General features: G+C 68.5%; 56 protein-coding genes (1 of these 56 running past the window's edge). 34 read left to right on the plus strand and 22 right to left on the minus strand.

Translation table 11 applies throughout. The annotated features are described in order from the left end of the window. The first annotated feature begins 235 nt into the window (after positions 1-235). The 12 genes from TSH20_RS26880 to TSH20_RS26935 all read left to right on the plus strand — a co-directional run bounded on the left by TSH20_RS26880 (position 236) and on the right by TSH20_RS26935 (position 12,749). Positions 236-1,009: a helix-turn-helix domain-containing protein gene (locus tag TSH20_RS26880; protein ID WP_109156861.1), complete on the plus strand. Its 774-nt coding sequence runs from the start codon at positions 236-238 to the stop codon at positions 1,007-1,009. A 237-nt stretch (positions 1,010-1,246) separates the two neighbouring features. Then, positions 1,247-2,317: an acyl-CoA dehydrogenase family protein gene (locus TSH20_RS26885; RefSeq protein ID WP_109156860.1), complete on the plus strand. Its 1,071-nt coding sequence runs from the start codon at positions 1,247-1,249 to the stop codon at positions 2,315-2,317. Positions 2,318-2,336: 19 nt separating this feature from the next. Beyond that, entirely contained in the window at positions 2,337-3,479 is a 1,143-nt protein-coding gene (locus TSH20_RS26890) for an acyl-CoA dehydrogenase family protein (RefSeq protein WP_109156859.1), read from the plus strand. Positions 3,480-3,539: 60 nt separating this feature from the next. After that, positions 3,540-4,340 (plus strand): crotonase/enoyl-CoA hydratase family protein, encoded by an 801-nt coding sequence (locus TSH20_RS26895; protein ID WP_109156858.1) that lies wholly within the window; start codon positions 3,540-3,542, stop codon positions 4,338-4,340. A gap of 46 nt (positions 4,341-4,386) precedes the next feature. Continuing rightward, complete coding sequence (locus TSH20_RS26900) at positions 4,387-5,334, plus strand: zinc-binding dehydrogenase (protein ID WP_109156857.1); 948 nt, start codon at positions 4,387-4,389, stop codon at positions 5,332-5,334. Positions 5,335-5,356: 22 nt separating this feature from the next. After that, a complete protein-coding gene (locus TSH20_RS26905; RefSeq protein ID WP_109156856.1) occupies positions 5,357-5,908 on the plus strand; it encodes a TRAP transporter small permease subunit in 552 nt (183 codons plus the stop codon). Then, positions 5,908-7,197: a TRAP transporter large permease gene (locus TSH20_RS26910; RefSeq protein WP_109156855.1), complete on the plus strand. Its 1,290-nt coding sequence runs from the start codon at positions 5,908-5,910 to the stop codon at positions 7,195-7,197. Before TSH20_RS26905 ends, TSH20_RS26910 begins: the two co-directional genes overlap by 1 nt. Positions 7,198-7,243: 46 nt before the next feature. Further along, positions 7,244-8,305 carry a TRAP transporter substrate-binding protein DctP gene (gene dctP / locus TSH20_RS26915; protein WP_109156854.1) on the plus strand — a complete coding sequence of 354 codons (1,062 nt, stop codon included), beginning with the start codon at positions 7,244-7,246 and terminating at the stop codon, positions 8,303-8,305. 225 nt (positions 8,306-8,530) lie between these two features. Continuing rightward, positions 8,531-9,712, plus strand: coding sequence for a CoA transferase (locus tag TSH20_RS26920; protein ID WP_109156853.1), 1,182 nt, complete (start codon positions 8,531-8,533; stop codon positions 9,710-9,712). Then, the gene (locus TSH20_RS26925) at positions 9,709-10,950 is read left to right on the plus strand and encodes a CoA transferase (RefSeq protein WP_109156852.1); all 1,242 of its coding nucleotides are present in this window, start codon (positions 9,709-9,711) and stop codon (positions 10,948-10,950) included. The genes TSH20_RS26920 and TSH20_RS26925 overlap by 4 nt, the downstream gene beginning before the upstream one ends. A 3-nt stretch (positions 10,951-10,953) precedes the next feature. Next, on the plus strand, positions 10,954-12,267 hold the full coding sequence (locus tag TSH20_RS26930) for an MFS transporter (protein ID WP_109156851.1): 1,314 nt from the start codon (positions 10,954-10,956) through the stop codon (positions 12,265-12,267). Next, positions 12,264-12,749, plus strand: coding sequence for an acyl dehydratase (locus TSH20_RS26935; protein WP_109156850.1), 486 nt, complete (start codon positions 12,264-12,266; stop codon positions 12,747-12,749). Before TSH20_RS26930 ends, TSH20_RS26935 begins: the two co-directional genes overlap by 4 nt. Before the next feature lie 10 nt (positions 12,750-12,759). Here TSH20_RS26935 and TSH20_RS26940 read toward each other — a convergent pair whose 3' ends face one another. Continuing rightward, positions 12,760-13,707, minus strand: a complete 948-nt coding sequence (locus TSH20_RS26940; protein ID WP_109156849.1) for an AraC family transcriptional regulator — start codon at positions 13,705-13,707, stop codon at positions 12,760-12,762. 99 nt (positions 13,708-13,806) lie between these two features. On the opposite strand from TSH20_RS26940, the gene TSH20_RS26945 reads away from it, so the two are divergent. From TSH20_RS26945 to TSH20_RS35105, 7 genes are all read left to right on the plus strand, one after another. After that, complete coding sequence (locus tag TSH20_RS26945; protein ID WP_109156848.1) at positions 13,807-14,547, plus strand: SDR family oxidoreductase; 741 nt, start codon at positions 13,807-13,809, stop codon at positions 14,545-14,547. Positions 14,548-14,717: 170 nt separating this feature from the next. Then, positions 14,718-15,260 carry a hypothetical protein gene (locus tag TSH20_RS26950; RefSeq protein WP_109156847.1) on the plus strand — a complete coding sequence of 181 codons (543 nt, stop codon included), beginning with the start codon at positions 14,718-14,720 and terminating at the stop codon, positions 15,258-15,260. A gap of 223 nt (positions 15,261-15,483) precedes the next feature. Next, complete coding sequence (locus TSH20_RS26955; protein ID WP_109156846.1) at positions 15,484-15,951, plus strand: hypothetical protein; 468 nt, start codon at positions 15,484-15,486, stop codon at positions 15,949-15,951. 43 nt (positions 15,952-15,994) lie between these two features. After that, complete coding sequence (locus TSH20_RS26960; protein ID WP_109156845.1) at positions 15,995-16,354, plus strand: hypothetical protein; 360 nt, start codon at positions 15,995-15,997, stop codon at positions 16,352-16,354. 31 nt (positions 16,355-16,385) lie between these two features. Beyond that, positions 16,386-16,646 (plus strand): hypothetical protein, encoded by a 261-nt coding sequence (locus TSH20_RS26965; RefSeq protein WP_109156844.1) that lies wholly within the window; start codon positions 16,386-16,388, stop codon positions 16,644-16,646. Positions 16,647-16,847: 201 nt separating this feature from the next. Beyond that, the gene (locus TSH20_RS26970) at positions 16,848-17,558 is read left to right on the plus strand and encodes a Crp/Fnr family transcriptional regulator (protein WP_146205409.1); all 711 of its coding nucleotides are present in this window, start codon (positions 16,848-16,850) and stop codon (positions 17,556-17,558) included. Between the two features lie 114 nt (positions 17,559-17,672). Further along, positions 17,673-18,392 carry a hypothetical protein gene (locus tag TSH20_RS35105; protein ID WP_158282068.1) on the plus strand — a complete coding sequence of 240 codons (720 nt, stop codon included), beginning with the start codon at positions 17,673-17,675 and terminating at the stop codon, positions 18,390-18,392. A 6-nt stretch (positions 18,393-18,398) separates the two neighbouring features. Here TSH20_RS35105 and TSH20_RS26980 read toward each other — a convergent pair whose 3' ends face one another. The 10 genes from TSH20_RS26980 to TSH20_RS27025 form a co-directional block, all read right to left on the minus strand. Further along, positions 18,399-21,200, minus strand: coding sequence for an SUMF1/EgtB/PvdO family nonheme iron enzyme (locus TSH20_RS26980; protein ID WP_109156841.1), 2,802 nt, complete (start codon positions 21,198-21,200; stop codon positions 18,399-18,401). Between the two features lie 247 nt (positions 21,201-21,447). Further along, positions 21,448-23,352: an adenylate/guanylate cyclase domain-containing protein gene (locus TSH20_RS26985; protein ID WP_109156840.1), complete on the minus strand. Its 1,905-nt coding sequence runs from the start codon at positions 23,350-23,352 to the stop codon at positions 21,448-21,450. Positions 23,353-23,359: 7 nt separating this feature from the next. Continuing rightward, positions 23,360-24,490 carry a DUF4384 domain-containing protein gene (locus TSH20_RS26990; protein WP_109156839.1) on the minus strand — a complete coding sequence of 377 codons (1,131 nt, stop codon included), beginning with the start codon at positions 24,488-24,490 and terminating at the stop codon, positions 23,360-23,362. 41 nt (positions 24,491-24,531) lie between these two features. After that, on the minus strand, positions 24,532-24,876 hold the full coding sequence (locus TSH20_RS26995) for a hypothetical protein (RefSeq protein WP_109156838.1): 345 nt from the start codon (positions 24,874-24,876) through the stop codon (positions 24,532-24,534). Positions 24,877-24,903: 27 nt separating this feature from the next. Further along, a complete protein-coding gene (locus TSH20_RS27000) occupies positions 24,904-25,674 on the minus strand; it encodes an OmpA family protein (protein WP_158282069.1) in 771 nt (256 codons plus the stop codon). Positions 25,675-25,789: 115 nt separating this feature from the next. After that, entirely contained in the window at positions 25,790-27,349 is a 1,560-nt protein-coding gene (locus tag TSH20_RS27005) for a DUF4384 domain-containing protein (protein WP_109156836.1), read from the minus strand. A 70-nt stretch (positions 27,350-27,419) separates the two neighbouring features. Next, a complete protein-coding gene (locus TSH20_RS27010) occupies positions 27,420-27,935 on the minus strand; it encodes a DUF4399 domain-containing protein (RefSeq protein WP_109156835.1) in 516 nt (171 codons plus the stop codon). Positions 27,936-28,027: 92 nt separating this feature from the next. Beyond that, complete coding sequence (locus TSH20_RS27015) at positions 28,028-28,462, minus strand: DUF4399 domain-containing protein (RefSeq protein ID WP_109156834.1); 435 nt, start codon at positions 28,460-28,462, stop codon at positions 28,028-28,030. A gap of 187 nt (positions 28,463-28,649) precedes the next feature. Further along, positions 28,650-28,988: a hypothetical protein gene (locus TSH20_RS27020; protein WP_109156833.1), complete on the minus strand. Its 339-nt coding sequence runs from the start codon at positions 28,986-28,988 to the stop codon at positions 28,650-28,652. Between the two features lie 134 nt (positions 28,989-29,122). After that, a complete protein-coding gene (locus tag TSH20_RS27025) occupies positions 29,123-29,530 on the minus strand; it encodes a RidA family protein (protein WP_109156832.1) in 408 nt (135 codons plus the stop codon). Between the two features lie 152 nt (positions 29,531-29,682). Between TSH20_RS27025 and TSH20_RS27030 the strand changes: the two genes are divergently transcribed. Then, positions 29,683-30,279: a TetR/AcrR family transcriptional regulator gene (locus TSH20_RS27030; RefSeq protein ID WP_109156831.1), complete on the plus strand. Its 597-nt coding sequence runs from the start codon at positions 29,683-29,685 to the stop codon at positions 30,277-30,279. 5 nt (positions 30,280-30,284) lie between these two features. Here TSH20_RS27030 and TSH20_RS27035 read toward each other — a convergent pair whose 3' ends face one another. Beyond that, positions 30,285-30,764, minus strand: a complete 480-nt coding sequence (locus TSH20_RS27035; RefSeq protein ID WP_109156830.1) for an Lrp/AsnC family transcriptional regulator — start codon at positions 30,762-30,764, stop codon at positions 30,285-30,287. Positions 30,765-30,903: 139 nt separating this feature from the next. Between TSH20_RS27035 and TSH20_RS27040 the strand changes: the two genes are divergently transcribed. Beyond that, positions 30,904-31,923 (plus strand): 1-aminocyclopropane-1-carboxylate deaminase, encoded by a 1,020-nt coding sequence (locus tag TSH20_RS27040; RefSeq protein ID WP_109156829.1) that lies wholly within the window; start codon positions 30,904-30,906, stop codon positions 31,921-31,923. Positions 31,924-32,101: 178 nt separating this feature from the next. On the opposite strand, the gene TSH20_RS27050 is transcribed toward TSH20_RS27040, so the two are convergent. The 7 genes from TSH20_RS27050 to TSH20_RS27080 all read right to left on the minus strand — a co-directional run bounded on the left by TSH20_RS27050 (position 32,102) and on the right by TSH20_RS27080 (position 40,125). Beyond that, on the minus strand, positions 32,102-33,253 hold the full coding sequence (locus tag TSH20_RS27050) for a M20 family metallopeptidase (RefSeq protein WP_109156828.1): 1,152 nt from the start codon (positions 33,251-33,253) through the stop codon (positions 32,102-32,104). After that, positions 33,250-34,683 (minus strand): M20 family metallopeptidase, encoded by a 1,434-nt coding sequence (locus tag TSH20_RS27055; protein WP_109156827.1) that lies wholly within the window; start codon positions 34,681-34,683, stop codon positions 33,250-33,252. Before TSH20_RS27055 ends, TSH20_RS27050 begins: the two co-directional genes overlap by 4 nt. A gap of 29 nt (positions 34,684-34,712) precedes the next feature. Beyond that, positions 34,713-35,666 (minus strand): oligopeptide/dipeptide ABC transporter ATP-binding protein, encoded by a 954-nt coding sequence (locus tag TSH20_RS27060; RefSeq protein WP_109156826.1) that lies wholly within the window; start codon positions 35,664-35,666, stop codon positions 34,713-34,715. Between the two features lie 26 nt (positions 35,667-35,692). Beyond that, complete coding sequence (locus TSH20_RS27065) at positions 35,693-36,670, minus strand: ABC transporter ATP-binding protein (RefSeq protein ID WP_109156825.1); 978 nt, start codon at positions 36,668-36,670, stop codon at positions 35,693-35,695. Positions 36,671-36,675: 5 nt separating this feature from the next. Then, positions 36,676-37,599 carry an ABC transporter permease gene (locus tag TSH20_RS27070; RefSeq protein ID WP_109156824.1) on the minus strand — a complete coding sequence of 308 codons (924 nt, stop codon included), beginning with the start codon at positions 37,597-37,599 and terminating at the stop codon, positions 36,676-36,678. After that, positions 37,596-38,513, minus strand: a complete 918-nt coding sequence (locus TSH20_RS27075) for an ABC transporter permease (RefSeq protein ID WP_109156823.1) — start codon at positions 38,511-38,513, stop codon at positions 37,596-37,598. The genes TSH20_RS27070 and TSH20_RS27075 overlap by 4 nt, the downstream gene beginning before the upstream one ends. A 76-nt stretch (positions 38,514-38,589) precedes the next feature. Then, positions 38,590-40,125, minus strand: a complete 1,536-nt coding sequence (locus tag TSH20_RS27080; RefSeq protein WP_247871486.1) for an ABC transporter substrate-binding protein — start codon at positions 40,123-40,125, stop codon at positions 38,590-38,592. A gap of 180 nt (positions 40,126-40,305) precedes the next feature. On the opposite strand from TSH20_RS27080, the gene TSH20_RS27085 reads away from it, so the two are divergent. Beyond that, a complete protein-coding gene (locus tag TSH20_RS27085) occupies positions 40,306-41,250 on the plus strand; it encodes a LysR family transcriptional regulator (protein ID WP_109156821.1) in 945 nt (314 codons plus the stop codon). 27 nt (positions 41,251-41,277) lie between these two features. Here TSH20_RS27085 and TSH20_RS27090 read toward each other — a convergent pair whose 3' ends face one another. After that, complete coding sequence (locus tag TSH20_RS27090) at positions 41,278-42,177, minus strand: LysR family transcriptional regulator (protein ID WP_109156820.1); 900 nt, start codon at positions 42,175-42,177, stop codon at positions 41,278-41,280. Positions 42,178-42,279: 102 nt separating this feature from the next. Here TSH20_RS27090 and TSH20_RS27095 point away from each other — a divergent pair, with 102 nt between their 5' ends. Continuing rightward, complete coding sequence (locus tag TSH20_RS27095) at positions 42,280-43,065, plus strand: alpha/beta hydrolase (protein ID WP_158282070.1); 786 nt, start codon at positions 42,280-42,282, stop codon at positions 43,063-43,065. Positions 43,066-43,158: 93 nt separating this feature from the next. Here the strand turns inward: TSH20_RS27095 and TSH20_RS27100 are convergent, their stop codons facing one another. After that, positions 43,159-43,545 (minus strand): cytochrome c family protein, encoded by a 387-nt coding sequence (locus tag TSH20_RS27100; RefSeq protein ID WP_247871485.1) that lies wholly within the window; start codon positions 43,543-43,545, stop codon positions 43,159-43,161. 319 nt (positions 43,546-43,864) lie between these two features. Here TSH20_RS27100 and TSH20_RS27105 point away from each other — a divergent pair, with 319 nt between their 5' ends. The 10 genes from TSH20_RS27105 to TSH20_RS27150 all read left to right on the plus strand — a co-directional run bounded on the left by TSH20_RS27105 (position 43,865) and on the right by TSH20_RS27150 (position 53,879). Beyond that, the gene (locus TSH20_RS27105) at positions 43,865-44,713 is read left to right on the plus strand and encodes a LysR family transcriptional regulator (protein ID WP_158282071.1); all 849 of its coding nucleotides are present in this window, start codon (positions 43,865-43,867) and stop codon (positions 44,711-44,713) included. A gap of 137 nt (positions 44,714-44,850) precedes the next feature. Beyond that, on the plus strand, positions 44,851-45,060 hold the full coding sequence (locus TSH20_RS27110) for a hypothetical protein (protein WP_146205408.1): 210 nt from the start codon (positions 44,851-44,853) through the stop codon (positions 45,058-45,060). 77 nt (positions 45,061-45,137) lie between these two features. Further along, on the plus strand, positions 45,138-46,082 hold the full coding sequence (locus tag TSH20_RS27115; RefSeq protein WP_109156816.1) for a LysR substrate-binding domain-containing protein: 945 nt from the start codon (positions 45,138-45,140) through the stop codon (positions 46,080-46,082). Positions 46,083-46,255: 173 nt separating this feature from the next. Beyond that, positions 46,256-47,281, plus strand: a complete 1,026-nt coding sequence (gene dctP, locus TSH20_RS27120; RefSeq protein WP_109156815.1) for a TRAP transporter substrate-binding protein DctP — start codon at positions 46,256-46,258, stop codon at positions 47,279-47,281. A 14-nt stretch (positions 47,282-47,295) separates the two neighbouring features. Continuing rightward, positions 47,296-47,871, plus strand: a complete 576-nt coding sequence (locus TSH20_RS27125; RefSeq protein WP_109156814.1) for a TRAP transporter small permease — start codon at positions 47,296-47,298, stop codon at positions 47,869-47,871. Then, complete coding sequence (locus TSH20_RS27130) at positions 47,871-49,154, plus strand: TRAP transporter large permease subunit (RefSeq protein WP_109156813.1); 1,284 nt, start codon at positions 47,871-47,873, stop codon at positions 49,152-49,154. Before TSH20_RS27125 ends, TSH20_RS27130 begins: the two co-directional genes overlap by 1 nt. Before the next feature lie 99 nt (positions 49,155-49,253). After that, positions 49,254-50,198, plus strand: a complete 945-nt coding sequence (locus TSH20_RS27135) for a hydroxymethylglutaryl-CoA lyase (RefSeq protein ID WP_109156812.1) — start codon at positions 49,254-49,256, stop codon at positions 50,196-50,198. After that, the gene (locus TSH20_RS27140) at positions 50,191-51,417 is read left to right on the plus strand and encodes a CaiB/BaiF CoA-transferase family protein (RefSeq protein WP_109156811.1); all 1,227 of its coding nucleotides are present in this window, start codon (positions 50,191-50,193) and stop codon (positions 51,415-51,417) included. The genes TSH20_RS27135 and TSH20_RS27140 overlap by 8 nt, the downstream gene beginning before the upstream one ends. Positions 51,418-51,459: 42 nt before the next feature. Beyond that, positions 51,460-52,068: a gamma carbonic anhydrase family protein gene (locus TSH20_RS27145; protein WP_109156810.1), complete on the plus strand. Its 609-nt coding sequence runs from the start codon at positions 51,460-51,462 to the stop codon at positions 52,066-52,068. Positions 52,069-52,190: 122 nt separating this feature from the next. Next, a complete protein-coding gene (locus TSH20_RS27150; protein ID WP_247871490.1) occupies positions 52,191-53,879 on the plus strand; it encodes an AMP-binding protein in 1,689 nt (562 codons plus the stop codon). A gap of 164 nt (positions 53,880-54,043) precedes the next feature. Here TSH20_RS27150 and TSH20_RS27155 read toward each other — a convergent pair whose 3' ends face one another. After that, positions 54,044-54,949: a LysR family transcriptional regulator gene (locus TSH20_RS27155; protein WP_109156808.1), complete on the minus strand. Its 906-nt coding sequence runs from the start codon at positions 54,947-54,949 to the stop codon at positions 54,044-54,046. A 107-nt stretch (positions 54,950-55,056) separates the two neighbouring features. On the opposite strand from TSH20_RS27155, the gene TSH20_RS27160 reads away from it, so the two are divergent. Next, positions 55,057-55,061 carry the 5' end (the start) of a proton-conducting transporter membrane subunit gene (locus TSH20_RS27160; protein WP_109156807.1) on the plus strand. The gene runs 1,567 nt beyond the window's last position, so 5 of the gene's 1,572 nt are visible here — the first part of the coding sequence; the start codon lies at positions 55,057-55,059; its stop codon lies off the right edge, out of view.

Here is a 55,061-nt window from a genome sequence, read left to right on the forward strand (position 1 = left end):
ATGCTGTCCGATGGTCGCCGTCTGGTCGGCAGGCGCCACTCCGGCGCCTATCGTTTCACTGTGCGAAATGGCTTTTCATATTGATGGTAGCGTGCCGTCGGCTGGGTTACAATGCTCAACGGAAAGGCAATCGGCCGCCTGTACAATCCCGCGCGGTCCGGCTAACGTCCCCGGCCCCCGCCGGGCCGCACGGATGGCCATGATTCGTCATCGCCCATGAGTTGGAGGAACCGAGATGCCGTCCTTTAAGCCCGTGGTCGCCCTGCTGCGTGGTCTGGACGTCCTCCAGGCGGTGAATGCATCGCGGGAGGCGACGGTCGGATCGGTCCATGCCGCGACCGGGCTCGACAAGGCGACCGTGGTGCGGATGCTGGAAACACTGGAACATGCCGGCTACATCGTGCGCGTCGCCGGCCGGCCGGCCTATGTTCCCTCCTGGCGCACCCTGCAGCTCAGCCAGGGCTACGACCTGCAGCGCAGTTTGGGGGCGGCGGCGGAACCGATCCTGACGGACTTCCGCAAGTCCATCGGCTGGCCGTCCGATCTGGCGATCTGCGATCGCGGCGCCATGATCGTCGTCCAGACCAGCCGCGAACAGGGGCCGCTGTCCCTGAACCGCCGGCCCGGTTATCAGGCGCCGATCCTGTCGACTTCGCTCGGCCGCGCTTATCTGGCCTTCTGCCCGGACGAGGAGCGGCAGGCCATCCTTGCCCAGATCGCCGCCCGCCCGAATGCGGAGAGCGTCGATCTGAGCAAGGCCGACGCCATACTGGCGGAGGTGCGGGAGCGCGGATTCTCCGTGATGGACAGCACCTACAGCGACCGCGAGTATGAGGGCCTCGTCTGGGCCATCGCCGTCCCGGTGATGAACGGCGAGCGCGCCTGCGCATCGGTGAACATCCTGATGCTGCGCAACGCCATGTCCTACGAAATGGCGGTGGACCGCCTGCTGGAGCCGCTGAAGGCGACCGCCGCCCGCCTCGCCGAGGTTTTCCGCGCCCAGGGCTAATCCGGCCCGCCCTTTTCCACCGGCTTATCAGTCCAGTCGGGCAGGCCTCCCCTTGCCTGCATGCCGCCACCTGCATGCTCGGATATGCAGCACCCAGCCTCCGCCTGCCCCAGGCAATTGGTGGTGACCCTAACAAATTTGGTTGCCAACCAAACCATCCCCCTGTACGGTTTTGGTAATGAAAAGGCGTTTCATACAGTGAAACGATCTTGAACCGGCAAAGCTGGGGGGACGAAGATGAGCGAAACCGGTCGGATCCTCGTCGATACGGCAACCAGACTGTTCCAGAACATCGTCACGCCCAATGAACTGGCCCGCGCCGAAGCGGGTGAGTGGCCGGGCGACATCTGGAACGCGGTGGAGGAGCTTGGCCTGCCGCTGGCGCTGGTCCCGGAGGACCAGGGCGGCTTCGGCATCGACCCGGTGGAAGCGCTGGCGGCGGTCCGCGTCGCCGCCGCTTTCGCGCTGCCGCTTCCGCTGGGCGAGACGATGCTGGCGAACCGCCTGCTGGCCGGTGCCGGCATCGACGCGCCGGGCGGTGCGCTGTCGGTCGCACCGACCACCACCGCCGGCCGGACGGCCCATCCCCTCGCCCTTGTGCCGGATAACGGCGGCTGGCGGCTGACCGGGGTGGCGCGCCGCGTGCCCTGGGGCAGCAAGGTGTCCGGCGTGGTGGTGGTCGCCGAGGCCGCCGGCGTGCCGCATGTCGCGCTGGTTCCCGCCGGCCGCTTCGACGTGGCGCCCGGCACCAACCTCGCCGGAGAGCCGCGCGACGACCTGTCCTTCGACTGCATCCTGGAGCCGTCGCAGGTGGCGCCCGCCGCCGGTGTCACGCCGGAAGGCCTCCACGCCGCCGGCGCCGCCCTGCGCAGCATCCAGATCGCCGGGGCGCTGGCGCGGGTTCTGGAGATGACGGTGCAGTACGCCAACGAGCGGTCGCAGTTCGGCCGGCCCATCGGCAAGTTCCAGGCGATCCAGCAATCCCTCGCGGTGCTGGCCGGCCAGACGGCCGCCGCCTCTGCCGCCGCCGATCTCGCCGCGGAGGCCATCACCGCGCCCGCCGGCGACCATCGCATCGCCGTCGCCAAGGCGCGCACCGGCGAGGCCGCAAGCGTGGCGGCGGCCATCGCCCATCAGGTCCATGGCGCCATCGGCTTCACCCACGAACACAGCCTCCACCACCTCACCCGGCGCCTGTGGTCCTGGCGCGACGAGTTCGGCAACGACGCCGAATGGTCCCGCCGCCTGGGACACGCCGCCATTGCCGCGGGCGCCGACGGCTTGTGGCCGATGATCACGGCGGCCTGAGCAGCGGAGACACCCGACGATGACCGCATTCACCTTCCCCGCGCCTCCGCCCGCCGATGTGGAGGGGCTGCGCGCCGAAGTCCGCGACTTCCTCGCCACCGAACTGGCCGCCCGCAAGCCGCGCGACCGTGCCCGCTCCTGGAGCGGCTTCGACGCGGACTTCAGCCGCAAGCTGGGCGAGCGCGGCTGGATCGGCATGAACTGGCCGAAGGCCTATGGCGGCCACGAACGCAGCGCGCTCGAACGCTATGTCGTGCTGGAGGAGATGCTCGCGGCCGGAGCGCCGGTGGCGGCCCACTGGATCGCCGACCGCCAGAGCGGCCCGCTGCTGCTGAAGGTCGGGACCGAGGAGCAGCGCCACACGATCCTGCCGCGCATCGCCGCCGGCGAATGCTTCTTCTGCATCGGCATGAGCGAGCCTGATTCCGGGTCCGACCTTGCCGCGGTGCGCACCCGCGCCACCCCGGTCGAGGGCGGATTCCGCGTCACCGGCACGAAACTGTGGACCACCTACGCCCACAAGTCCCACTACATGATCCTGTTCTGCCGCACCGGCAGCCAGGAAGAACGGCAGGGCGGCACCAGCCAGCTGCTGGTCGATCTGAACACGCCGGGGATCACCGTCCGCCCGATCGCCGATTTGTCGGGCGAGCATCACTTCAACGAGGTGGTGTTCGAGGACGCCTTCATCCCGGACAGCGCCCTGATCGGCCGGATGGGCGACGGCTGGACTCAGGTGATGGGCGAGCTGGCCTTCGAACGCAGCGGGCCGGAGCGTTTCCTGTCCTCCTTCACCCTGCTGGTGGAACTGGTGCGCGCGCTGGGCGACGACCCGTCGGATCGCGCCAGGGAAGCCGTCGGCCGGCTGACCGCGCACATCGTCACGCTGCGGCGGCTGTCCCGCTCGGTGGCCGGCATGCTCCAGAACGGCGAGAACCCGGCGCTGCAGGCGGCGCTGGTCAAGGATCTCGGCGCCCTGGTGGAGCAGGAGATCCCCGAGATCGTCCGCGGCGTCGTGTCGGTGGAACCGTCGTTGCAGGCCGACACCGAACTGGCCGCCGTCCTGGCTCACACCATCCTCAACGCCCCGGCCTTTTCGCTGCGCGGCGGCACCCGCGAGATCCTGCGCGGCATCATCGCCCGCGGCCTCGGCCTGCGCTGACCCACTGTCGGCGCGAACACGCAGGGCCGGAGAAAACACAACAGGAAGGACCCGACCGCCATGACCGACGCGGTGCTTGAAGAGAATGCGGACGGCATCGTCACGCTGACCCTGAACCGGCCGGAACAGCGCAATCCCATCTCCGACGACGATGTGCTGGAAACGCTGATCGCCGCGCTGGCCCGGCTCGACGCCGACAACGCCACCCGCGCGATCATCATCACCGGTGCAGGCTCCGCCTTCTCCTCCGGCGGGAACCTCAAGAAGATGGGGGCGTCCGGTGGACTCAACGATCCGCTGCCGGCGCAGACCCGGCTGAACTACCGCCGCGGCATCCAGCGCCTTCCCCTGCTGATCGAGGCGATGGAGGTGCCGACCATCGCCGCGGTGAACGGGCCGGCCGTCGGTGCCGGCTGCGACCTCGCCTGCATGTGCGATCTGCGCATCGCCGGGGAAAGCGCCCGCTTCGCCGAAAGCTTCGTCAAGGTCGGCATCGTGCCCGGCGATGGCGGCGCCTGGTTCCTGCCGCGGGTCGTCGGCTTCTCCAAGGCCTGCGAGATGGCGCTGACCGGCGACGCCATCGACGCGCGGGAGGCGCTGGCCTGTGGGCTGGTCTCCCGCGTCGTGCCCGATACCGACCTGCTGGCGGAGGCGCGGGCGCTCGCCGCCCGCATCGCCGCCAACCCGCCGCATGCCGTTCGGATGACGCGGCGCCTGCTGCGCCAGGGCCGCAACGCCGACCTGGACAGCCTGCTGGAGATGTCGGCCGCGATGCAGGCGCTCGCCCATGCGACGGACGATCACCGCGAGGCCGTGGCGAGCCTGCTGGAGCGGCGGGACCCGCACTTCACCGGCCGCTGACCCGCACCCTTGCGCACCGGAAACCGCCGAACGGGAGGATAGGGCCATGCAAGCGATCGTCATGGAGGCGGGAGGGGTCTTCGCATTGCACGACGTGCCGCCCCCCGAACCGAAGCCCTCGGAGGCGCTGGTGCGGGTGGAGGCGATCTCGCTCAACCGTGGCGAGGCGACGCGGGCGCTGTCCGCCCGGGCGGGCACGAGGCCGGGCTGGGATCTTGCCGGCGTGGTGGAACGGCAGGCGGCCGACGGCTCCGGCCCCGCCGCCGGGACCAGGGTCGCCGGGCTGCTGGCGTCGGGCGCATGGTCCGAACTGGCCGCCGTGCCGGTCCGCCAGTTGGCGGCGATCCCCGACGGGGTGGCGACGGAACAGGCCGCCTGCCTGCCGGTCGCCGGATTGACGGCACTGTATGCGCTGAAGCGGGGCGGCGACCTGCTGGGCAAGCGCGTGCTGGTCACCGGCGCCACCGGCGGCGTCGGGCATTTCGCCTGCCAACTGGCCCGGCAGGCCGGAGCGCGGGTCACCGCGATCGTCCGCACCGCCGGGGACGTGCCGCGGGCGCTCGGCTTCGGTGCCCACCATGCCGCGGTGATGGAGGAGGATCAGGGCGAGGCCGCAAACCTCGGACCGTTCGACCTGATCGTCGAATCCGTCGGCGGACCATCCCTGGCGCGGTCGCTCGGCATGCTGGCGCCCGGCGGCCTCTGCGTCGTCTTCGGCGTCACCGGCGGCGCCGAGACCACCATCGACGCCCGCGCCTTCTACATGAGCGGATCGCGGACCGTGACCGGCCTCGCGGTCTTCGAAGAGATCAAGAGCGGCGAGCCGGCCGCCCGCGGCCTGTCCCTGCTGCTGGCTCTGGTCGCCGAGGGGCGGCTGGCGGCGGAGATCGCCGTCCGGCGCCCGTGGGCGGAAATGCCGGCCGCCGCCGCGGACCTGTTGGCCCGCCGGCACAAGGGAAAAACGGTGCTGCTCGTCCAGGACGGCGGCCGATAAAACATCGAGGGAGGTGCCAGCCATGAACAAGACACGCGGACCGACGGGCATCCTCGACGCCGTCGACCACGTCTTCTCTCTGGTCGCAGCGGCCTGCATGATGCTGATCATGCTGGTCGTCGTGGCCGACGTGGTCCTGAGGTATTTCTTCGCCATGCCGCTGGCATGGTCCTACGACGTGATCTCCCTGTACCTCATGGTCGGGATGTTCTTCTTCGGCGTGTCGGACACCCTGCGCGAGAACGGCCATATCGGCATCGACATCCTCCAGCGCAGCATGCCGGCCCCAATGCGCCATATCGGCGAGGCCGCCGGTTTCCTGCTGTCCGCCATGGTCACGGCGGCGATCGGCTGGCTTGCCTTCCAGCGCTCCCTCTCCGCCTGGCAGAACGACGAGGCGCTGTCCGGCGCCTATCTGTGGCCGACCTGGATCGCGCTGGTGCCGGTCGTCATCGGCGGCGTTCTGCTGACGCTCCGCAATCTTCTGCTGACCGCGACCCACCTCCGGGACGCCTTCGGCGGCGCCCAGGGCGCCGAGCACGTTTCCACACCCAATCTGGAGGAACGCATCTGATGGTGGCGCTCGGCGGAATCTCCATCCTCTTCCTGATGCTGGCCTTCGGGCTGCCGGTGGCGTTCGCCATGGCGGTGTCCGGCGCGGCCGGGCTGCTGATGATCGGCGGCGTCGACATGGTGATGGGCATCCTCGAAACGGTGCCCTTCTCCACCGCCAACTCCTACGAGATGATCACCATCCCGATGTTCATCCTGATGGCGGAGTTCGTGATCCTCAGCGGGGTCGCCAACGACCTGTTCGCCGCCGCGGCCAAATGGGTCGGCCGGGTGCCGGGCGGGCTGGGCATGGCGACGGCGGTGGCCGGGGCCGGCTTCGGCGCCATCTCCGGCTCCAGCACGGCGTCGGCGGCAACGCTGTCCTCCACCTCGATCCCGGCCATGCTGGCACAGGGCTACGAGCCGAAGCTGGCCGGCGGCGTGGTGGCGATCTCCGGCACGCTGGCGATGCTGATCCCGCCCAGCATCGCGCTGGTGCTCTACGGCATCATCGCCGACGTCAGCATCGGCGCGCTGCTGGTCGGCGGCATCATCCCCGGCATCCTGGTGACGCTGACCATCGTGTTGACCGTCTATCTGCTGGTCATCCAGGACCGCAGCCGCGCTCCCGCAGGCCGCAGCTATACCCTGCGCGAGAAGATCGCCTCGCTCAAGGTGTGCGGCGCGATGATCCTGCTGTTCTCCGGCGTCACCGGGACGATCTATGCCGGCATCGCCACCCCGACCGAGGCGGCGGGCATCGGCGCCTTCGGCGCGTTCCTGCTGGCGCTGCGCTCGGGCAACCTGACCGCCGCGACCCTGCGCGCCGCCCTGGTCCGCGCGGTCCATGCCACCGCGATGATCCTCATGATCATGCTGGGTGCCCATGTGTTCGGGACCTTCTTCACCCTGACGCAGATCACCCAGGACCTGGTCCACTGGGTCGGGTCGCTCGACGTGTCGCCGTGGGTGATCATGGCGCTGATCCTGTTCGGCTATGTGCTGCTGGGCTGCGTCATGGACCAGATCGCCATCCTGATCCTGACCGTGCCGGTGGTGTTGCCGGTCATCCTGTCGCTGGGCTTCGACCCGGTCTGGTTCGGCGTGATCGTCGTCATCACCGCGGAGGTCGGCATGGTGACCCCGCCGATGGGACTGAACGTCTTCGTCGTCGCCCGCTACACCGGCCGGCCGCTGGAGGAGATCTTCGCCGGCGTGATGCCCCATGTGGTGGCGCACCTGATCCTGATCGCGGTGCTGACCGCCTTTCCGCAGATCATCACATGGCTGCCGTCCACCATGCGCTACTGACCCGCGGCCAAACGACAACAACCCGCTGAAATTCCGGAGGAAACCCATGAAGCCGACCACCGTCACGGCCCTGTTCGCGCGCACCCTTCCCCTGGCCCTTCCCATGGTCTCCGCCGTCGCGCTTGCCGTCTCGGCGGCGCCCGCGGCGGCACAGCAGACGAAGCTGCGCGTCGCCGATTCCTTCCCCGCCGGCCATTATGTCGTCGAATACGGCACCAAGCCCTGGATGGACGAGATCAAGCGCCTGACCAACGGCAAGGTCGATTTCGAATACTACCCGGCCGAACAGCTGGGCAAGGCCAAGGACCTGCTGTCCCTGACGCAGAACGGCGTGGCCGACATCGGCTATGTCGCGCCGGCCTTCGTGACCGACAAGCTGCCGCTGTCCACCGTGGCCGAGTTGCCGGAGGCCTTCAGCTCGTCCTGCGCCGGCACCAACGCCTACTGGCAGCTGGTCAAGCCCGGCGGCATCCTCGACAAGCGCGAGATCGGGCCGGCGGGCATGCGGGTGCTGTGGACGATGGTTCTGCCGCCCTACCAGCTTTACATGGGCAAGACCGGGATCGAGGGCATCGACGTCGTCAAGGGCAAGAAGATCCGCACCACCGGCGCCGCGAAGGAACTGGCGATCCGCAAGATGGGCGCCGTGCCGGTGCAGATCCCGACCCCCGACGTGATGGAGGCGCTGTCGCGCGGCACCGTCGACGGGATGCTGTTCCCCCATTCCAGCGTGCTGTCATACGACCTGCAGAACACGGTGAAGTCGGCGACCGTCGGCGAGAATCTGGGCAGCTTCGTCATCACCTACATGATCAGCAAGCGCAAATGGGACCAGCTGCCCGCCGACGTCCGCGACGCCATGGACAAGGCCGCCGAGACCATCAACCACAACGCCTGCGAAAAGACCGACCACGACGAGGCCAACGACATCGAACGGCTGAAGAAGGCCGGGGTGACCATGGTCCATCTGCCGGAAGCGGAAAGCGCGAAGCTGAAGGACATGCTGTCGTCGGTCAGCAAGGAATGGGCGGCCAACCTGGACAAGCGCCGCCTGCCCGGCAGCGAGGTGCTTGCCGCCTTCCAGCAGGCGCTGAAGGACGGGAAATAATCGCCCGGACCTGATCCCACGGCAATCGCATTTGGGAAACCCGATCCTGTCCAGGGAAGCCCGCCATTCCCGCGAAGGCGGGAATCCAGCCATCTAAGCCGCTTTCCAAAAGCGTTTTCTGGATCCCCTCCTTCGCGGGGATGACGGAAGTCCCTGTCCGGGAACCTGTGATCTCGAATGCGATTGCCCTGGACCTGATCCCCGCCCCGCTTCACAGGAAAGCCGATGACATCCGACCAGTCGTCCCGAATCTGGTGTCCGCTGACCGGCACCAGGGTGGTCGATTTCTCAGCCCTGCTGCCGGGTCCCTTCATCTCCACGGTGCTGGCCGATCTGGGCGCCAGCGTCGTGAAGGTCGAGCCGCCCGGCGGCGACAGCGCCCGCAGCTATCAGCCGGCGATGTTCGCGGCGGTCAACCGCGGCAAGCGTAGCCTGGCCCTCGACCTCAAGAACCCGTCAGCCGAGCCCATCGTGGCGCGGCTGGCGGGCTGGGCCGACGTGGTGATCGAATCCAGCCGGCCCGGCGTCGCCGACCGGCTGGGCATCGGCTATGCGACGCTCAGCGCCCTGAACCCGCGGATCGTCTACTGCTCCGTCTCCAGCTTCGGCCAGTCGGGACCGGCGCGGGACCGTCCGGCCCACGACATCAACATCATGGCGGCAGCCGGCGCGCTCGGGCTTCCCGGACATTGGAGCCGCCCGCCGTCCCGCCCCAGCATTCCCGTCGGCGACTTCGCGGCGGGGGCGCTGGCCGCCGCCTCCATCACCGCGGCGCTGGCGGAGCGCGACCGCACCGGACACGGCCGGCATCTCGACGCCAGCCTGTTCGGCGCCGTGCTCTATTGCGCCGGCCTGCGCCATGGCACCGAGCCGCAGCAGGATCCGCGCGCCCATCTCAGCCCGGCCAACGACATCTACCGGACCGCCGACGGCCGCTGGATCGCGCTCGGCCTGATGGAGGACCATTTCTGGCGACGCTTCCGCGCCGCGGTGGCGACCCAGCCGTCCGGCCAAGCTGCGGAGGCGCTTTCCGAGCCGGCATTCGACAGCCATTCCGGCCGTCAGGAGCATGGCGACCGGCTCGCCACCCTCCTGGCGGAGGTGATTGCCGGCGACAGCGCCGACCGCTGGATCGCAAGGCTGACCGAGGCCGACGTGCCGGCCGACATCTGCCGCCTTCCGCATGAGGCCGCCGCCTCTCCCCAGGCGGAGGCGCTGGGCCTGTCGGTCACCGGTCCCGACGGGCGGCAGGTCGGCTTTCCCGTCCGCGCCGCCGGGCGGACCTCTCCCCTGCATGCACCGGCGCCGGCCCTGAACGGCGACGCCGAAGCCATCCTGGCGGAAATCGGAGCCGGCGCTGCCGCTCCGACCCCGTCCAAATTCCCCCCTCACGGAGGCCCGGCATGAACGGCCCGCTGAACGGCGTTCGGATCCTCGATCTCACCTCGGTTCTGGTGGGTCCCTATGCGACGCAGATCCTGGGCGATCTCGGCGCCGATGTCCTCAAGGTCGAATCCCCGGCCGGCGACAATGTCCGCGGCATCGGGCCGATGCGCCATCCCGGCATGGGGGCCATCTTCCTGCACGCCAACCGCTCCAAGCGCAGCATCGTGCTGGACCTGAAGGCGCCGGACGGGCGGCAGGCACTGCTCGATCTGGCCCGTAACGCCGACGTCCTCATCCACAATGTCCGGCCGCGCGCGATGGCACGGCTCGGGTTGTCCTACGACGACCTCGCCGCGGTCAACCCGTCGATCATCTACGCGGCGGTCACCGGGTTCGGCCAGGACGGCCCCTATGCGGAAAAGCCGGCCTACGACGACCTGATCCAGGGCGCGGCGGCGATTCCCACCCTGATCGCCGACTCCTCCGGCGGCGATCCGCGCTATGTGCCGGCGACCATGGCCGACCGCACCGTCGGGCTGCACGCCGTCTATGCGGTCGCCGCCGCCCTGTTCCACCGCGAGCGCACCGGCGAGGGGCAGGAGATCGAAATTCCGATGTTCGAGGCGATGACCGAGTTCGTCCTCGGCGACCATATGGGCGGCATGACCTTCGAACCGCCGCTCGGTCCCACCGGCTATCCCCGGCTGCTCGCCCGCCACCGCCGCCCCTACCGCACCAGCGACGGCCACATCTGCGTGGTGATCTACAACGACAAGCAATGGCGCAATTTCTTCACGCTGATCGGGCGGGAGGGGGAACTCGACAGCGATCCCCGCTTCGCCGACATCGGCAGCCGCACCCGCCACATCAACGAGCTGTACGGGCTGGTCGCCGACGCCATCGCCACCCGCAGCACGGCGGACTGGCTGGCTGATCTGACGAAGGCCGACATCCCGGTCATGCCGCTGCACACGCCCGACAGCCTGATCGACGACAGCCACCATGCGGCGACCGGCTTCCTGCGGACGGTCGAGCATCCCCATGAGGGGACGGTGCGCTCCATCGGCGTGCCGACCCGCTGGTCCGGCCGCCGTCCGGAACCCGTCCGCCAAGCCCCGCGCCTGGGCGAACACAGCGTGGAACTGCTGCGCGAAGCCGGATACGACGAGGAGCGGATCGCCGACCTTCTGGCGCGCGGCATCACGCGAAGCCCCGCAGCGGTATCCCCCTCTCCGGCCGCCACCGCGGCGGAGGGTTGAGCCTTGCCCTTCGGCAACCGGATCGGCGGGGGTCCGCGACGGAGCCCGACGCTGGTGCCGGCGCTGCTCGTCGTCCTGTTCGCCTTCCTCTTCAATTTCGTGGCGCGGGGGGTTGCCGATGCCTACACGGTCTTCCTGGTTCCCATCGAACAGGAAACCGGCTGGCCGCGCAGCACCCTGACCAGCGTCTATGCGCTCTACATGCTGGTGCAGGGCCTCGCCGCTCCCATCAGCGGCATGGCCTTCGAACGGTTCGGCCCGCGCGTCGTCTACCCGGCGGGTCTCGTCCTGCTGGCGCTGGCCACGCTGGGCGGCAGCATGCTGGAGGCGCGCTGGCAGCTCTATCTCTGTCTCGGCATCGTCACCGGGCTCGGGGTCGCCGCCATCGGCATGATTCCGGCGGCGGCGCTGATCGGCCGCTGGCACCGCCGGCATCTCGGCACAGCCATCGCCATCGCCTATGCCGGTTTCGGGTCGGGCATCCTGGTGATCGCGCCGCTGGCGCAGCTGCTGATCGACAGGCTCGGCTGGCGCGGCGCCTATCAGGCGATGGGCCTGCTGCTCGCCGCGCTCGCCCTGCCGGTGCTTCTGCTGCCGTGGCGCCGGCTGGCCGACGGCCGTCCGGCGGAGCAGGAGAATGGCGGCGCCACCCCCGTCCGCCGCGCCGGGACCGGATGGCGCCTGCCGGAGGCCATGCGCACCCTGCCCTTCTGGGGGCTGGTCCATGTCCTGTTCTTCACCGCCTTCGGCATGTACATCGTCATCGTCCAGGTCGTGGCGATGCTGGTGGAAAGCGGCTATCCGCCGATCGAGGCGGCGGCGGCCTTCGGCTCCGCCGGCATGCTGTCGGTCGCCGGGGTGATCGCCGCCGGCGGCCTGTGCGACCGCATCGGCTTCCGCACCACGGCGCTGGCGAGCTTCGCCGGCACGCTGGCCGGCATCCTCTGTCTGATCGGGCTGTATGGGCGGCCGAGCCCCATCCTGCTTGCCGGCTACACGCTGCTGTTCGGCATCGCCCAGGGGGCACGCGGTCCCATCGTCTCCACCCTGACCAGCCGGATTTTTGTCGGCGGCTCGGCGACCATCTTCGGGAGCATCTACGCCACCATGTCGATCGGCGCGGCGCTGGGGGCATGGCTTTCCGGTCTGCTGCACGACATCACGCAGGGATATGGGGCCTCGCTGGTGGTGGCCGCCGCCGCCATCAGCGCGGCTCCCCTGCCCTTCCTTCTCAGCCCGGCGATTGCCGGAGCGATCCCGGCCCCGCCACCGCTGCGGGCCGGAACCGCCATCACCGCAAAAGGGGACACACCATGACTGCCAGCCAAAATCCGGAAGGCCCCACCATCGGGCTCGGCTTCCATTTCGAGGATCTGCCCGTCGGCACGCGCTTCCGCACGGTCGCCCGCACGATCACCGAATCCGACCTCACCGCTTTCGTGAATCTCAGCTGGTTCACCGAGGAGCTGTTCACCAATACCGCCGACCGCGAGCATATGGCGATCGCCGGCCGGGTCGTGCCCGCAGCCCTGGTCTATTCCTTTTCCGAAGGCCTGCTGACCGCCAGCATGCAACGCACCGGCCTCGCCTTTCTCAACGCGGAAATCGACGTGAAGGCGCCGACCTTCGTCGGCGACACCATCCATGTCGCCTGCGAGGTGATCGAAGCCCGCCCGACCTCGAAGCCGGGCCGCGGCCTGATCCGCACGCTCAATCGCGTGACGCGGCAGGACGGAACCGTCGTCCTGACCTACAACCCCCTGCGCATGCTGCGGACCCGCGACGGCGCACCGGCATAAGGCGCCATCCTCACGGCACAGTGCCGGCCATCGCGGCCCCGGCAGGCGTTGCCTCCCCCTCCTCCTGCCGGCGCGCATAGACCTTCGGCGGCACGCCGACATGGCGGGTGAAGGCGACGCTGAACGTGCTGGCGGAGCTGTAGCCGACGCGCTCGGCGACATCGGCGATCCCGCCGTCGCGCCGGCGGAGCATGTCCTTGGCCAGGGCCATGCGCCATTGCAGCAGATATTCCATGGGGGCGACGCCGACCGCCTGCCGGAACCGCTCGAAGAAGGTCGAACGCGACAGCGCCGCCTCCTTTGCCAGTTGGGCGACCGTCCAGGGCGCGGTCGGCCGTTCATGGATGTGCCGGAGAGCGACGGCGAGCCGGTCGTCGCCCAGCCCCCGCAGCAGCCCCGGCGATCCCGTGGACACCGTCGTGGACCGCAGGGCCTCGATCAGCAGAATCTCCAGCAGGCGCGCCAGGATCATCTCGCGTGCCGGCCGCAGCGCGCGCGATTCCTCGTTCACCATCCGCACCAGCGCGCTCAACCGCTTCTCGCCACGGACATGCACCAGTTGTGGCAGCAGCGACACCAGCAGGTCCGCGTCGGGCGACGCGAAGGCGCAGTAACCGACCAGATTGCAGACGTCCGGTGACCGGTCGGGACTGCCCAGCAGATACTCTCCCGGCCGCAGTTCGACCGGACGGGTATCGGCGGCCCCCGGCGGCATCGGTTCGATGCTCGCCACCGTGAACTCGTTGGCGGCGGGGATCAGCACGAAGTCATCCGCCTCCAGGGTGATCGGATCGCCTCCGCCAAGGCTCAGCCGGCACGAGCCGTCGAGGACCACACAGTAGAATGGCCGCCCGGCCTCCGTCCGCCGGACCCGCCAGCAGCCGGCCCCATAGGTGAGCTTCGAAAACGAGGCGCTCGGACGGAGCAGGCTGACCACCTGCGCCAGGGGATCGACCATGTTCGGACTCCTGCAAATGAATTCCGGATTTCCGATTGTAGATGGTCCAGCCGTCGCGGTCTATCTTCCGCTTCGCACCATTTCGCCAGGAGCCATTCCATGAAAACCATCCTCATCACCGGCTGCTCGTCCGGCTTCGGCCTGGAAACGGCCCGTCATTTCCTCGACCGCGGTTGGACGGTCATCGCCACCATGCGCACCCCGTGCGAGGATGTTCTGCCGCGCTCGGACCGCCTGCGCATCCTCCGCCTCGACGTCACCGATGCGGACAGCATCGGCCGCGCGGTGGAAGAGGCCGGATCGGTCGATGTGCTGGTCAACAATGCCGGCATCGGCCTGCTGGGCGCGCTGGAAGGTGTGACGATGAACAGCGTACGCGAGGTCTTCGCGACCAACACCTTCGGCACCATGGCGATGACGCAGGCGCTATTGCCGCAATTCAGGGCGCGGAAGTCGGGGGTCATCGTCAACGTCACCTCCAGCGTGACACTGAAACCGCTGCATCTGCTCTCGGTCTACACGGCGAGCAAGGCGGCGGTGAACGCCTTCACCGAATCGCTGGCCCTGGAACTGGAGCCGTTCCATGTGCGGGCGCATCTGGTCCTTCCCGGCCGGGCGCCGGACACCTCCTTCGGCGAGAATGCCCGGTCCCGCATGCGCGACGCCATTCCGGAGGCTTATGCGCCCCTGGCGCAAAGCGTCTTCACGGCATGGCAGCAGCCGGGTCCGGTCACCAACGCCTCAGATGTCGCGGAAGCGGTGTGGCGCGCGGCGACCGATCCGTCCTGCCCGATGCGCCTTGCCGCCGGTGCCGACGCGGTGGCGCTCGCTTCGGCCTGAGGATCGCGATTGCGGAGCCCCGAAGACGGCGCCTCCAGACGCAAAATGGCGCCGATCGACAAAAGTCCGCAGTTTGTGGTGCGGCTCACATCCCGGAATCCGGGTCTTGGGTAGGGTCTGTCCATCGGCAACACGCCGCATCCCGCGGCCCCGAGACAGGAGACCAGATCATGATCCGCACCTCCCTGCTGACCGGCTTCGCTTCGCTCGCCCTGTTCGCCGCCCCGGCGATGGCTCAGAACATCTCCGACATCTCCAACACCGCGGCCGGCATCGGCAACACCGCCAACCAGAGCGCGCTGGTCATGCAGAAGTCGAAGGGTCCCTTCGCCGGGCCGAACGTCGCCACCGTGTCGAACCTCGCCGCCGGCATCGGCAACACGGCCAACCAGGGCGCCTTCGTGAAGCAGCGCAGCGGCGGCGTGTTGGGCGGCGGCTCGGCCGCGACCATCGGCAATACCGCCGCCGGCATCGGCAACAACGCAGGCCAGATGGCCACGGTGATGCAGCGCAGCGGCGGCCTGCTGAGCGGCGGCTCGGTCGCCAATGTCGGCAACACGGCGGCGGGCATCGGCAACACCGCCCTGCAGAACGGTACCGTGCTGCAGCGCTCCGGCGGGCTGCTCGGCCCCTTCAACCACAGCTCCATGCAGAACCTGTCGGCCGGCGTCGGCAACTTTGCCGGACAGAGCGCCCTGGTCAAGCAGCGCTGACAACGGACCCACTCCTTCCAGGCTTCCTCCCCAGACCTCGCTCCGGCCGGTTCCCGGCCGGAGCATTCTTTTGCCCGCTTGGCCCCGCCGGAGCCTTGCCGGAAAACGCCGGTCAACTGTGGGTCAGCTCACAGAAGCCTGCCGGGCACTTCACTAAGCTTCCTTCAAGAAAGCCGGGGCGCGGAAGCCCGAAGCCTCACCCCCCATCGAAGGAACCCACGCCATGATCCGCAATATCGTTCTGGGCGCTCTCGCCACCGCCTTGCTCGCCACCCCCGCCCTGGCGCAGCCCAAATCCGCTGCCGGCCCCGGCTTCCCCTCCATGATGGCCGTTCCCGGACTGGTCAACACCAACGTCGCCAACGCCACCAATGTCGGCGCCGGCATCGGCAACTCGGCGCAGCAGCAGGGCGCCGTCCTCCAGGGCGGCGGCGGTGCGCCCATCCGCGGCGTCAGCCCGCTGGTCAGCACCAATGTCGGAACCGCCACCAACGTCGCCGCCGGCATCGGCAACAGTGCCGGCCAGAGGCTGCTCGGCTTCCAGGGCAATGCCCAAGGGAGCGGCGTACAGGTCGGGCTGAATTTCAGCGGCCGCGGGCCTCTGGTCAGCACCAATGTCGGTGTCGGCACCAACGTCACCGCCGGCCTCGGCAACAGCGCCAGCCAATCGCTGACCGGCCTGCGCCGCTGATCCCCCACACCCACCCCCTACCTTCTCACCCGGGAGGCCACCGATGCCGAAGCTCCCGCTCAAATTCCCGACAATCCTGACCATCACCGCGCCCATCCTGCTGTTCGCGGCCCTGTCGGCCCCGGTGCAGGCCGGCTCCCTCGCCTGCCAGACGGTCAACGGCAAGACCGTCTGCATGCGGGGGTCGGGAACGCTGAGCTGCGTGATGCTCGACGGCCTGACCCGTTGCTCCGCCACGCCGTCGGACCCGCGGTCGGAGGTCGTTCCCGATGCGGAAGCCCTTCTGCTCCCCCGCCCGGTCGCCCCCGACCTGCATGGCCTCTTCGACCGCCGGGGCTTCCCCTTCGGCCATCAGGCCCGATCCCTCGAACAGGATGACGAAGACGACCCCGACATCGACTGATCTTCACCGCAACCGAACCGGAGACACCGCCATGTCCCGCCTTTTGACCCTGTCGCTGGCGCTTGCCACCATCGCCACGGCACCGGCGTTCGCCGCGACGCCGACCCTGTCCTACACACGGGCCACCTCGCTCGGCCCGCTGATCCTCCAGCCGGCCCCCGGCATTCCGAAGCCGCCGCCCTGCCTGACCTGCGGAACGCGGATCCTGCCGGGGTTCACACCGGGTCCCACCTATGGCGGCGACCGTGCTCTGAACCCGCAGCCATTGCCGCCGAAGGCGATCTTCCGCTAACCCCTGACTTTCCAACCAAAGGGCGACCGGCCAGCGCCGGCCGCCCTTTTCGTGTCCGTCCCACGCACGGACGGAGCAGCAGCGCCAACGACGGCGTACCGCCTTTGACGGAGTAAGGCGGCCCGGTTGCAGGCGTACCATTCTCTGGCTGGAGAAGCGGCCCGCGATGTCAGCCACGATGTCAGCCAGGGGGTGGCGGCCATGACCGCGATACGGATCAACTTCGACAAGGATCTCGTCCTCGCCGGGCATTTCCTGCTCAAGCATCTGGAGCGGGAGGAACGGCATCGTCTGGCCAATACCGCCCGGCTGTCCCACCACCCGCGCGGCGCCATGATCTTCCAGAAGGGCGACCCGGGCGACAGCATGATGGCGGTCATCCGCGGCCGGGTGAAGATCTGCTGCCACTCCATGGACGGCAAGGAGCTGGTTCTGAGCATCATCAACAAGGGCGGCCTGTTCGGCGAGATCGCGCTTCTGGACGGCGAGCCGCGCACCGCCGACGCGGTGGCGCTGGAGGAGACCGACCTGCTGGTCCTTGACCGGTCGCAGCTGATGCCGGTGCTGACGGCGCGGCCCGATCTGGCCTTCCGCATCATCGGCGTGCTGTGCAAGCGGCTGCGCACGACCAGCGAGCATCTGGAGGACACGCTGTTCCTGGAAGCGTCCTCCCGCTTCGCCCGCGCGCTGAAACGGCTGGGCGACGCCTTCGGCAAGCCGGGGCCGCAGGGGCTGCGGCTGGACATCAAGCTGTCGCAGCAGCAGCTCGGCTGCCTCGTCGGCGTGTCGCGCGAGAGCGTCAACAAGCTGCTGAACGAATGGCAGCGTGCCGGCGTGATCGAAATGGATGCCGGCCATATCGTCATCCGCGATACCCGCGCGCTGGACGAGATCGGAGAATCCTGCGGCTGAAGCGCCCCATCGACACCATCCTGTGAGCCGCGCCACAGCGCCGGCCCAGATATCCGCCCTACCCTGCTCCCCATAGCCGGCCACCAGCGCCGGCAGCCGATCCGGAGGGAGCCCATGACGATGTCGTCCCGTACCACCCTTCTTCCCACGGTCGCCGCTCTGCTGCTGACCGCCGGGACGGCTGCAGCCCAGGTCACCGGCGGCATCGCCTTTCCGCCCGGCCCGATCCCCGGCGCCGCGATGGCGCAGGCCTTCTCCCAGGCGCCGCGCCTGCCGGTGTCGGTGAACCCGACCCCCCGTGGCGCACCCCCCGGCGCGATGGTGACCAACCCGTCGGTCCGCCGGTCTTCCGTGAACCAGCAGGCGATCACCCGCATCCGCGGCGACGCCGGCTATCTCGCCGGCTTCAACAAGGGCCAGCCGCTGGCCGCCAGCCGCCAGCCACCGGTGCAGCCCGACCCCGGCTTCACCATCATCGACGCGCCCTTCATCGTGAACAACTTCAACAGCGCGCTGAACTTCGCCTTCGGCGACGGCAACGTCAGCCAGCAGCAGCTCGGCGACGGCGCCGCCGCCGGCCCGGTGGAGACCGCCGCCCCCGCCTCGCCGGCGCCAGCGCCGGAACCGGCCCCGGCCCCCGCTCCCGCGCCGTCCGCCAAGCCCGCCGGCCCGTCGACGCTGGATCTGCTGATGAGCACCGCCGGACCACTGCCGCACCTGCCCACGGCGCTGGCCAATGGCGGTGTGCAGTTCAACAACGTGAACACCGTGACCAACACCGCGGTCGGCACGCTCAACCGCGCGACCCAGAACACCGTCACCGTCCAGCGCTGAACGCCGTCAGTTCACCTCGCGCGCCACCCGGAAGCCGTTGGTGAGATAGCGCACGTCGATGTCGTAGCTGTTGCGCACCGTGCCGTTGATCGCCTCCGGCTTGTCGCGCCAGGAGCCGCCGCGCAGCACCCGCTTGCGGCAGTCGCCGCGGGTCCAGGCGCTGCCGTCGTCCGGCGCGCCGTGATAGCTCTTGTTCCAGCAATCCTCCACCCATTCCGCCACGCCGCCGTTCATGTCGTGCAGGCCGAAGGGGTTCGCCTTGTAGCTGCCGGCCGCGATCGGGGTCAGGTGCTCGTGCGGGCCGCCGCAGCCGTCGCAGTCGGCATGGGTCCCGCTCTCCCCTCCCCACCAGTAGGGCGTCGTTGTGCCGGCGCGCGCGGCGAACTCCCATTCCGCTTCGCTCGGCAGGCGGTAGCGCTGTCCGGTCTTGCGGCTGAGCCACGCCACATAGGCCCGGGCATCCTGCCAATGCAGATTGTGGACGGGCGTGCCGTCGGTGGGGTTGACCATGCGCGGCATGTCGGTGCAGCCGCCTTCCTGGATGCAGGCGCGCCATTCGCCGACCGTCACCTCATACATGCCGAGCGCAAAGGGCTTGGCGATGGTGACGCGGTGGACCGGCCGCTCCGACGGGTCGCCCTTGTCGTTCCCCATCATGAAGCTGCCCGCCGGCACCCGCACCAGCACCGGACAGGTCGGGCAATCCTGGAAGCTGTTGCCGTTGCCATGGTTGCGCGCCGTCCCGTTGCTCGGCGCCGGTGCGGGCGGCGCGGTGGCCGCCACCTGCGGCTCGACCTTGGAGGGCTCGGGCGGTGGCGGTTTGATGGCTGCCTCCACCACGGGTTCCGCTGGCGGTGCCGCCGGGGGAGGTGCCGCCGCCTGTGCCGGCAGCGGTTCGTGTTTCAACAGGCTGGCGGCAATAAAGCCCTGGGTGCCGTCCTCCAGCGCGATGCGATACCACCCGCCGTCCGGCACGCGGCCCAGCACCTGCACCGCCGATCCGCGCGCCACCCGGCCGACCCGCGCGCCACTGTTGGCCGGCGCCGCCCGCAGCACGCCGTCCACCGTGGCGGTGTAGCGTCCGGGTTCCGCCGGCTCCAGACCGGGTCCCAACATCGCATCCTGTTTCGCCGCCTCCTGCCTGGTCTCCGCCTTCGGCGGCTCTTCCGCCCGCTTGCGGGCGAGGGTCAGCGTTTCCAGCTGGCGGCGGGCGATGGGGGCATAGCCGCTGCCGCCGAACAACTGCAGGAAGGCTTGGTAATCGCCGGGCTCCCTGCTGGACTGCACGCGCTTCCACAGGCTGTCCTCCAGTTCCGCCACCGGCGGTGTACCCGGCGGCGCGATCTCCACGCTGACACTCGCCGTGGCGGTGCCGCCGCGCCCATCATCGACGCTGTAGCGCAGGGTTCCGGCCGGTCCGGGGGCCGCGGCCTCCGGGTCGAAGGTCAGCGCGGTCAGCGCCTGGACGGTCAGCCGGTCGCCCGGCTTCACCACCGCCGCGCCGTCATGGACGCTGCCGCGGTCCGGCACGGCGGTGACGGTGACGGTCAGCGGGTCGCCGTCCGGGTCGGCCGGGGCGTCGATCCCCATCGGATTGACGGCGACGCGCAGCTTGCGCTCCGCCACCACGGCCGGCGGCTGGTTGCTCGGCTTGATGGTGACCGGGATGGTGCCGGTGACCATGCCGCCGCGGCCGTCGGCCACCAGGAACTCGAAGGCGCCGGCCTCTCCGCGGAAGCTGCCGTCGGGCTTGAAGCTGGTCGCCGCCAGCTGCTCCACCGTCAGATAGTCGCCGATCAAGACGCTGCGTTCCCCGACGCGGACGGTGCCGCCGCGCGGCAGCCCGGTGACGCGGGCGTACATCTGGTCGTCGTCAGGGTCGGTCGGCTTGCCGGCCCCCAGCGGCTCCGGCCCTGCGTGGTCGAGTACGATCAGCGCCCGCAACTCGCCCAGCACCGGCGGCCGGTTGGGCGGGCGCGGGTTGAAGTAGAAGGGCGTGGCGCCGAGCGACCCATAGACGAACGGCTCCTGCCGGCCGTTGGTGGCCTGCTTCACCGTGTCGCGCACATTGCGGAAGAACAGGCTCAGCTCCAGCCCCGGCGTCTGCAGATGCTGGAGCAGCGCCGCGCTGAAGGGGCTGTGGTCGCCGGTGCCGTCCTCCGCCAGCTGGTCGGCGCGGGTCGCCATCGCCACCAGCGTGTCGCTCGGCGTGTCGTCGACGCTGCCGAAGCCGGGATGCGCCTGATTGCGATTGGATCCGCTGCGGGTCAGGCGGTCGACGAAGGGATTGTTGCGGCAGGCGTCGAGGATGAGGATGCCCAGCTTGCGCGCCCCGGCCAGCTCCCCCATCGGCAGGTTCAGCGGGATCGCCTCATAGACCAGATCGCGTTCGCGCTCCAACTGGGCGTCGGCGGGCAGCAGGTAATTGACGCCGTTCACCTGGATGCCGTGCCCGGCATAGAAGATCACCGCCACGTCGGCCTGCGATGCCTTGATGCCGAACTGGCGAAGGGCGGTGGCGAAGCCGCGGGCGTCGAGGTCGTACTCCTCGTCCACTGTGAAATTCAGCCCTCGCAGCGCTTCGCCGATCGCCCGGGCGTCGTTGCGCGGGTTCAGCAGTTCCGGCGCGTTGCTGTATTTGCTGACCCCGATCACCAGCGCCAGCCGGCTTTCCGCCGCGCCGGACCCCGGCCCTGGCCCGCCGCCCGCCGAACGGGCCGCATGCGCAAAGCCACCCGGCACCGCGACCACCAGCAGGAGCAGCAGCACCGCGAAAAGCGTCCGGCAGGGTCCGACCGGTCCCATCATCCCCGCCTCCGTCCCCGAGCAAAGAGGCCCCCTCGACCACGGGGGTCCGCCGGAAAGGCTTGCGACGCATGGCGGACGAACTTGGCTGAATTTACGGAAATTGCCGGCAGCCCGCCATGGTTGGAAGAAGCATACCCATGGACGAGGCAATTGCCAATCCGCCCCTTCCGCCTAAACCCGGCAAAAGAGGGGGTAGCAGGCCGAAGTGATTACTTCCTGTATCGAGGGGTAATGCTGACGATTATCACTAGGAGCCATCGGCGTCCTCATCGTCGATCAACAGCCAAATCCGCACCGCCTTGACCTTGCCTTTCAGCGCCACCTCCCCCACCGGCAGCGCTTTGCAGCGGTCGCGCACCGCCTGCCAAGTCGGATCGCCGACGATGATCCGGGCATGGTGGGAGGACCGGGCATCCACCATCTTGCCATAGGCCTCCAGCCGGGCGGCGGTGTTGGCGGTGTCGCCCAGCAGCGAATATTCGCTGTGCCGCAGCCCACCCAGGCTGCCGGCCACCAGGGGGCCGGTATACAGGCCGACGCGGATCCCCACCGGCGGCAGCCCTTCCGCCCGCCACCGGTGGTTCAGCGCCACCAGCTCCCGCCCCATCTGCAGGGCGCAGCGGACGGCGCGGGCGGCGTCGGCGTCGATCTGCGCCTGGGTGGTGCGGGCCACCGGCGCGCCGAAGACCGCCAGGATCGCATCACCGACGAAGCGCAGCACCACCCCCTCGTTGGCGGTGACGATGCGCACCATGGCATCCAGATAGCCCTCCAGCCAGCGGATCAGCGGCTCGGGCTCCAGCGCTTCGCAGATGGTGGTGAAGCCTTCGATGTCGGAGAACAGCACGGTGGCGGTCAGTTGCTGCGGGCGCGGGCGGTTGCCGGCCATGAAGGTCGCGCGCTCCCGCCAGATCTCCTCCGCCACCGGCTGGGAGACATGGTTGGCGAACAGTTGCATCATGACGCGGCGGTCGGCCCGTTCGCGCAGCGACATCTGCACGGTCATCGCGGCGATGCCGGCGCCCCAGGCCAGCGACGGCGCCACCAGCGGCACCAGCGGCCCGCCCGCCGCGAACAGCGCCGCCGCACCGGCCCAGGCCCCGGCCGGCACCAGCAGCCCCGCCCCCGCCAGCAGCCCCAGCGGCAGCCCGGCCATCGCCAGCGCCACCCCCGCCGCCGCCATCAGCAGAGCCAGCGCCGCCTCCCCGGCAAAGGGAAGCCGCGGGCTGCTCCGGCCGTCCAGCAGTTGGGCCAGCACATGCGCCTCGATCTCCACGCCCGGCGTCGAGGCCCCGGCGGACGACAGCGGCGTGCGGTGCTGATCGATGCCGGCCAGCGCCGTGCCCACCAGCACCGTCCGCCCGGTCAGCCAGCTCTTCGGCAGAACGGCGACCGCCTCGGCGGGATAGATCGGAAACGGGGTGGTGGCGCCATCGGGCCGGCCGTGCCAGTCGATGCGGAACGGCTCCGCCGGAACTCCGGACACACCGCCGAGCCGGGCGAGCTGCACCGGCAGACTGGGCGTGCCGTCGCCGCCGAAGGGAACGTGCCAGCGCACGGCGGCGTCCAGCCGGTCCTTTGCCAGATTGGCATGGCCGCGCGGCAGCCCGTCGGTGAACTCGCCGAGGAAGCGGCGCTGCCGCTCGGTCAACGGCGTCTGGTCCAGTGCGGTGATCGCCACCACCGGGACCGTCGCGCCGAGCATGGCGCGGCGCAGCCGCTCGTCCAAGGCCGGCAAGGTCGGTTGGTCGAACAGCACGTCGATCCCGATGGCACGGACCCGGGCCGCCTCCAGCACGCCGATGATGTCGGCCAGCATGCCGCGATCCACCGGCGACCGGCAGGCAAGCCCGGCGAAACTGTCCTCCCCAAACAGCACCAGCGCGATGGCCGGATGCTGCGGCTGGGGCGGGGCGGCCGTGGCAATCATCCGGTCGGCCAAACTCTCGTCCGCGGTGCGCAACGGCGGCACCAGCCGCGCGGCGGCGAGCGCCATCAGGGCGCTGCCCAGCACGATGGCCAGGGTCAGCCAGCCTCCCGGCCAGCGGTGCCGGCCGGATGCCGGCCGATCCTCCGCCGCCGGCCCCGCGATGGGGGAGGACTGCTGCCTCCCTTGCGGCCCTCCCCGCCGTGTCGCCGGCGCACCGTCCATGCGCCCCTCACCGGACCTTCAGGAACAGTTGGGCGGAGGCCACTTCGGTCTCGCGCAGGCGCGACACCGCGCGGTCGAGCTGGACGGCGGCCTCCTCGGACAGCGGGCGGAAGGCGGCGGAGCGGCCGGGCATCTCGTCGTCCAGGTTGCGGCTGGCGGCGATGCAGCGCACCTCCAGATCGGCAGGCCCCTCCCCGGCGCGCAGCGGCATGCGGTCGCCTGACAGGCTGAGCGGCACATTGCCCGCCACCCGGGCGCTCATCGCGGCGCCGGCCGGGAAGATCGGGATCAGTTGAGCGCGCGCGTTGCGCAGATAGCAATAGAGATGGGCGTCGCGGTCGGTCTGGACCAGCAGGCGGATGTCCTCGCCCGGCCGGTAGGCGGGTCCGCCGCCGTGATCCGTCGAGAGGAAGAGGTCGAGCGGCACAGTCGCGTCGCGCAGGGCCGCCATCGCCGCGGCGATCTGCCCGGCGCAGCCGGCCGAGGCCATGCCCACCGCCAGCGCCGCCCCGCCCGTCGCTCCGACCATGCGGACACGCACCGTGCCGACCAGGGTTCCATCCGGCCGCAGCGCGCCGATGTCGGTCCCGTCCGCCAGCGGCAGGGACCGCGGCCAGGGCGCCGGACCGTCGTTCGCCCAATTGACCGTCGCACGCTCCCCACCCGCCATGTCCTGCAAGATCAGGCGGTCCAGCCCCGGCTCGGCCGGGCGGCGCAGCGCGGGCGGGCTTCCCGCCTTGACGCACTGGACGCCGGACGCCGACGGGTCGATCGCCAGCGCCCGCTCCAGCGCCGCGTCCAGCGGGTTCCCAAGGGCGCGTGCCGCCCCCAGGTCGCTCTGCATGAAGCGGTCGTCGCCGGGGCCGGCACGGGCCGAAACCGCACTGTCGGCCCTGTCGTCGGGCACACCGTCATAGGGACCGCGCAGCCGCAGCAGCCGCCCATTGGCGAACAACAGCGTGGCATTCGCCCCATCGGGGAGCCGCAAGGCCTGCCCGTCGGCGACCAACTGGCCCTGAACGAAGCCGGGCGCGCTGGACGACACGACCACGGCCTCCGCCCGCACCCCGGCGGCATGGCCGCAGCCCAGCGCAAGAACGGCGGCGCCGAACGCATGGGAAATGGATCGCTTGAACATGGTTGTCACCTTCTGGTTGGGGGGCCTGGTTGGGAGGCGGATCAGTCGCGGCTGCGCTCCCGTCCGTCGTCGGGGGAGAGCAGGCAGGCGGTGCGCGACTGCGTCACCACCGACACCGCCCCGTCCGTCGCGCCGTTTCTGCGGAAGCGCAGCCCGTTCATCTGGCTGGCGATGCTGAGCGAGACGACGGCAAGGTCCGCTTCGTCGATGATCTTGTGGCCGTCCTGCCAGCACTGGACCCGGACCCGCTTGCCGGCGGGGGCGACATCGACACCGCCGCTCGCCGCCCCGGAGCTTTCGCCATCCTTCTTCCGGACCACCGTGGCGTCGGCCCCGGTGGTGGCGGCAAGCCCGAGACAAATGACCAGGAGCAAGGCGTGTTTCATGGCATCGCCCTCCGTTCCGGCCGCCGCTCAATGGGTCGGCTTGAATTCGACGCGCCGGTTGCGGCCGTCATAGGGGTTGGCGGCGAGCGGTTCGGTCGGCCCCTTGCCGTCGACGGTTATGCGCTTGGGATCGATCTGATGGACGCGAACCAGATACTCGCCCACCGACACCGCGCGGCGCTGCGACAGCAGCATGTTGTAGGCGAGGCTGCCGCTGGCGTCGGTGTGGCCCTCCACCGTCAGCCCCAGGCTCGGATCCTCCTTCATCAGCGCCCCGACGGAGTCGATGTAGGAGGCGGACTCCGCCGGGATCTCGGCCGAATTGAGGGCGAAGTTGATGCGGAATCCGAAGGCCTGCGGCGCCGCCTCCGGCTCGGCGGCCGGGGCCGGGGCGGGTTCGGCGGCTGCCTCCATCCGCACCTCCTGGCGGCGATGCTTGTGCGCGGGACGGCTCGGTGCCGGCTGCGGAGTTGGCTGGGCGACCGGCTGCATCTCCGCCTGGGGGGCCGGCTGCGCCGCCGTCGGCAGGGGGGCCGTGCCGTAATTGATCTCGTCGATGGGGCGGGGGCGCTTGGCGGCGGCACCGGCCGCACCGCCGATGATCTCGATGCTGCGGGTGCGGATCTTCGGTTCCGGTGACACCACCTCGCGCAGTTCCTCCACGCTGGGCGGCCGGTCGAACATCATCACCTTCGACTGGCCGGAGCCCTCCACCGTCTGGGCGGATGCCGGACCGGCCCAGACGGCCAGCATCGGCAGGGTGGCGGCCACAGCATGGAACAGAGTGGATTTGGTCATTTGAGGCTCCATGGGCAGGAGAAGGAACGGCGTTGCCCCTGGTTCTAGCGCCACCCCCTCCCCCGCGCTGTGAGCCGGCCAACAGTCGGCCCCGTTTTCCAAAATGGCCTGGGCTTCACTCCCCCTGCGCCAGCGTGCCGGGCAGCACCTTCACCGTCAGCCGCTTGGCGCGGGCGTCGCTGCCCTTCGCCGTGGCGAAGGCGTTGATGACGTCGTCCAGGGCGGCGCCGGGAATGGGCTGCAGATCCTCGCTCTTGAACGCTTCCGGGATGCGCAGGCCGATCTCGTCATGGGACAGAACGCAGGCCACCGTCTCCTCCGCCCCCGGCCGGTCCATGCGCAGGTTGAAGGGCTTCTGCACGCCGGGCGGGATCTCCACCTGCCGGCCGGCCTCGACGAAGGCGTCGGGCTGGAAACGGTTGGGGAAAATGCGGGAGACCGTGCCGGCGGCATCGCGGTAATAGCAGTAGACGAAGCCGTCCGCCGTCGGCTGCATCCGCACCACCAGCGCCTCCCCGGCGCGGTAGCGCGGTGCCGGCCCGCGGTCCGACGACAACAGCAGGTCGAGCCGGGCCGGCGACGGCTGGGCGCGCGGCAGCCCCTCGCCGCCGGCATTGCTGACGCTTTGCAGCCGGGCCGGCGGCGCCCCGCCCTCGGCCGGCGGCTTGGCGAGCAGGCGCTGGTAGAGGTCGAAGTCGATGCGGCCGGTGGCGATCAGGTCGTGGTCGGCCTGGAAACGCCCGACCGCTTCGGCGGTCCGCTGGTCGAGCTGCCCGTTGACGGGGCCGTCGTAATAGCCCTGCGCCGACAGCGCGCGCTGTGTGAAGGTGACGCGCTCCGCCGGCGCCATGCCGTCGAACCAGCCGCGCGCCTCCGCCATGAAGGCGGGGTTGGTCTGGTCGATGCCCAGGCATTGCCAGTAGGGCACGCGGGTCAGCTTGCCCAGCACCTCGATGGTGCTGAGTTCGACCAGCGTGCGCACGCCCTGGTGCAGCCCTTCCGACCGGTTCAGCGAGATGTTGAAGGACAGGCCGGCCTTGCCGATCACCCCGCCGGCATCCGCCCCGCGCCCCGACGACACCACGGCCAGCGTGTTGGACGCCGACATGCCGGGGATGATCTGGCGGGTCACCAGCTCCCCGACATTCAGGTCGACCGAGACCATCGACACCACCTGATCGGCCGACACGCCGATGTCCAGCTTGGGCAGGGACAGCCCGGCCCCCGCCGCCTCGCTGACCACATTGTCGTCCAGCTGGGTGATGGCGCCGCGGATGTAGTAGGACGGCGCGCGGAAGTTCGGCTGCACGCCGATCATCCAGTACAGAGCATTGACATCGTCCAGCGCCGGTTCGAAATCGACGAAGCGGAAGGCGTTGGAGGTCTCCGACATGCGGGAGACGGCGGTGATCAGCATCTCCTTGGTGCCGCCGGCCACCCGGCCGGTGGCGTCGGGCAGGCCGTTGGCGGTGATGTAGATATCGCGCTTGCCGTGGGTCCACAGCAGCCTGTCCATGCAGCGCAGCGCCTCGCTGAAGCTGCTGATGGTGCGGACCGCCGGGGTCTTCGGCTGCTGCACCACGCGCGCCATCTCGCCGGAGGTGAAGCAGCCGCCCAGCGTCAGCGTCAGGCCGACGGAAACCACGGCGGAACCAAGGAACCCGACCATGCTCATCGGCGCTGTCTCCTCTGGGTTGGTGCGTCCGGTCCCCGCCATGGGTTTCACGCTTTGCGGCTTCGGACCGTCACCGCTCCGACACTTGCTGGCCGCGATCGGCCCGGACCGTGATGGTGATCTTCTTCGACATGATCGGCGGGTCGTGCGGCACATGGTCGGCGTCGGCCAGGACCAGCTGCAGCGTGTGCCGTCCCGGCGGCAGTTCCAGCACCGTTTCGGTCTGGCCCTTGCCGAAATGCAGGTGCTGCTTGTCGTTGGGAATCGGTTCGTCGAAGTTCTTCAGGTCGGTGTCGACCAGCAGGTGATGGTGCCCGGTGCCGTCCTTGCGCACGCCGGCCGGCGCGACCCCGAAATTCCGCAGCCCGAACCACACCTTGAACCGCGTTCCCACCACCTCGCCGTTGTTGGGCCAGCCGATGTAGAGCCAGGCATCCTTGCGGCCGGGCGTCCGCTGCGGAGTGGCGGTGGCGTTCTGATCGGCCTTATGATCGGCACTGTGTGCGCCGGACGCTTCTTCGGCAGCCGCCGGGGTCGCCGCGCAGACCAGCGGTGCGACCGCCAGCGCAGCCCAAAGCACCGCCATCCGGGCGGCGCACGGTGCGGGACCGGTCGCAATATTTGGCAATCCTGTCTTCATGATGCCCTCCCTGGCGGACATGAACCGGATGGGACCGGTCAGCGGACGGTGATGGTCACCTTGTCCGACATCACCGGCGGGTTGTGCGGAACATGCTCGGCGTCGCCCAGCACCATCTGCAGCGTGTGGACTCCCGGCGGAAGCTCAAGCCGCGCCTCGGTCTGGCCGGCGCCGAAATGCAGGTGCTGCTTGTCGTTGGGGATCGGCTCGTCCGGGTTCGTCAGGTCGGTGTCGACCAGCAGGTGATGGTGTCCGGTGTCTGCATGGCTGATGCCGGCCGGCGCCACCCCCATGTTCTGGAGCCCCATGCGCACCCAAAGCTTCCCGCCATTGATGACCGCCCCGTTGGGAGGCCACAGGATGTAGGCACGCGCGTCTTCGGGCGCTTTCGCCCGGTCGGCCAATCCCTGCCCAGCCAGAAACAGCGGCAGAAGCAGCAGGGCGCCGACTGCGATCATGGCAGTCCGCAGCATGATGTCCCCCTGTGTTCTTCATTGCCCTTTGTCCGATGACGTCGATCTTAGTCTTCCGCCGGGAAGCAGGGTCCCCCCGAATTATTGGGTAATCCCATCCCGTTCGAAACGAAGCGGATCTGCGGCGCCTTCTTCCGAATAGGCGGAGAAATGCGGCCGCCTTCCCCATCATTGCGGCCATCGCCGCTCAGCGCCGGATCCCGAACAGCTGCTCGTTCATCGCCGCCCGGTCGGCGCCCGCCGGAGCTGCCGCCCGGCCGGGCGGCGGCAAGCCGACACCTTTCATCCCCGGCAGCCCGGCACCGACGGCCTCGCTCCGGCCGCCGCCCATCCAGGGCGGAAAGGCGCCGCCGGCACCGCTTGCGGTCGGCTGCGCGGCGCCGGCCCGGTTCGCCAGCATGGAGACGGCGGCAGCCGACAGCGGAATGCCGCCGGACTGCACCTCGAACGCGGCGGCCGGCCGGACGGCGGCGGGGATCGCCGCGAGGACGGACAGGCAAAGCATGACGGCGGCAAGGCGGCGCATCGGGCGTTTCCTCCGCGAAAAGGGCCGGAGCCGGGGAGACGCCCATCCTGCCGCAACCAACTGCCGTCCGCTGTGGCCTGCACCACAGGCAGGATCGAAAACTGATAAGCAGTCAGGCTCTCAGACAGTCACCGTCACGAGACGGACGCCCCCTCTGGAATACGGGCGATGACCTTGATTTCGAAGTCGAATCCCGCCAGCCAGGTCACCCCGACCGCTGTCCAGTTCGGATAGGGAGGATCGCCGATCACCTTTTCCCGGACCGCCATGACGGTCTCGATCTGGTTTGCCGGATCGGTGTGGAAGGTGGTGATGTCGACGATATCGCCGAAAGTGCAGCCGGCAGTCTTCAGCACATTGGTGAGATTGTCGAAGGCCAACTGAACCTGTCGTTCAAAGTCGGGTTCCGGCGATCCGTCGTCACGGCTGCCCACCTGTCCCGACACGAACAGAAGGTCGCCCGAGCGGATCGCCGCCGAATAGCGATGATTGTCATAAAGCGCATGCCGATTGGCCGGAGTGATCGCTTCGCGTTGAGCCATGGTCTTTTTCCTCTTTGCTCGCCGGACTGGCCGGCTTCGGGCTTCACACTGCGGGCGCGAGTTGATATACGCCACGTATGTGAATGCCAACACACATACGCTCCGTATGTCAACCCATATACGAGGCGTATGCGAAATCAGCGGAGAAGGCGATGGCTGGCAAGCGACGCTCTGAAATGATGGAAGAAACCCGCGCCAAGCTGATCGCGTCCGCGCGCAAGGCCTTCGCCGAAAAGGGTTTCGCCGCCGCATCGATGGATGACCTGACGGCCGAGGCCGGGCTGACGCGCGGCGCCCTGTATCACAATTTCGGCGACAAGCGCGGCCTTCTCCAGGCGGTGGTCGACCAGCTCGACGCGGAAATGGCGACGCGCGCACACGACATCGGAACCCAAGCCGGAAATGACTGGGATGGGCTGCTGGCGGAAGGCGTCGCTTATATCGAGATGGCTCTCGAACCCGAGGTCCAGCGCATCGTGCTGCTCGACGGCCCGGCCTTCCTGGGCGATCCCTCGCAATGGCCAAGCCAGAACCGCTGCCTGGAGACCACCCGGCTGGCGGTGGAGCGGCTGATCGCGCAGGGGATCGTCAGGCCTCTCGATCCCGAAGCGGCCGCCCGGCTGTTGAATGGCGCGGCATTGAACGCCGCCCTCTGGGTGGCGGCCAGCGACGATCCGCAGGATGTCCTCGCCAAGGCCGTCGAGGCATTCCGCTTCCTGGCCGAAGGACTGCTGGCGCGTTCGTCCTGACGCGCTCAGAAATCCAGCATCGCGTTGTCGATCACCTCCTTCATGACAAAGAAGGTGCGCGTCTGCCGCACGCCGGGCAGCGCGATCAGCTCCTGCCCGTGCAGGCGGTTGAAGTCCGCGATGTCGCTGACCCGGATCTTCAGGAAGAAATCGAAATCCCCGGCGACCAGATGGCAATCGAGCACGAAGGGCAGCTTGCGGATCGCCCGCTCGAACTCGGCGAAACTCTCCGGGGTCGAGCGGTCGAGTTCAACGCCGACCATCACCAGCGTGCCGCGGTCGACCTTCGCCGGCTCGATCTCGGCCCGGACGGAGCGGATGTAGCCCTCGGCGAACAGACGCTGGGTGTGGCGGTGGCAGGTGGCCGGGCTGAGATTGACCGCCGCCGCCAGATCGGCGTTGGTCATCCGGCCATCCCGTTGAAGATGCTGGAGAATCTTGCGATCCGTGGGGCTCAGTTCATCTGTGGTGACGGTTTCTCTCATTTTGCCCCGGCTTTTTGTAAAAAATGCCTTATCCAATGGCAGTTTAAAAGCATTTGGCGGCAATTCTCCAGCGAAGTTCGAGAGCACCTTTCATTCCGGCGGTGATACCGTCCCTTCACCTAGACAGTGGAGCCCCGCCATGCTGCGCCTCGATCGCTTCGAACGTTATCCGCTCACCTTCGGCCCGACTCCCATCGAACATCTGCCGCGCCTGACCGAGGCGCTCGGCGGCAAGGTCCAGATCTACGCCAAGCGCGACGACTGCAACTCGGGCCTCGCCATGGGCGGCAACAAGCTGCGCAAGCTGGAATACATCGTTCCCGACGCCATCGCGGCCGGCGCCGACACGCTGGTGTCGATCGGCGGCGTGCAGTCGAACCACACCCGCATGGTGGCGGCGACCGCGGCGAAGCTCGGCATGAAGTGCGTGGTGGTCCAGGAAAGCTGGGTCCCGCACGAGGACGCCGTCTATGACCGCGTCGGCAACATCCTGCTGACCCGCCTGATGGGCGCCGACAGCCGCATCGTTTCGGACGGCTTCGACATCGGCATCCGCAAGAGCTGGGAAGACGCCATCCAGTCGGTGAAGGATGCCGGCGGCAGGCCCTACGGCATTCCGGCCGGCGGCTCGGTCCACAAGTATGGCGGTCTCGGCTACGTCAACTTCGCCGAAGAGGTCCGCAAGCAGGAGGCCGACCTCGGCTTCAAGTTCGACTACATCGTCGTCTGCGTGGTGACCGGCTCGACCCAGGGCGGCATGATCGTCGGCTTCGCCGCCGACGACCGCGCCGACCGCGTGATCGGCATCGACGCCTCCGGCACCCCGGAGCAGACCCGCGCCCAGGTCCGCCAGATCGTCGACAACACCGCCGAACTGGTCGAACTCGGCCGCAAGGTCCGCGACGACGAGATCGTCATCCTCGAAGACTACGCCTATCCGGCCTACGGCGTACCAAGCGCCGAGACCAACGAGGCGATCCGCCTCGCCGCCCGCACCGAGGCGATGATCACCGACCCGGTCTATGAGGGCAAGTCGATGCAGGGCATGATCGACCTCGTGAAGAAGGGCTATTTCCCTGAAGGCTCGAAGGTCCTCTACGCCCACCTCGGCGGCGCCCCGGCGCTGAACGGCTACAGCTATACCTATCGCAACGGCTGAGAAGTCGAGCAATCAAAGCTCCCTCTCCCGCCCCGGGAGAGGGAAGGGGCCCATGCGGAGCATGGGAAGGGTGAGGGGTGATCCAAGGAACCATGAGGTTTGGGATTTTTGGATCACCCCTCACCCTCCCCACTTCGTGGGTCCCCTCCCTCTCCCGGGACGGGAGAGGGCGATTATTTCACCCCTCCAACCCCGCAATGGTGACCGCCAGCGCCTGGGCGCGCGGCACCAGCGTTTCGAGCCGGCACCATTCCCGCTCCGTGTGCGCCGCTCCGCCGACCGGCCCCAGCCCGCACAGCGAGGGCACGCCCAGCGCCCCGGTGAAGCCGGAGTCGGCGCAGCCGCCGGTGAACTCGCCATCGACCTCGAAACCGACCTCCGCCGCCGCCGCCTTGTAGCGGGCGAACAGATCGGCCGAATGCTGCTCCTCCAGCGGCATGAACAGGTGTCCCCGCTGATAGGACGCGCTGGTGCCCGGCACGTCTTCCGCCGCCAGGATCGCCTCCACCCGCGCCAGGATGCCGTCGAGTTGCTCGACCGAGCGGAAGCGGATGTCCAGCGCCGCCTCCGCATGGTCGGCGACGGTGTTGTGGGTCCGGCCGCCGCGGATGACGCCGACATTGGTGGTGATGCCGCTGTCATAGTCGGTCAGCGCATGCAGCGCGGTGATCTTCGCCGCCAGCGCGCCGATGGCGCTCGCCCCGTCGGCATGGTTGACGCCGGAATGCGCCGCCCGTCCGGTCACCGTGATGTCCAGCGTCAGCCCGCCCTTGCGCGCGGTGACCACATTGCCCGACACCCGCCCCGGTTCGGCGTTGAAGGCGGCCCGCGCCCCGCGCGCCACCTCCTCGATGATCTTCCGGCCTGAGGGCGAACCGATCTCCTCGTCGGCGGTGAACAGGCCGATCAGCGGAAAGCCGGTGCCGCCCGCCGCCTTCAGCGCCCGCAGCACGAAGACGTCGACGACCAGCCCGCCCTTCATGTCGGCCACCCCCGGCCCGCGCGCGGTGTCGCCGTCGCGGGTGAAGGGCCGGGCGGCGACCGTTCCCTTGGGATAGACGGTGTCGCGGTGCCCCATCACCAGCACCGGCGCTCCGCCCTCGGCACCGGGAATGTTGGCCTTCAGTACGGCGCCGTAGGTCTCGTTGGGGATGCGCGTCACGGCGATGCCGTCGGCCTCCAGCATCGCGGCCATGATGTCGCCGACCGCATCGATGCCGACGCCGTCGCGGCTGCCGGAATCGATGTCGACGATGCGCTGGAGCATGTCCTCCATCTCCGCGCGGCGGGTTGCCAGCCAGTCGCTGGCGCGTTGGGCGAGCGGGGTCATGCGCGGCGGGCCTCCTTGCGAGCGTCCCGGATGGCGGGGCCGGTCTCGCCCAGGTCCCAGAACAGCCCGGCCATCACCCGCAGGGCCTCCTCGACGACGGGGCCCAACAGGTGCTCGTCGGGCGCATGCTGGGAGCAGGCCGGGTAGGAATGCGGCACCCAGATGGTCGGCAGCCCCAGAATCTCGGAGAAGACATCGTTCGGAATCGAGCCGCCCAGGTTGGGCAACAGCGCCGGCTTCTTGCCCGTGGTCCGCGCCAGCGAGTCCAGCGCCCAGCCCACCCACGGGTCGTTGGGATCCAGGCGGGTGGCGGTGAAGGCCTCCATGCGGCTGGGCGTCACCTGCACCCGGTCGAAGCCGTTGGCGGCGAGATGGGCGCGCACGGCGTCGATCACCGTCGTCGGATCGGTGCCGACGACGAAACGCAGTTGCAGCGTCGCCTTGGCGATGCCCGGCACGGCATTGACCGGCGCGCGCGGATTGCCGGTCTCGAAGGCCAGCACCTCCAGCGCGTTCCAGCCGAACACCCGTTCCTCCGGCGTCAGGCCCGGCTCGCCCCACTCACGGTCGATCTCCGGATCGTTCGGTCCGCCGCCGACCTGAAGATCGGCGATGGCGGCCTTGACCGCCGGCGGAATGCCGGCCGGCTTCAGAGCATCCAGCCTGATCCGCCCCTGCCCGTCGATCAGCGAGGCGATGGCGTTGGCGAGGATGGTGCCGGGATTGGCGAGCAACCCGCCCCAGTTGCCTGAATGGTGGGCGCCCTTGCGCAGATCGACAGTCAGTTCGAAATTGATGGCGCCGCGCGAGCCGAGGAACACGGTCGGCCGCTCCGCGATCACCCGCGGCCCGTCCGACGCGATCAGCACGTCGGCGGAGAGATCCTCGCCATGGCTTTCGGCGAGCGCGCGCAGGCCGGGCGATCCCGCCTCCTCGCCCATCTCGATCACGAACTTGGCGTTGAAACCCAGGCTGCCGCCGCGCTCCGCCATCACCTGGGCCAGCGCCGCGATGTTGACGGAATGCTGGCCCTTGTTGTCGGCGGTGCCGCGGCCGTACCAGCGGTCGCCCTGCACCGTCACCGTCCACGGATCGATGCCGTCGCGCCAGCGTCCCTCATGGCCCGGCACCACGTCGCCATGGCCATAGATCAGCACGGTCGGCAGATGGTCGGCCTCGTGGCGCTCGGCGATCAGGAACGGCCCGCGCCCGGCGACCGGGTTCTCCACGATGGTGCCGGTGAAGCCGAGCTTGCCCAGCGACGGGATCATCTCCTCGTCCAGATAGGCATGCAGCTCCGCCCCACGGTCGGACGACTGGCTTTCCGACTTGATGGCGACACGCCGCGTCAGGTCGGCCAGGAAGGCGCCGGACGCGAAATGATGGGCGGCGCGCGCAATGGCGCCGTCACGCGATGGCTGATGGGTCATGGCGGAACTCGGGTGTGGGGGATGGGTCTTTAGGCAGCGTAATGGCAGGCGGCGACACCGTCGGCGACCGGCACGGGGCCGGGCGCCTGGGAGTGGCAGCGGTCGGTGGCGCGCGGACAGCGCGGGTGGAAGGCGCAGCCGGGCGGCGGCGCGATCGGGTTGGGGAAGGAGCCGGAAATCACCGTGTCGGGCATGCCCAACGTCGGATCGGGCGTCAGCACGCAGTCGAGCAGCGCGCGGGAATAGGGATGGCTGGCGTGGGTGAACAGCGCCTCGCGCCCGCGTTCCTCGACGATGCGGCCGAGATACATCACCGCCACACGGTCGGCGAGATGCTCGACCACCGCGAGGTTGTGGCTGATGAAGAAGTAGGTCAGGTTGAACTCGCGCTTCAGATCCATCAGCAGGTTCAGGATCTGCGCCTGCACCGACACGTCGAGCGCCGAGGTCGGCTCGTCGCAGATCAGCACGTCGGGCCGCATGACCAGCGCGCGGGCGATGGCGACGCGCTGGCGCTGCCCGCCCGACATCTGGCCGGGATAGGCGTCGATCATCCGGCGCGGCAGCCCGACCGCGTCCAGCATCTCCGCCACCGTCTTCTGCCGGCTTTCCGACGTGCCGATGCGGTGGGCGACCAGCGGCAGGGCGATCAGGTCGGCCACCGATTTGCGCGGGTTCAGCGAGGAATAGGGATCCTGGAACACCGGCTGGATGCGGCGCGCCACGTCGCGGCGGTCGGTCTTCGCGATGGGCACGCCGTCGATGCGGATCTCGCCGGAGGTCGGCTTGGTCAGCCCCAGCAGCATCTTTGCCAGCGTCGATTTGCCCGATCCGCTTTCGCCGACCAGCGCATGCACCTCGCCGCGGGCGACGCTCAGCGACACCCCGCCGACGGCGGTCAGCATCGCCCGGGGTTTGAACATCCCCTGCGGCACCGGATAGATCTTGGTGACGTTTTCGAGTTCGAGCACCGGAACGGTCATGGTCGGTCTCCGGTCAAGGAAGGCGGTCAAGCAGCGGTGGCGACGGGGTCGAGCACGCAGGCCATGCGGTGGCCGGGGCCGAGATCCCGCTCCGGAATGGCGGCGGCACAGGCGTCGGTGGCGTGGTCGCAGCGGTTGCGGAAGGCGCAGCCGGTAAGCGGGCCGATCAGGTTCGGCACCTGCCCCGGAATGGTGCCCAGCGGCTCGCCCGGCCGGGTGCGGCCGGGGACCGGGATGGCGCGCAGCAGCCCCTGGGTGTAGGGGTGGCTGGGGGCGCCGAACACCGCCTCGACCGGGCCGGTCTCGACCAGCCGGCCGGCATACATCACCGCCACCTTGGTGGCGACGCGGGCGACCACTCCCAGATCGTGGGTGACCAGGATCAGCCCCATGCCGAACTCGCGCTGGATGTCGCGCAACAGCATCAGGATCTGCGCCTGGATCGTCACGTCCAGCGCGGTGGTCGGCTCGTCGGCGATGATCAGATCCGGTTCGCACATCAGCCCCATGGCGATCATCACCCGCTGGCGCAGGCCGCCCGACAGCTGGTGCGGATATTGTCCGAGGCGGGAGGAGGCGGCGGTGATGCCGACCCGCTCCAGCAGATGGACCGCCCGCTCCCGCGCCACCGCCCGGCTGACCGGACGATGACGGCGCAGCGCCTCGATCAGCTGGTCGCCGACGGTGTAGGCCGGGTTCAGCGAGGTCATCGGCTCCTGGAAGATCATCGCCATGCGGTCGCCGCGCAGATCCTCCATCTTGCGCTGGCCGACCGCCATCAGGTCGATGCCGTCGAAGCGCATGGACCGCGCCTTGCGCACCGCCCGGGACGGCAGCAGGTCCATCAGCGCCAGCGAGGTCAGCGACTTGCCCGACCCGCTCTCGCCGACGATGGCCAGCGTCTCGCCGCGCTCCAGCGTGAAGGAGACCCCGTTGACGGCATTCAGCAGTCCGGCCTCGGTGGGGATCTCGATGGTGAGGTGATCGACGTCGAGCAGGGGCATGGCCGTCAGCTCCGGTTATCGGGGGCGGTGACGTCGCGCAGGCCGTCGCCCAGAAGGTTGATGCCCAGGACCAGCGCCACCAGCGCCACGCCGGGGATGGTGATGACCCAGGGGCTGAAGAACATGTACTGCTTGCCCTCCGAGATCATCAGGCCCCAGGACGGCAGCGGCGGCTGGACGCCAAGACCCAGGAAGGACAGCGCCGCCTCCAGCAGGATGGCATGGGCCATCTCCAGCGTGGCGACCACGATCAGCGGATTGATGATGTTGGGCAGCACTTCGGAGAACACGATCAGCCGGGTCGAGCAGCCGATGGCGCGGGCCGCCGAAACGAAATCGGCGTGGGCGATCTGCTGCGTCGTCGACCGCGCCACCACGGCGAAGCGGTCCCACAGCAGCAGCCCCAGCACGACGATGACCGTGTTCAGCGAGGTGCCGACCAGCGCCGCCACCGCCAGCGCCACCAGCACCACCGGCAGCGCCAGCCGCACGTTGATGATGTAGCCGATGACCAGATCGACCCGCCCGCCGAAGAAGCCGGCGGCGACGCCCAGCGCCGTGCCGATGGCGCCCGACAGCAGCACCGTCGCCGCGCCGATCATCAGCGAGATGCGCCCGCCATAGAGCAGCCGGGCGAAGTAATCGCGCCCCAGCTTGTCGGTGCCCAGCCAATGCTCCCAGGTCCCCTTGGCGTGCCAGATCGGCGGGATCAGCCGCTTGGAGATGTCCTGCGCATAGGGATCGTGGGCGGTGAACAGCGGCGCGCCGATGGACATCACCAGGATGACGGCGAGAATGAACGCGCCGGCCATGAAACCGGGGTGGCGCGCCGCCCGTTTGGTGAAGCGGGCCAGCGGCGACCGGCGGACCGGAACGGCGTCGAATCCGGCGGCCGTGGTGGCGGCACCTGAAGCGCTCGTGGTGCTCATGCGACGCGGATCCTTGGGTCCAGCCAGGCGTTGAGGATGTCGGCGAGGAAGGTCAGCAGGATGTAGATCGTGGCCAGCAGCATCACGATGGCCTGGACGACCGGGAAATCCTTGCGCCCGATCGCTTCCCAGGCAAGCTGCCCCAGCCCCTGCATCGAGAACACCGCCTCGACCACGATGGAGCCGCCGAGCATGAAGCCGAACTGCACCGCCGCCAGCGCCACCACCGGCACCACCGCGTTGCGCAGCGCATGCTTGAAGATCACCGTCTTTGGACGCAGGCCCTTGGCGCGTGCCGTCCGGATATAGTCGGACGCCATCACGTCCAGCATGCCGTTGCGGGTCAGCCGCATCACCGCCGGGATGGCGTACCAGCCCAATGCCACCGACGGCAGCACATAGTGGCTCCAGGTGGCGTTGCCGGACACCGGCAGCCAGCGCAGGTTCACCGAGAAGATGATGATGAGAGTCAGGCCGAGCCAGAAGGTCGGCACCGCCTGCCCCAGCGCGCAGAAGGCCAGCGTCGCACGGTCGAACCAGCTGCCGCGCTTCACGGCGGCCAGCGCCCCCAGCGGGATGGCGAAGAGCAGGGCGAGGCCGAGCGCAATGGCGCCGAGTTTCAGCGTGATCGGAATACGGCCGCCGACCAGCGACGCCACCGACTCCCGGAAATAGAAGGACTGGCCGAAATCGAACCGGACGGCGCCGGCCAGCCAATGGCCGTACTGGACGGCGAGGGGCTGGTCCAGGCCATATTCGGCCCGAACCTGCGCCACCTGTTCGGGCGACGCCTCGGGACCGGCGAGGTCGGTGGCGAGGTCGCCGGACAGATGCAGAAGCAGGAAGGCGATGACCGATACGGTCAGCACCACCGACAGCGCCACGGCGAGCCGGCGAAGCAGGAAGGCGAGCATGGCGGTCTCCTGAAAAGGAGCGTGCGGAGAGGCGCTGCGGGCCGGCTTTCAACCAGGCCGGCCCGCCGCCGCGGCCTCACTTCCAGTGAGCGGCGTAGAAGCGCGGAAGCTCGTCCGGCTGTGCGGTGAAGGCGAGGTCGGAGGTGAAGGCGTAATTGCTGGGATAGGAGAACAGCGGCAGCAGATAGGCCTTCTGCGCGATCATCGACAGCGCTTCCTTGTAGAGCTCCTTTCGCGCCGCTGCGTCGATGGTCGTATCGGCTTTTTCGAGCAGAGCCTTGACCTTGGGATCGCGGCTCATGTCGTCCTCGTTCTCCTTGAACCACACGCCGGTGAAGGCTGAGGCGTCGTTGACCGAGAAGGAGCCCCAGGTCTGGTACTCCAGCGGAACCTTGCCGGCGCGGGCGGCCTCGCGCATCGCCGCGTATTTCAGGAAGCGCAGGTTGGCGCGGATGCCGACCGCGCGCAGATAACCGATGACTGCCTCGGCATAGTCGCGCTCGCGATAGGCGTAGAGATCGGTGTCGAAGCCGTCCGGATAGCCGGCCTCGGCCAGCAGCTTCTTCGCCTTCTCCGGATTGTATTCGTAGCGCGGAACGCCGTCGTCGGTGCAGCCGGTCTGATCGATGAAGCAGGCGGAATGCATCACCCGCGCGCCCTCGCCGGCCAGATTCTTGACCATCGCCTGACGGTCGATGGCGTAAGCGACGGCCTGGCGCACCTTCTCCTTCTTCATCGGCGTGTCGGCGGCGGTGCGGCCGGCGGCGTCGAACTGCAGGAAGCCGACGCGCATCGTTTCGGCCGACAGCACGGTGATGTTCGGCACCGCCTTCAACTGGTCCGCCTGATCCTTCGGCACGCGCCAGATCCAGTCGACGCCGCCGGTCATCAACTCGGCCATGCGGGTTTCGCCGTCGGGGATGACGCGGAACTGGATCTTGCCGATGGCGGGCTGGCCGAGCGGGCTGTCTTTGAAATAGTCCTTGTACTTCTCCATCAGCACGCCCTTGCCGTTCTCCACCGCGGTGACGCGGTAGGGGCCGGTGCCGATGGGCGCCCTGGAGAAGCCGTCCAGCCCGACCTTCTTGAAATAGGCGGCGGGATAGATCGGCGTCGGGCCGGACAGATATTCCAGCGCCGCCGGGAACGGGCCCTTCAGACGGACGCGCACCGTGTAGTCGTCGATCTTGTCGGCCCCGGCCATCCATTCGACGTTCTGCTTGGTCACCACCTTCGCTTCCGGCGTCAGCACGTAATTGAAAGTGAAAACCACGTCGTCGGCGGTGAAGGGCGAGCCGTCCTGAAAGGTCACGCCCTTGCGCAGGGAAAGTTCCAGCGTGACCGGATCGACCCATTTCCACGCGGTCGCCAGCTCCGGCTCATACTCGCCGGTCTTGGGATTCCGGTGGACCAGCGTGTCCCACACGAGATGGGCGATGATGACGCCTTCGCGCAGATTGTTGTGATAGGGGCTGATGTTCTCCGGCTCGCTGTCGGAAGCGTAGACCAGCGTGTCGTTCGCCTTGTTGGCAAGGGCCACCGAAGGCAGGGCCAGGGCCGCGACCGCCGCAGCTGCGAACATCATCGACTTACCGTACGCAAAGGGCGCCATGTCCGAACTCCGTCCAAGAGGGTCCATTTGCACGAAAGTTAGCCATGACACGGTATTGTGCAGACTGGCATGCCGCAATTATAATAGTTGGAAGTTCCCGTTGCCGGTCCGGCAATGGTATAGTTGACTGTCTTGATTTTCCGTCAGCTTAGCAAACCGGCGCCGGCCAGGGGAACCGCCATGAACGCCACCGCGCTCCGTTATTTCCTTGAGGTCGCCCGCACCGGCTCGATCGCCGACGCCTCGGCGCGGCTGCATGTCGCCTCCTCCGCCATCAGCCGGCAGATCGCCCATCTCGAAGCCGATCTCGGCGTCGAATTGTTCGAACGCCGGCCGCGCGGCATGGTGCCGAGCTATGCCGGCGACCTGCTCGCCCGCCATGCCCAACGGGTGTTCCTCGAGGAAGAAGCCATCGTGACCGAGCTGAAGCGGTTGCGCGGGCTGGCCAGCGGACGGGTGCGTGTCGCCGCGACCGAGGGGTTCGGCATGAGCCTGATCCCGGCGGCCATCCGCAGCTTCCGCGACCGCCATCCCGGCATCCGCATCGAACTGCGCATCGTCGCGCCGGCCGCCGTCACCCGCATGGTGCGGGAGGGGGAGGTCGATATCGGCGCCACCTTCTCCTTCGCCCCCGAACCGGGGGTCAGGGCGATGGGGGAAGGCCGCGCGCCGGTCCTGGCGGTGATGGCGAGGGACCACCCGCTGGCTGGCCGGCCAGTCCTGTCGCTGGCCCAGTTGGCCCGTGAATCGATCGCGCTGCCGGAAAAGGACACGACGGTGCGGCAACTGTTCGACATCGCCTGCGGACTGGCCGGGGTGGTGATCGAACCGGTGCTGGTTTCAAACTACATCGCCGGGCTGTGGGCCTTCGCCGCGGAAGGCGGCGGCATCACCATCGCCAGCCCCTTCACCGTCCATGCCAGCACGGTCGGCCATCCGGTGGCGTCGGTCCCGATCGACTCGCCCACCCTCGACCAGCGCTACTATCAGATCCAGACCATGCTCGGCCGCCATCTGCCGGAGGCGGTGTATGCCTTCGCAACGCATTTAACCGGCATCATCAAGCGCATGGACCGCGGCGCCGAACCGCCGCTGCCATCCGCCGGGCAGGAGGAGCTGTCTTAGCGGGAGCGGGAACTTCCGTCGATGCCGTCACGATGCCCCGACCCACTCGGCGACGACGTCGATGAAACTCCGGACCGTCGCCGGCATCAGAGTGCGATGGGGAATGATCGCGTGCAGCGGCAGCGTCCGTGCCGACCAGTCCGGAAGGACGTGAACCAGCCGGCCTTCGGCGATGTGTTCCATGACGAGGAAGGACGGCGCCAGAACCAATCCCTGTCCCAGCAGCGCGAGCGTGACGAGGAAGCCGGCGTCCGTTGCCCGAAGCTGCGCTTCGAACGCAACCTGGACCCGATGTCCTGCGGCGTCGGACAGCACAAATCGCTCCGGAGTCGCGGTCTGCATATAGGCGAGAATCCTGTGCTCCCGCAGATCCTCCGGATGCTCCGGTGACTTGCGGGACCTGAAATAGCCCGGCGCACCGGCCAGGATCAGCGGAAAGCTGCCCAGGCGCTTGGCGATCATCGCGGTGTCCGGCAGCGTTCCGAGACGCAAGGCGACGTCGAACCCTTCGCCGAGCAGATCGGTCTCCCGTTCACTGAGATCCAGCGTCAGGGTGACGCCCGGAAAACGGCGCATGTAATCGGCCACCGCCGGCCCCAGCACCGCATTGGAAAAGGCAAGCGGCGCCGCCACCCGCAATAGACCGCGCGGTTCGGCCTGCCGGGTTCCGGCATCGGCTTCGGCCAGGGCGATTTCATCGAGGATCGCCACGCAGCGATGAAAATAGGCCTGACCCGCCTCCGTCAAACTCAGTTTGCGCGTGGATCGGTTGACCAGCCGGACTCCCAGCCGCTCTTCCAGTGCCTTGAGATGCCGTCCGGCCATTTCAGCCGACATGCCATTCCGGCGCGCCGCGGCGGCCAGGCTGCCCTCTTCGACGGCATGGCGGAACACGGTCATGCCGGTCAGGGTATCCAGCGCCATCATCCACTCCCGGTTCGGAATGAATCCATTTCCCGCCTGATTATCACGGCTCCGTTCGGCGGCTAAATCAAAACCAGCGCAACACGCATGTCATGGAGCTTGGCAATGTCCAAAAACATCGAAACGACCGGGGCGGTCATCCACGTTCTGGACGACGGGCAGGGAGACACGGCACTGGTGTTTCTGCATTACTGGGGCGGGTCCGCCCGCACTTGGCGCCATGTCGTCGCACAATTGAAGGACCGGGCACGCTGCGTCAGCCTGGATCTGCGCGGCTGGGGCCAGTCCGTCGCCCTGGACGGGCGCTATGACCTCGATGCGATGGCCGGCGACGTGTCGGAGGTCATCGCGAAGATGGGGCTGACCCGCTGCATTCTCGTGGGCCATTCCATGGGCGGCAAGGTTGCCCAGATCGTGGCCGCGAAGGGCGCCAGCGCGCTTGCGGGGCTGGTCCTGATCGCCCCCTCTCCGCCGACCGGAATGCCCGTGCCGGCCGGGATGCGCGAGGCGATGCTCGCCTCCTATCAGAACGCGGAGGGCGTGAATGAGGCGCTGAAAATCCTCAGCCACCGTCAACTTCCGGAGGAGGACAGGCGGCAGGTGGTCGAGGATACGCTGCGGGGGGCGGCGGGCGCCAAACGGGAATGGACGACGGCCGGCATGCTCGCCCGCCTCGACGGAGTTGCGGGCATCGGCATCCCGACACTGATCGCGGTGGGCGATTGCGACCATGTCAAGCGCGCCGACAGCCTCCGGGAGATCTACGGCGAAATCCTGCCCGCGGCAGAGTTCCGCATCCTCCCCGGCGTTGGCCACCTGTCGCCGCTGGAAGCCCCCGCCGACATCGCCGAAGCCTGTTCAAACCTGCTGTCGGCAATCGCCGCCGGTTGATCCACCCGATCATCCGAAAAACGCAAAAGGCACCGGACGCGATCCCGCCATGGGCCGCATCCGGTGCCTCCCGTCAATCGGGTCGACCTGACCTCAGTTGGACTCGCTCTTCAGGTAGGCGATCACGTCAGCGCGCTTGGCGTCATCCTTGATGCCGGCGAAGGCCATCTTGTTGCCGGGGATGGTCGCCTTGGGATCCTTCAGATATTCGTTCAGCTTTGCCTCGTCCCAGGTGATGCCGGAATCCTTCATCGCCGCCGAATAGCTGAAGCCGTCGTGGGTGCCCGCCTTGCGGCCGACGACGCCGTGCAGGTTGGGGCCGACACGGTTGGGGCCGCCGGCCTCGATCGTGTGGCAGGCCTTGCAGACGTTGAACCCCGTCTTGCCCGCCGCGGCGTCACCGTCCGCGGCCTGCGCGGCAACGGTACCACCGGAGATGAGAAGGACGGACGCCAACAGAATATTGCGGATGACGGACACAGCGGAACTCCCATTTCTCAACGTTACCTCCGGATGTCCGGAGAGGTCGGCCGGATAACTTCCGGCTGGCGAAGCGGAGGCTACTGGCGGTCGGAAAAGCCAGAAAGCGAATTTAACCGATGGCTATTATCGGTTTTCCCGATACCATTTCCTCCCATTAGGGGATCCGCCGGTCGCGGCCGCACCCAGCGGATGCGACGAATCGTCTCACACCGTCAGGTCGCGATCAAGCTGTCGATGCTTTAGGTCTGGTCCCAAGGAACCGGCGGGCGACCGGACGCGAAGGCCGGCAGTCAGGTGAGGTGTCATGGATACGGAAATGGCGCGGACATTTCTGGAGGTCACGGCGGCGGGCAGCTTCATGGCTGCGGCCGACCGGCTTCACGTCACGCAGTCAACGGTCAGCACGCGGATTCAGCAGTTGGAACAGCAGCTTGGCTGCCGGCTATTCGTGCGCAACAAGACCGGCGCCACGCTGACCACCGCCGGCCTGCGCTTCCAGCGCCATGCCGTCGCCATCCTCCGCCTGTGGGAACAGGCGCGCCAGGAAGCCACCCTGCCCGCCGGCCACAAGGCGCTTCTGCGCATCGGCAGCGAGGCCGGTTTGTGGAACCGCCTGCTCTACCGCTGGATCCCCTGGATGCGGCGAAACGCCAACGAGATCGCGCTCCGCTGCGACGTCGGCCTGCCGAGCGGGCTGTTGCAGGGGCTTCAGGACGGGACTCTGGACGTCGCCGTCCTCTATTCGCCGCGCGCCCTGCCCGGCCTGTCGATCCGCCTGCTGATCGAGGAGGAACTGGTTCTCTTCCGGATGCCGGCGGTCGACGACTATTCGGAGGAGCCCTACGTCCACATCGACTGGGGCGACGATTTCCGCCGCAATGTGCGCCTGCACCGGCCCGAAGACGTACGGTCGGCACCGGTGTCGATCGGCGTCGGGACGCTGGGGCTCGATTATGTCAAGCAATGCGGCGGCACCGGCCATTTCCCCCGCCAGCTCGTCCAGCCGCTGATCGACGCCGGCAAGGGCGAAATCCTGCCGGAAGCCCGCCCATTGAGCCTTCCCATCTATGCCGCCTACCCGACCGACGCCGACGAGGCCATCATCGACCCGGCACTCACCGGGCTGAAGACCATTCTGGCCGCTCCCGCAGAGGTCCGTGGTTGAATTGAAGAACCCGATATGAACCATCGGTTAATTTCGCTTTTTCCGATGGATGCCGCTGCCTAGGATCGGCGTCGCCGGGCTCTTGCCGGCCCGCGCACCCAACCATCAACAAGGGTTCCGATCCTATGACCATGCAAATGGCACAGCCTGCGCTGCCGGCAGACGAAGACACCAGGGCGCAGGCGAATTCCAGCCGGCTCGAGTCCCCCTACATCGTGTTCCCGGCGCTCATCCTGCTGCTCATCATGCCGCTGGGGATCGTCTTCCATCCGGCCTGGCTGGCGACGCTGGCCGAAGTGGGCGTGGTGGTGATGTTCATCGCCATCTTCCGCATGATGCGCATGTGACCTGAGCACCGGCTGCCGGCCCGTCTGCGGCCGATATTCCGCTTTGTCCGGCACCGGGGCCTGTGGGACAAAGCCGCATGTCGATCAAGCTGGACTTCCGCCGCCTCCGCTATTTCGTCGCCGTCTGCGAACTCGGCAGCTTCTCCAAGGCCAGCGAGTTCCTGAACGTCGCGCAATCGGCGCTCAGCCAGCATGTGGCGACGCTGGAAGGCGATCTGGGTGTCCAGCTCCTGCTGCGTCAGCCGCGCGGCGTCAGCCGGACCGAGGCGGGCGACCGGCTGTTCGCCCATGCGCGCGGCGTTCTGCACGCGCTGGAACAGGCGGAGCTGGACGTGCTGTCGCTGTCGCGGGCGGTGGTGGGGCCGGTGATGGTCGGCTTCAACTACACGGCGATGGAGGCCATCGGCCTGCCCTTCATCCGCCGCGTCGCCTCCACCCTGACCGAGGTCAAGCTGCGCGTGATCGAGGCGCACAGCGAGATCATGCATCAATGGATGCTGTCCGGTCAGGCCGACCTCGCCCTCACCCTGGTGCCGCCCAACGACGACCGGCTGGAGGGCGTGCCGCTGCTGGACGAGGAGTTGGTCTGCCTCGGCACCCGCGCCATGATCGGCGACGGCGGCCCCATCGATCTGGCCGAGGTGCTGCGCCTGCCGCTGATCATGCCCGGCCGCACCGCCGTGCTGCAGGCGCTGGCCAGCGATGCCGAGGTGCGCAACGCCATCGCCGCCAAGGTCTATCTGGAAATCGAATCCGCCGTGCCGCTGAAACGCGCGGTCAGCGCCGGGCTGGGCGTGACGGTGCAGTCGGCGGCGCTGGCCGGCGACGAGATCGCCTGCGGCGAGCTGGTGGCGCGGCCGGTGGTGAACCCGTCGATGGGCCGCACGCTCTATCTGGTGTCCTCGCGCATGAAGACCGCCTCCCGCGCCGTGGTCGAGGCCCGGCGCCTGATGATCGACGTGGTGCGCGAGGCGCATGCAACCGGCCGCTGGCCCGGCCGGCTGCGCGACACCCTTCTTTGAAGCGAGATATCTCGAAACCAGATAGCTCGCTTCTTTTCTTTGTATTTTACGACCTTCCCTCCCCCGTGCTGTTCTGTTTTGCAGACGAACAATTCGAAGGCCCGCAGTTGAATGGGCCCGGCGTTTCAATCCCTTGAACCGCCGCAACGAACCACCGGAGGGAGGTGCAGGACATGACGCCCAACAAGACGTCCACCCGTTTCAAGACCATGCTGGCGCTGCTCGCCACCGCGTCCGCCACGGCTCTGCTGGCAGTGCCGACGGATGCCGAGGCCGCGACGCGGATGCGCTGCAGCCACCAGCTGCCGCCGGCCCACCACATCTCGAAGGTCGTCGAGCGCTGGGCGGCGGAGGTGAAGACGCTGTCGGACGGCGATCTCGACGTCCAGGTGTTCGGCTCCGACAGCCTGATCAAGGCCAACGAGAACATCCTGGCCGTCGCCAAGGGCGACATCGAATGCGCCTTCTCGCTGAATTTCCAGTGGGGCAAGACCCTGCCGCTGATGAACGTCACGGTCGGCCCCTACACCATGTCCTCCATCGAGGCGTGGAAGAAGTGGCCGACCTCCGAAGCGGCGGCCTTCCTTGAGGAACGCCTGCTGAAGAAAGGCGTGAAGAACATCGTCTGGATGTTCCAGACCAACACCAGCGTCTTCACCTCCAAGGGCAAGCCGCTGCTTAAGCCGGAAGATTTCCAGGGTCTGAAGATGCGCGGCCTCGGCCCGGCCTTCGACCGCGGTCTGAAGGCGATGGGCGCCACCCCGGTGGCGATTCCCGGCAGCGAGGTTTATCAGGCGTTAGCGACCGGCGTCATCGACGCCGCCATCACCGACGTCGCCGCCGCTTGGTCGCGCAAATATTATGAAGTGCAGGACCACATGACGGTGGTGCCGGTGCTGGCCGCCTATCTGCACGGCTACGTCAATCCCGGCTGGTACAACAAGCTGTCCGACAAGAACAAGGCCGCGCTGAAGAAGGCCGGCGAGGATGCCGCCATCTGGGCGATCGAAGCCTCGCAGGAGGCCGCGGCCAACGCCCCGGCGGAGCTGGAATCGAAGGGGGTCAAGGTCCACATCGCGACCCCTGAGGAAAATGCCGCCTTCAAGGCCGCCATGGCGCCCGCCTTCGCCGAGGGCTTCGCCGACGAGACCGGCGCCGACGGCCGCAAGCTGCTGGAACTCGTCAACAAGCTCCAGTGAAGAGGGGACCGGCCATGAGCAGCATGTCCACCCCCGACGCCGTCACCCCTGCACGCGAAAAGGGCGCGTCCCACACCGCGCTCCGCCTGCTGACCGGCACCGCATCGGTCCTGTCGCGTATCGGCGGTGCGCTGAGCGTCCTGCTGATCGTCGTCGTGCTGGCCCTGACCACTGCGGGGGTCTTCACCCGCTATGTCCTGGGCCAGCCGCTGGAAGGTGTCGACGAGGCCTGCGGCTTCATGGTCGTCGCCATGGTGATGGCCGGCGCGGCGGAGGCGCTGCGCACCGGCCACCACATCCGCATCGACCTGATCATGGGGCTCGTCGGTCCGCGCGGCCGGCGCTGGCTGGACGCCTGGGCCAATCTGGCGGTGCTGGTCTTCGCCGTGCTGCTGGCCCGCACCGGCTGGGAAACGGCGATGTTCTCCTACGACTTCGACGCCTTCTCGCCGGGCCAGCTGGAGCTGCCGCTGTGGATCCCGCAGGCGACGCTTCCCGTCGGCGCCGCGCTGCTTGGCATCGTCGCCTTCGCCAAGCTGCTCGCCGCGCTTGCGGGGGACGGCACCGACGAACAGAGCGGAGGCCACTGATGACGTTCCTGATCCTGGGCCTGCTGCTGCTCCTGCTGTTCAGCGGCATGCCGATCTTCGCCGCGCTCTCCCTCACCTCGCTCGGCGTGCTGGCCCTGTTCGAAGGCAGCATCGACAGCATGGCCGACGCGGTGTTCTCCAGCCTGAACAACCCGCTGCTCGCCACCATCCCGATGTTCGCCTTCATGGCGCACATCATGATCAAGGCCAAGGTGGTCGACGACCTCTATGAGATGTCGAACACGCTGGTCGGGCATATCAAGGGCGGGCTCAGCTTCGCCACCATCCTGTCCTGCACCATCTTCTCGACCATCTCCGGTTCGTCGGTGGCGACCGCGCTGACCATCGGCTCGATCTCCATCCCGCAGATGAAGCGCTACGGCTACCGCCAGCGCGACACCTACGGGCTGATCGCCGCCGGCGGCACGCTGGGCATCCTGATCCCACCGTCGGGGCCGATGATCCTCTACGCCATCGTCACCGACGCCTCGATCGGCGCCCTGTTCCTCGCCGGCATCATCCCCGGTCTGCTGATGGCGGTGCTATTCGCCGGCTACAGCTGGCTGCAGGCCAAGCGGCAGGACAGTGTGCAGGCGCAGCCCTGGCCCGGCTTCGGCACCGTCGTCGCCGCCTTCCGCAAGTCGATCTGGGCGGTGATGATGCCGCCGCTGATCCTGGGCGGCATCTATCTCGGCGTCTTCACGCCGGGCGAGGCGGCGGCGGTCGGCGCGGTCTATGCGCTGGCGGTGGCTCTGCTGGTCTATCGCAACGTCTCGGTCGCCGACCTGCTGGATTGCGGCGTGCAGACGATGCGGACCAGCGTCATGCTGTTCATGATCATCGCCGCCGCCGGCATGTTCGGCCACGCCATCACCATCATCCGCCTGCCGGCCCAGATCATGGAGACGGTGGCGGCACTGGGCCTGTCGCAGAGCGGCTTCATCCTGGCGGTGATGCTGGCGATCTTCATCCTCGGCATGTTCCTGGAAACCATCGCCATCATCCTGATCACCACGCCGATCATCCTGCCGGTGATGACGGCGCTGGGCATCAACCCGATCTGGTACGGCGTGATGCTGATGGTCAACCTGGAACTGGCGCTGATCACCCCGCCGGTCGGCATGAACCTGTTCGTCATCAAGGGCATCACCAGCTCCTCCCTGGCCGAGGTGACGCGCGGCGCCCTGCCCTATGTCCTGCTGATGATGGCCGGCCTCTTCATCATCTGGCTGGTCCCGTCCCTGTCGCTCTGGCTGCCGCAAGCCGCCGGCTTCGGAACGTGATCGCCGGCTTCGGCATCTGACCGCCCCTTAGACCTTTCCTCTTCCCGTTTCCACCGGATGCGCCCCTTCCCCGGCGCATCCGAACGGAGGATTCTTGCCATGACGAAATCCCCGGTGACCATTGTCGAGGTCGGCCTGCGCGACGGGCTCCAGATCCTCGACCGCGTCATGCCGACCGCCGACAAGCTGCGCTGGCTGGAGGCCGAACACCGCGCCGGCGTCCGCCGCTTCGAGGCCGCCTCCTTCGTCCCGCCCAGGCTGCTGCCCCAGATGGCCGATGCGGCCGAGGTGGTGGCCGGCGCCCGCAAGCTGCCCGGCATCGTCGTCCACACGCTGGCCCCCAATCTGAAGGGTGCCGTGGCGGCACTCGCCGCCGGCTCCGACGTCATCGTCCTGCCGCTGTCGGCCAGCGAGGCGCACAGCCGCGCCAACATCCGCAAGACCCGCGAGGAGTCGGTGGAGGAACTGGCCCGCGTCTGCCGCGCCCGTGACGAGAGCATTCGGGAAGGCAACCACAGGACCCGCATCGACGCCGGCATCTCCACCGCCTTCGGCTGCACCATCCAGGGCGAGGTGCCGGAGGATGACGTGGTCCGCCTCGCCGAAGCCTGCCTGGAGGCCGGGGCCGACCGCGTGGCGCTGGCCGATACCGTTGGTTACGCAAATCCGGCGCAGGTCCGCCGCCTCTACAAGCGGGTGAAGGACATCGCCGGCGACCGGCTGCAGAGCGCCCATTTCCACGACACCCGCGGTCTCGGCCTCGCCAACTGCCTTGCCGTTCTGGACATCGGCATCCGCGAGTTCGACGCTTCGCTCGGCGGGCTGGGCGGCTGCCCGCACGCCCCCGGCGCCAGCGGCAACGTCGCGACCGAGGATCTGGCCTTCATGCTGGAGTCGATGGGCTTCGACACCGGCGTCGACCTGGATGCCCTGATCGAAGCGCAGCGCCTGCTCGCCACCCTTCTTCCCGGCCAGACGCTGCATGGCAAGATCGCCGCCACCGGCCTGCCGAAGCATTTCCACCGGAGCCCCGTCCATGCCTGACAGCAATCCCGTCCTGCCCTTGGCCGGCATCCGCGTCGTCGAATTCTCCCACATGGTGATGGGGCCGACCTGCGGCATGATCCTGGGCGACCTCGGCGCCGACGTCATCAAGGTGGAGCCGGTGACCGGCGACAAGACGCGCGCCTTGCCGGGGGCGGCAGCCGGCTTCTTCCGCACCTTCAACCGCAACAAGCAGTCGCTGGCCGTCGACCTGAACAGCCCCGACGGGTTGGCCGCCGTCCACAGGCTGGTCGAGACCGCCGACGTGGTGCTGGAGAATTTCCGCCCCGGCCTGATGGCGAAATATGGCCTCGACTATGCCAGCCTTGCCGCGCGCAACCCGCGCATCATCAACCTGTCGCTGAAGGGCTTCCTGCCCGGCCCCTATGAAAAGCGCACGGCGCTGGACGAGGTGGTGCAGATGATGGCCGGCCTCGCCTACATGACCGGTCCGACCGGCCGGCCGCTGCGCGCCGGCAGTTCGGTCAACGACATCATGGGCGGCATGTTCGGGGTGATCGGCATCATGGCGGCGCTGCGCACCCGCGAGGCCACCGGCCGCGGCCAGGACATCCAGTCCGGCCTGTACGAGACCTGCGTCCTGCTGTCGGCCCAGCACATGCAGCAGTTCGCCGTGACCGGCGAGGCGCCGCCCCCCTTCCCGGAGCGCATCGCCGCCTTCAGCGTCTACGACACCTTCGAGGTGAAGGACGGCGAGCAGATCTTCCTCGGCGTGGTCAGCGACGTGCAGTGGCGGACCTTCTGCGCCGCCTTCGGTTTCGATGACCTGCTGGCCGACCCCAGGCTGGACGGCAACACCAAACGCTGCGAAGCCCGCGACTGGATGCTGCCGGAAATCCGCCGCCGGCTGACCGCCTACAGCAAGGCCGAAATATCCTGCCTGTTCGAGCGCAACGGCCTGCCCTACGCCCCGATCAACCGGCCGGAGGAGCTGTTCGACGACCCCCACCTGAACCAGAGCGGCGGCCTCGCCGCCATCACCACCGAAACCGGCGGTGAGACCCGCGTGCCGCTGCTGCCGCTGACGCTGGACGGCCGCCGGCTGGAACCGCGCATGGCACTGCCGCCGGTGGGTGCGCAGAGCGCGACGCTGCTGGGCGAACTGGGCTACACTCCGGACGAGATCGACCGGCTGCTCACCGCCGGGGTGGTCGCCGTTCCGAAGACCGAGAAGGAGACGGAACGGCTCGCCTCCTGACCGGCGCAAAAGCGCGGCAGGACCCAACAAGGACAAAAACGAATGACCACCGAGAGCGCAACCGAAGCGAAGTTCGAAACGGGAGAGTCCCTGCTCGCCCGCCACCCCGGCGCCATCATCCAGCCCGTCCGCGGCGTGTGGCCGCGCATCGCCGCCGACGCTTACATCGCCCCCGGCGCGGTGGTGGTCGGCGACGTCACAATCGGGGCGGAGGCCAGCGTCTGGTACGGCTGCGTCCTGCGCGGCGACGACCACAGCATCACGGTGGGGCCGCGCACCAACATCCAGGACGGCACCATCATCCACGTCATGCTGAACGACTATCCCACCATCATCGGCGCCGACGTGGTGATCGGCCATGGCGTGCGGATGCATGGCTGCACGCTGGAGGACGGCTGCCTGATCGGCATCGGCTCCATCGTACTGGACGGGGCGGTGGTGGAAAGCGGTGCCATGCTGGCCGCCGGTGCGGTGCTGACCCCGCGCAAGCGCGTCCCCGCCCGCCAGCTCTGGGCCGGCAGCCCGGCGAAGCACCTGCGCGACGTCACCGACGCGGAGGTGGAGTTCATCGCCTTCGACGTCCGCCATTACGCCAGCCTTGCACGTGCAGCATCGAGCCGCGGGCAACTCGATCTCGGCGCGGAGATTTAACCGAGAAGGGTATCGACAATACGGGTCGGTATGGGTTCAGTACCGGAATGCGCAGCACCCCAACTGCTGCGCTCAAGAACGAATTCCGGAGGAGCGCAACCTTGCATACCGACACCCAGCCGCTGACCCAGAGCTATGTTCACGGGGCGAGCCGCACCCCGCTGTTGGGCGAGACCATCGGCGCCCATCTCGACCGCATGGCGTCGCTGTCCCCCGACCGGCCGGCTCTCATCGTCCGCCACCAGAATGTCCGTTGGACCTATGCGGAGTTCAAACGCCGGGTCGATCAGGTGGCGGCGGGGCTGGTCGGGCTGGGGCTGAAGCCGGGCGAGCGCATCGGCATCTGGTCGCAGAACAACGCCGAATGGGTGGTGACCCAGTTCGCCACCGCAAAGGCCGGCCTGATCCTGGTCAACATCAACCCGGCCTACCGCCTGCACGAGCTGGAATACGCCATCAACAAGGTCGGCTGCGCCGCCCTGATCCTGGCGCCGTCCTTCAAGTCCAGCGACTATCTCGGCATGATGGCCAAGCTGGCGCCGGAACTGGAGCAGGCCACATCCGACCGGCCGCTGTCGCTGCAACGTCTGCCGACCCTGCGCCACCTGATCCGGATGGGGACGGAGAAGACGCCGGGCATGCTGAACTTCGACGATCTGCCGGCGCTGGCCCGTCCGGCCGACGTGGCGGAGCTGGGGCGGCTGACCGGCATCCTGCAGTTCGACGATCCCGTGAACATCCAGTTCACCAGCGGCACCACCGGCAGCCCGAAGGGCGCCACGCTGACCCACCACAACATCCTGAACAACGGCTTCTCCGTCGGCGAGGCGATGCGCCTGACCGAACAGGACAAGCTGTGCATCCCGGTGCCCTTCTATCATTGCTTCGGCATGGTTCTGGGCAACCTAGCCTGCGTCACCCACCGCGCCTGCATGGTGATCCCGGGCGAAGGCTTCGACCCCGTCGCCGTGCTGACCGCGGTGCAGGAGGAACGCTGCACCGGCCTGCATGGCGTGCCGACCATGTTCATCGCCCTGCTCGACCACCCCGACTTCGCCAAATACGACCTGTCGAGCCTGCGCACCGGCATCATGGCCGGCTCGCCCTGCCCGATCGAGGTGATGAAGCGCGTGGTCTCCGAGATGAACCAGCGCGAGATCACCATCGCCTACGGCATGACCGAGACCAGCCCGGTCAGCTTCCAAAGCTCCACCGACGATCCGCTGGAACGGCGCGTCTCCACCGTCGGGCGCATCCAGCCGCATCTGGAGGTGAAGATCGTCGATGCCGAGGGCCGCATCGTCCCGCCGGGAACGCCGGGCGAGCTGCTGACCCGCGGCTATTCGGTGATGCGCGGCTATTGGGGCGACGCGGAGCAGACGGCGCGGGCGATCGACGAGGCCGGCTGGATGCACACCGGCGATCTCGCCACCATCGACGCGGAGGGCTACTGCAACATTGTGGGCCGGCTGAAGGACATGGTGATCCGCGGCGGCGAGAACATCTATCCGCGCGAGGTGGAGGAATTCCTCTACACCCACCCCGACATCGCCGACGTGCAGGTGTTCGGCGTGCCCGACCAGCAGTACGGCGAACAGCTCTGCGCCTGGATCCGGCCGAAGCCGGGGGTGGCGCTGACCGAACAGCAGGTGATCGCCTTCTGCCAGGGCGCCATCGCCCACTACAAGATCCCGAAATACATCCGCTTCGTCGAAGACTTCCCGATGACGGTGACCGGCAAGATCCAGAAATTCGTCATGCGCCAGACCATGATCGAGGAGCTGAACCTCTCCCAGGACCGCACCGCGTAACGGCGGTGCTCCGAGCTGCTGCTTGTACAGATCTTCACCGCCTGGGAAAATCTCCCTCTCCCCCCCGGGGAGAGGGTCGGGGTGAGGGGGATGCATAGGATGGATTTGGTAGGGAGCGGAGAGTACGCAACGCTTGAAAATCTTCGCCGCGCACCCCCCTCACCCTAACCCTCTCCCCGGGGGGGAGAGGGGATTGCTTCCACGGCGCTGAGCAGCGCGCGCAGCAGCGCATTGGGAAAGCGCCGCCGCACCGTCACCGCATAGAAGGTCTCGGTGATGCCCGGCAGCACGTCGGCGGCGTGCAGCCGGCCGGACGCCAACTCGTCCTTCACCACGATGGGCGGCAGCACGGCCAGCCCGACATCCTCGCGGGCGAGCAGGCGCATCATCGCCATGTCGTCCACCTCGGCGGCGATCTGCGGACGGATGCCGATGCGGTCGGCCAGCGCGTCGAAAGCGATCCGCACGTTGCTGTCGGAGGTCGGCAGGATCACCGGGTGCCCGGTCAGCAGCTCCGCGATGGTGCCGCCGCCGGCAACCCGGTGCGGCGTTCCCACCAGATTGACCGGCTGTTCCGCCAGCCGGTGGGCGACGAAGGGCGATGCCGCGTCGCCGGCCGGCGCCCGGTTCATCAGCACCACGTCCAGGTTCAGCGCCTCCAGCGCCTCCAGCAGCTCGGCCTGACTGCCCGAGCGCAGGATGACGTCGACATCCTCCTGCCCCAGGATCGGGCGCAGGAAACCGATCTGGAAATTGCGCGACAGCGTCGCCTGCGCGCCCACCCGCAGGGCCCGCCGGGCCCGGCCGCTTTCCTTCAGCGTCCCCACCAGCTCCTCGCCGAGCGCGAAGATCGAATCGGCGTGGTCGAGCGCGATCCGCCCGGCCTCGGTCAGGCGGAGCTGCCGGCCCTCGCGCTCGAACAGCGCATGGCCCAGCCGCTCCTCCAACTTGCGGATCTGCACCGACAGCGCCGACTGGGTCAGGTTCAGCCGCGCCGCGGTGCGCGTCAGGTTGCCGTCATGGGCGACGGCCTGGAAATAGAAGAGGTGGTGGTAGTTCAGCTCGCGCATCGTTCGATTTTACCGAACGATATCCCGAGAACAATGAATTTTTTTCGAAGCGGTGGCGCTGCTAAATCGGAGGGACAGGCTCCTCACGCTGTTCCGGAGAGACCGCTTTGTC

Source organism: Azospirillum sp. TSH20, assembly GCF_003115935.1.
GTDB lineage: Bacteria > Pseudomonadota > Alphaproteobacteria > Azospirillales > Azospirillaceae > Azospirillum.

What these genes read in the sequence shown, in the direction of transcription:
- TSH20_RS26880 (WP_109156861.1), top strand. Translation starts at nt 236, where the DNA reads ATGCCGTCCTTTAAGCCCGTGGTCGCCCTGCTGCGTGGTCTGGACGTC.
- TSH20_RS26885 (WP_109156860.1), top strand. Translation starts at nt 1,247, where the DNA reads ATGAGCGAAACCGGTCGGATCCTCGTCGATACGGCAACCAGACTGTTC.
- TSH20_RS26890 (WP_109156859.1), top strand. Translation starts at nt 2,337, where the DNA reads ATGACCGCATTCACCTTCCCCGCGCCTCCGCCCGCCGATGTGGAGGGG.
- TSH20_RS26895 (WP_109156858.1), top strand. Translation starts at nt 3,540, where the DNA reads ATGACCGACGCGGTGCTTGAAGAGAATGCGGACGGCATCGTCACGCTG.
- TSH20_RS26900 (WP_109156857.1), top strand. Translation starts at nt 4,387, where the DNA reads ATGCAAGCGATCGTCATGGAGGCGGGAGGGGTCTTCGCATTGCACGAC.
- TSH20_RS26905 (WP_109156856.1), top strand. Translation starts at nt 5,357, where the DNA reads ATGAACAAGACACGCGGACCGACGGGCATCCTCGACGCCGTCGACCAC.
- TSH20_RS26910 (WP_109156855.1), top strand. Translation starts at nt 5,908, where the DNA reads ATGGTGGCGCTCGGCGGAATCTCCATCCTCTTCCTGATGCTGGCCTTC.
- dctP (WP_109156854.1), top strand. Translation starts at nt 7,244, where the DNA reads ATGAAGCCGACCACCGTCACGGCCCTGTTCGCGCGCACCCTTCCCCTG.
- TSH20_RS26920 (WP_109156853.1), top strand. Translation starts at nt 8,531, where the DNA reads ATGACATCCGACCAGTCGTCCCGAATCTGGTGTCCGCTGACCGGCACC.
- TSH20_RS26925 (WP_109156852.1), top strand. Translation starts at nt 9,709, where the DNA reads ATGAACGGCCCGCTGAACGGCGTTCGGATCCTCGATCTCACCTCGGTT.
- TSH20_RS26935 (WP_109156850.1), top strand. Translation starts at nt 12,264, where the DNA reads ATGACTGCCAGCCAAAATCCGGAAGGCCCCACCATCGGGCTCGGCTTC.
- TSH20_RS26940 (WP_109156849.1), bottom strand. Translation starts at nt 13,707, where the DNA reads ATGGTCGATCCCCTGGCGCAGGTGGTCAGCCTGCTCCGTCCGAGCGCC.
- TSH20_RS26945 (WP_109156848.1), top strand. Translation starts at nt 13,807, where the DNA reads ATGAAAACCATCCTCATCACCGGCTGCTCGTCCGGCTTCGGCCTGGAA.
- TSH20_RS26950 (WP_109156847.1), top strand. Translation starts at nt 14,718, where the DNA reads ATGATCCGCACCTCCCTGCTGACCGGCTTCGCTTCGCTCGCCCTGTTC.
- TSH20_RS26955 (WP_109156846.1), top strand. Translation starts at nt 15,484, where the DNA reads ATGATCCGCAATATCGTTCTGGGCGCTCTCGCCACCGCCTTGCTCGCC.
- TSH20_RS26960 (WP_109156845.1), top strand. Translation starts at nt 15,995, where the DNA reads ATGCCGAAGCTCCCGCTCAAATTCCCGACAATCCTGACCATCACCGCG.
- TSH20_RS26965 (WP_109156844.1), top strand. Translation starts at nt 16,386, where the DNA reads ATGTCCCGCCTTTTGACCCTGTCGCTGGCGCTTGCCACCATCGCCACG.
- TSH20_RS26970 (WP_146205409.1), top strand. Translation starts at nt 16,848, where the DNA reads ATGACCGCGATACGGATCAACTTCGACAAGGATCTCGTCCTCGCCGGG.
- TSH20_RS35105 (WP_158282068.1), top strand. Translation starts at nt 17,673, where the DNA reads ATGACGATGTCGTCCCGTACCACCCTTCTTCCCACGGTCGCCGCTCTG.
- TSH20_RS26980 (WP_109156841.1), bottom strand. Translation starts at nt 21,200, where the DNA reads ATGATGGGACCGGTCGGACCCTGCCGGACGCTTTTCGCGGTGCTGCTG.
- TSH20_RS26985 (WP_109156840.1), bottom strand. Translation starts at nt 23,352, where the DNA reads ATGGACGGTGCGCCGGCGACACGGCGGGGAGGGCCGCAAGGGAGGCAG.
- TSH20_RS26990 (WP_109156839.1), bottom strand. Translation starts at nt 24,490, where the DNA reads ATGTTCAAGCGATCCATTTCCCATGCGTTCGGCGCCGCCGTTCTTGCG.
- TSH20_RS26995 (WP_109156838.1), bottom strand. Translation starts at nt 24,876, where the DNA reads ATGAAACACGCCTTGCTCCTGGTCATTTGTCTCGGGCTTGCCGCCACC.
- TSH20_RS27000 (WP_158282069.1), bottom strand. Translation starts at nt 25,674, where the DNA reads ATGACCAAATCCACTCTGTTCCATGCTGTGGCCGCCACCCTGCCGATG.
- TSH20_RS27005 (WP_109156836.1), bottom strand. Translation starts at nt 27,349, where the DNA reads ATGAGCATGGTCGGGTTCCTTGGTTCCGCCGTGGTTTCCGTCGGCCTG.
- TSH20_RS27010 (WP_109156835.1), bottom strand. Translation starts at nt 27,935, where the DNA reads ATGGCGGTGCTTTGGGCTGCGCTGGCGGTCGCACCGCTGGTCTGCGCG.
- TSH20_RS27015 (WP_109156834.1), bottom strand. Translation starts at nt 28,462, where the DNA reads ATGCTGCGGACTGCCATGATCGCAGTCGGCGCCCTGCTGCTTCTGCCG.
- TSH20_RS27020 (WP_109156833.1), bottom strand. Translation starts at nt 28,988, where the DNA reads ATGCGCCGCCTTGCCGCCGTCATGCTTTGCCTGTCCGTCCTCGCGGCG.
- TSH20_RS27025 (WP_109156832.1), bottom strand. Translation starts at nt 29,530, where the DNA reads ATGGCTCAACGCGAAGCGATCACTCCGGCCAATCGGCATGCGCTTTAT.
- TSH20_RS27030 (WP_109156831.1), top strand. Translation starts at nt 29,683, where the DNA reads ATGGCTGGCAAGCGACGCTCTGAAATGATGGAAGAAACCCGCGCCAAG.
- TSH20_RS27035 (WP_109156830.1), bottom strand. Translation starts at nt 30,764, where the DNA reads ATGAGAGAAACCGTCACCACAGATGAACTGAGCCCCACGGATCGCAAG.
- TSH20_RS27040 (WP_109156829.1), top strand. Translation starts at nt 30,904, where the DNA reads ATGCTGCGCCTCGATCGCTTCGAACGTTATCCGCTCACCTTCGGCCCG.
- TSH20_RS27050 (WP_109156828.1), bottom strand. Translation starts at nt 33,253, where the DNA reads ATGACCCCGCTCGCCCAACGCGCCAGCGACTGGCTGGCAACCCGCCGC.
- TSH20_RS27055 (WP_109156827.1), bottom strand. Translation starts at nt 34,683, where the DNA reads ATGACCCATCAGCCATCGCGTGACGGCGCCATTGCGCGCGCCGCCCAT.
- TSH20_RS27060 (WP_109156826.1), bottom strand. Translation starts at nt 35,666, where the DNA reads ATGACCGTTCCGGTGCTCGAACTCGAAAACGTCACCAAGATCTATCCG.
- TSH20_RS27065 (WP_109156825.1), bottom strand. Translation starts at nt 36,670, where the DNA reads ATGCCCCTGCTCGACGTCGATCACCTCACCATCGAGATCCCCACCGAG.
- TSH20_RS27070 (WP_109156824.1), bottom strand. Translation starts at nt 37,599, where the DNA reads ATGAGCACCACGAGCGCTTCAGGTGCCGCCACCACGGCCGCCGGATTC.
- TSH20_RS27075 (WP_109156823.1), bottom strand. Translation starts at nt 38,513, where the DNA reads ATGCTCGCCTTCCTGCTTCGCCGGCTCGCCGTGGCGCTGTCGGTGGTG.
- TSH20_RS27080 (WP_247871486.1), bottom strand. Translation starts at nt 40,125, where the DNA reads ATGGCGCCCTTTGCGTACGGTAAGTCGATGATGTTCGCAGCTGCGGCG.
- TSH20_RS27085 (WP_109156821.1), top strand. Translation starts at nt 40,306, where the DNA reads ATGAACGCCACCGCGCTCCGTTATTTCCTTGAGGTCGCCCGCACCGGC.
- TSH20_RS27090 (WP_109156820.1), bottom strand. Translation starts at nt 42,177, where the DNA reads ATGATGGCGCTGGATACCCTGACCGGCATGACCGTGTTCCGCCATGCC.
- TSH20_RS27095 (WP_158282070.1), top strand. Translation starts at nt 42,280, where the DNA reads ATGTCCAAAAACATCGAAACGACCGGGGCGGTCATCCACGTTCTGGAC.
- TSH20_RS27105 (WP_158282071.1), top strand. Translation starts at nt 43,865, where the DNA reads ATGGCGCGGACATTTCTGGAGGTCACGGCGGCGGGCAGCTTCATGGCT.
- TSH20_RS27110 (WP_146205408.1), top strand. Translation starts at nt 44,851, where the DNA reads ATGGCACAGCCTGCGCTGCCGGCAGACGAAGACACCAGGGCGCAGGCG.
- TSH20_RS27115 (WP_109156816.1), top strand. Translation starts at nt 45,138, where the DNA reads ATGTCGATCAAGCTGGACTTCCGCCGCCTCCGCTATTTCGTCGCCGTC.
- dctP (WP_109156815.1), top strand. Translation starts at nt 46,256, where the DNA reads ATGACGCCCAACAAGACGTCCACCCGTTTCAAGACCATGCTGGCGCTG.
- TSH20_RS27125 (WP_109156814.1), top strand. Translation starts at nt 47,296, where the DNA reads ATGAGCAGCATGTCCACCCCCGACGCCGTCACCCCTGCACGCGAAAAG.
- TSH20_RS27130 (WP_109156813.1), top strand. Translation starts at nt 47,871, where the DNA reads ATGACGTTCCTGATCCTGGGCCTGCTGCTGCTCCTGCTGTTCAGCGGC.
- TSH20_RS27135 (WP_109156812.1), top strand. Translation starts at nt 49,254, where the DNA reads ATGACGAAATCCCCGGTGACCATTGTCGAGGTCGGCCTGCGCGACGGG.
- TSH20_RS27140 (WP_109156811.1), top strand. Translation starts at nt 50,191, where the DNA reads ATGCCTGACAGCAATCCCGTCCTGCCCTTGGCCGGCATCCGCGTCGTC.
- TSH20_RS27145 (WP_109156810.1), top strand. Translation starts at nt 51,460, where the DNA reads ATGACCACCGAGAGCGCAACCGAAGCGAAGTTCGAAACGGGAGAGTCC.
- TSH20_RS27155 (WP_109156808.1), bottom strand. Translation starts at nt 54,949, where the DNA reads ATGCGCGAGCTGAACTACCACCACCTCTTCTATTTCCAGGCCGTCGCC.